At 66.2% G+C, this 44,832-nt stretch carries 17 protein-coding genes and 1 pseudogene; 4 read left to right on the forward strand and 14 right to left on the reverse strand.

What is annotated here, in order from left to right; all coding sequences use genetic code 11:
• Window positions 1–64 precede the first annotated feature (64 nt).
• Window positions 65–5,779 (forward strand): helicase-related protein, encoded by a 5,715-nt coding sequence (locus HNV26_RS21400; protein ID WP_171445106.1) that lies wholly within the window; start codon window positions 65–67, stop codon window positions 5,777–5,779.
• A gap of 16 nt (window positions 5,780–5,795) precedes the next feature.
• Here HNV26_RS21400 and HNV26_RS21405 read toward each other — a convergent pair whose 3' ends face one another.
• The 11 genes from HNV26_RS21405 to HNV26_RS21455 form a co-directional block, all read right to left on the reverse strand.
• The gene (locus tag HNV26_RS21405; protein ID WP_171445105.1) at window positions 5,796–7,886 is read right to left on the reverse strand and encodes a UvrD-helicase domain-containing protein; all 2,091 of its coding nucleotides are present in this window, start codon (window positions 7,884–7,886) and stop codon (window positions 5,796–5,798) included.
• Window positions 7,886–14,185 (reverse strand): DEAD/DEAH box helicase, encoded by a 6,300-nt coding sequence (locus HNV26_RS21410; RefSeq protein ID WP_171452859.1) that lies wholly within the window; start codon window positions 14,183–14,185, stop codon window positions 7,886–7,888. The genes HNV26_RS21405 and HNV26_RS21410 overlap by 1 nt, the downstream gene beginning before the upstream one ends.
• Complete coding sequence (locus HNV26_RS21415) at window positions 14,185–18,474, reverse strand: DNA methyltransferase family protein (protein ID WP_171443454.1); 4,290 nt, start codon at window positions 18,472–18,474, stop codon at window positions 14,185–14,187. The genes HNV26_RS21410 and HNV26_RS21415 overlap by 1 nt, the downstream gene beginning before the upstream one ends.
• 252 nt (window positions 18,475–18,726) lie before the next feature.
• Window positions 18,727–21,603: a DEAD/DEAH box helicase gene (locus HNV26_RS21420; RefSeq protein ID WP_171443455.1), complete on the reverse strand. Its 2,877-nt coding sequence runs from the start codon at window positions 21,601–21,603 to the stop codon at window positions 18,727–18,729.
• 122 nt (window positions 21,604–21,725) lie between these two features.
• On the reverse strand, window positions 21,726–22,130 hold the full coding sequence (locus HNV26_RS21425) for a hypothetical protein (RefSeq protein WP_171443456.1): 405 nt from the start codon (window positions 22,128–22,130) through the stop codon (window positions 21,726–21,728).
• A gap of 168 nt (window positions 22,131–22,298) precedes the next feature.
• On the reverse strand, window positions 22,299–23,363 hold the full coding sequence (locus HNV26_RS21430; RefSeq protein ID WP_171443457.1) for a radical SAM protein: 1,065 nt from the start codon (window positions 23,361–23,363) through the stop codon (window positions 22,299–22,301).
• On the reverse strand, window positions 23,360–24,022 hold the full coding sequence (locus HNV26_RS21435; protein ID WP_171443458.1) for a uracil phosphoribosyltransferase: 663 nt from the start codon (window positions 24,020–24,022) through the stop codon (window positions 23,360–23,362). The genes HNV26_RS21430 and HNV26_RS21435 overlap by 4 nt, the downstream gene beginning before the upstream one ends.
• On the reverse strand, window positions 24,013–24,780 hold the full coding sequence (locus HNV26_RS21440) for a haloacid dehalogenase-like hydrolase (RefSeq protein WP_171443459.1): 768 nt from the start codon (window positions 24,778–24,780) through the stop codon (window positions 24,013–24,015). The genes HNV26_RS21435 and HNV26_RS21440 overlap by 10 nt, the downstream gene beginning before the upstream one ends.
• On the reverse strand, window positions 24,780–25,340 hold the full coding sequence (locus tag HNV26_RS21445) for an ATP-binding protein (RefSeq protein WP_253816870.1): 561 nt from the start codon (window positions 25,338–25,340) through the stop codon (window positions 24,780–24,782). The genes HNV26_RS21440 and HNV26_RS21445 overlap by 1 nt, the downstream gene beginning before the upstream one ends.
• Window positions 25,341–28,679 (reverse strand): SUMF1/EgtB/PvdO family nonheme iron enzyme, encoded by a 3,339-nt coding sequence (locus tag HNV26_RS21450; protein WP_171443461.1) that lies wholly within the window; start codon window positions 28,677–28,679, stop codon window positions 25,341–25,343.
• Window positions 28,672–31,293, reverse strand: coding sequence for an AAA domain-containing protein (locus tag HNV26_RS21455; RefSeq protein ID WP_216612576.1), 2,622 nt, complete (start codon window positions 31,291–31,293; stop codon window positions 28,672–28,674). The genes HNV26_RS21450 and HNV26_RS21455 overlap by 8 nt, the downstream gene beginning before the upstream one ends.
• 425 nt (window positions 31,294–31,718) lie before the next feature.
• Between HNV26_RS21455 and HNV26_RS21460 the strand changes: the two genes are divergently transcribed.
• From HNV26_RS21460 to HNV26_RS21470, 3 genes are all read left to right on the forward strand, one after another.
• Complete coding sequence (locus HNV26_RS21460; RefSeq protein ID WP_171443463.1) at window positions 31,719–33,149, forward strand: hypothetical protein; 1,431 nt, start codon at window positions 31,719–31,721, stop codon at window positions 33,147–33,149.
• 79 nt (window positions 33,150–33,228) lie between these two features.
• Window positions 33,229–35,343, forward strand: coding sequence for a phospholipase D-like domain-containing protein (locus HNV26_RS21465; RefSeq protein ID WP_171443464.1), 2,115 nt, complete (start codon window positions 33,229–33,231; stop codon window positions 35,341–35,343).
• Window positions 35,344–35,494: 151 nt separating this feature from the next.
• Window positions 35,495–38,362 (forward strand): helicase-related protein, encoded by a 2,868-nt coding sequence (locus HNV26_RS21470; protein WP_171443465.1) that lies wholly within the window; start codon window positions 35,495–35,497, stop codon window positions 38,360–38,362.
• A 51-nt stretch (window positions 38,363–38,413) separates the two neighbouring features.
• On the opposite strand, the gene HNV26_RS39350 is transcribed toward HNV26_RS21470, so the two are convergent.
• The 3 genes and pseudogenes from HNV26_RS39350 to HNV26_RS21485 all read right to left on the reverse strand — a co-directional run.
• A complete protein-coding gene (locus tag HNV26_RS39350; protein ID WP_366816915.1) occupies window positions 38,414–38,806 on the reverse strand; it encodes a helix-turn-helix domain-containing protein in 393 nt (130 codons plus the stop codon).
• Between the two features lie 193 nt (window positions 38,807–38,999).
• On the reverse strand, window positions 39,000–40,136 hold the full coding sequence (locus HNV26_RS21480; RefSeq protein ID WP_171443466.1) for a PDDEXK family nuclease: 1,137 nt from the start codon (window positions 40,134–40,136) through the stop codon (window positions 39,000–39,002).
• 110 nt (window positions 40,137–40,246) lie between these two features.
• A pseudogene (locus HNV26_RS21485) lies at window positions 40,247–44,832 on the reverse strand (non-ribosomal peptide synthetase); the annotation flags it as partial.

The following is a 44,832-nucleotide window of genomic DNA, read 5'->3' on the forward strand; positions in this document are numbered from 1 at the left end:
AACCCCACCCTGGCCGTGCAGGAGTTGAAGCGCATCGGTTGAACTCTCTCACGCGACAACTACCTTGACGCTCACCGGGACCGCGAGCTTCGGCGAGCGCATGCGCTTCTGCCTCTACAATGGGAACACGCCCGAGGAGACGAGCAGCGCCAACAAGGCGCGGAACCCGTCGCAGGTGCTCGATCGGCTCACCCTCCGCCAGTCCCCGCCGCCCATCCTGGTCACCAACACGACCATGCTCGAGTACATGCTTGTCCGGGCGTCCGACATGCCGATCGTCGAGCAGTCCCGTGGCCGGCTGCGCTGGATTGTCCTCGATGAGGCGCACACCTACGTAGGCTCGCAGGCCGCCGAGCTGTCCCTACTGCTGCGCCGCGTGCTGACCGCCTTCAAGGCGGACGCGGAGCAGGTTCGCTTCGTGGCCACCTCGGCGACGTTCGGTGGTAAGGAAGCGAGCGGAGAGCTGCAGCGCTACCTGGCAGATCTCGCGGGCGTCTCCCCAGACCGCGTTGTGTTCATCGATGGCAGGAGGGCGGTCCCAGAGCTGGACGCGGCGATCCCGGCCCGCGCCGAGTCCCTCCCCACGCGTGAGCAGGCCAGCACGCTGGATCCCAAGGCGCTCTTCCAGCGACTCGCGGCGGTGCCTCAGGTGCGCACCCTGCGCAATACGCTCGCCAGGACGGCCCAGGGGCTTGATCAGCTCTCCTCCGAGCTGGAGAAGGCCCAGGCCTTCCAGCCGGGGGAGGACAAGAATGCCGCGACGCTCGAGTGGCTGGATCTGCTGAGCTTCGCTCGGGACGAGCGGGGCAGCCTCCTGCCGCTGCGTGGGCACTTCTTCCACCGGACCCAGACCGGGCTCTGGGCCTGCTGCAACTCCAACTGCCCGGGGCGTGGGGGAGGGCCGCTGGACAGTCCGAGCTGGCGGTTCGGAAAGGTCTTCCTCACCCGCCGGGCCACCTGCGACGCGTGCGACTCGCGGGTGTACGACATGGTCTTCTGTGTCGGCTGCGGCAGCGAGTACCTCTGTGCCGAGGAGCGGAACAATCTGCTGGAGCCGCTCTCGTCGAGCACCTTCGAGTTCGACTCGGACGAGGGGGAGGACGACGACGGACTGGACGACGAGGACAGCGCGCCTCGAGCCCACTCGGTGCTGCTCTGCGGGCGGGAGCCGAACGGCCTGACGTCCAAACCCCTGCGGTTCTCGCCCGTGACGGGCGAGCTGGAGCCGGAGAGGGCGGACAAGGTGACCCAGGTCGTCCTGATCTACCCGCGCAAGGGGAGGCTGCAGTGCATGGCCTGCGGCCAGCGAACGGAAGATCGGGAGGAGCTGTTCCGCCCCGTCCGGCTGGGAGCTCCCTTCTTCCTGGGCGCCGCCATCCCGGCGCTGCTCGAGCAGCTCTCTCCCTCGGAGAAGGTGCCCGAGCGCATGCCGCTCCAGGGGCGGCGGCTCATCACCTTCAGCGACAGTCGCCAGGGTACCGCCCGGCTGGCGGCGCGGCTGCAGCTCGAGGCTGATCGCAACTATGTCCGCAGCCTCATCTACCACCAGTTGCTGGAGCGCAAGAAGGGCGCGGACCTGACCGGCCTCCAGGAGCTGGAGGCCAAGGTCGCTAGGTTCGAGAAGCATGTGCAGGCCATGCCGGAGCTGCAGCAGGACCTGGACGAGCAGCGCCGAGCGCTGGCGCAGAAGCGCGCCCAGGCCCTTCGGCCGTCCATGCCCTGGGCAGAGATGGCCCGCTGGCTGGCCAGTCATCGGGGCATCAAGGAGTGGATGCCGGAGCGGCAGCGCCAGCGCTACCCTCCCGCTGTCCTGGAGGGCGAGGCGCTGGCCTCGCTCTGTCTCTACCGTGAGTTCGTCCGCCGCCCGAAGAGGCAGAACTCACTGGAGACGCTGGGGCTCGTGGCGCTGAGCTACCCCGCCCTGGAGCGGGTGACCGCCATGGATATCCCCAGTGACTGGAAGGTGGCCTCGCTCGGGCTGGGAGCGTGGCAGGACTTCCTCAAGCTGTGTCTCGACTTCTTCGTCCGTGGCCACACGGCGGTCCATGTGCCTGACGGCTATCTGCGGATGCTCGGCACCCAGATCCGCGGCTCGGTGATCGTGCACCCGGACGAGCCGGGCGTGAAGAACAGGCGCTACCCGTGGCCCAAGGCCGTGATGGGGAGGCGCCTGCCCCGCATGGCTCGCGTGCTGGCGCTGGCGCTCCAGTTGGATGAGCAGAAGCCGGAGAACCGGGAGCTCATCGACGGCCTCCTGAAGGAAGCCTGGAGCCAGCTGCGGAAGCTGGGGCTGCTAACCAAGACGGACGAAGGGTTCGTGCTCGCCCTGGACCAGCAAGCCCATGTGACGCTCATGACCGAGGGGTGGATCTGCCCCATCACCCGGCGGGTGCTCGACACCGCCCTTCAGGGCGTCTCCCCCTATCAGACGGAGCGCTGGGCGGGAGGCACCGCGCGATGCCAGAAGGTGGCGCGGCCGCAGCCGCCTGTCGCGCTCACCTTCGGGCGGGACGAGGAAGGGCGTCAGTCACCCGGAGCCATCCTGCGGTGGCTCGCGACGGATCCGCAGGTGAAGGAGGCGCGCGAGCTGGGCGTATGGACGGAGTTCTGCGACCGGATCACGGCCTTCGCGGATTACTACCAGGTGGACGAGCACTCCGCGCAGCAGTCGAAGGATCGCCTAGTGCGGTTGGAGAGCGACTTCAAGGATGGCCGGGTGAATGTCCTGAGCTGCTCGACCACCATGGAGATGGGCGTTGATATCGGCAACCTGTCCGCCGTGACGATGGCCAACGCGCCCCCGGGGCCCGCCAACTTCCTCCAGCGCGCCGGCCGCGCGGGGCGCCGTGGGGAGGCGCGCGCGGTCACGCTCACCATCTGCCAGAGCGCCCCGCACGCCGAGGCGATCTTCCAGTCGCCGCTGTGGCCGTTCACCACGCCCGTGCACGTGCCCACGGTCTCGCTCCAGAGCGAGCGGATCATCCAGCGCCATATCCAGTCCCTGCTCCTGTCGCACTTCCTCCGGCGGTTCGACGCGGACAGCATCCAGCTCACGTGCGAGTGGTTCTTCCTGCCCACCCCCGAGGAGACGAAGCCCTACGCGGAGAGCTTCGCGGACTGGCTGGTGGACAAGGCGATGGAGGATGGGGAGATCGAGGCCGGGCTGCGGCGGCTGACGGCCCGCTCCTCCCTGCAGGGCGTGGAGGTGCTGCGCCTGCTCCAAGCGGCGGAGGCCAACCTGCGCCAGATCATCGAGCGCTGGAAGGCGGAGCACGAGGCGCTCGAGTACGAGCTGGAAGAGGCGGGGGGCCGGCCCGACAAGGATAAGAAGAAGAGATCCCAAGCGCCGGGGCAGGCCGCGCGGTGGGCGATCTGGGCCCAGCTCCGGAGGCTGGAAGGGGAGTACCTGCTCCGGACCCTGGCCAACGAGGGCTTCCTGCCCGCGCATGGGTTTCCCCTCCACGTGGTGCCGTTCGTCAACACCACCGCCGAGGAGCTGGAGGCACGAGCGCAGGCCGAGAAGGACAAGCGCTCAGAGCGCGAGGAGGGCTACGGCCAGGCGCGCGGCTACCCGGCCCGGCACCTCGCGGTGGCGATCCGCGAGTATGCCCCGGGCAGCAGCGTCGTCATCGATGGAATGGTCTACGACTCCTCGGGGTTGACGCTGCATTGGCGGCTCCCGCCCGGGGACGAGGATCGCAAGGAGTTCCAGATCCGGCGCATCGCGTGGCGGTGCCGCCGCTGTGGTGCCTGTGACACGGCGGCCTCGAAGCCCGAGGCGTGCGAGCGCTGCAGCGCCAGCGATATCTCGTGGATGAAGCTGCTGCAGCCCTCGGGCTTCGCCGTGGACATCTTCAGCAAGCCGCACAACGACTTCTCCCGGCAGCGCTTCATCCCTGTCCAGGAGCCCTGGATCTCCGCGGGCCGGGCCAGCTGGCAGCCCCTGGCCCACCCCGAAGCAGGGCGCATCCGGTACGATCCGGAGGGCCTCATCCTCCACTGGAGCGCGGGGCTGTCCGGAAAGGGCTACGCGATCTGCCTGGAGTGCGGCCGGGCTGAGTCCGAGATCGTGGAGGAGCGAGAGGGGCCTCCCCCCACGCAGCTCGCCGGTCACACCCGGCTCCGGGGGGGCCGGGGGCATCAGGAGTGCGAGGGCAATTCGGACTCCAAGCTCGCCATCCAGCGAAACATCTGCCTAGGGGGAGCGCTGCACACGGACGTCGTGGAGCTCCAGCTCCAGGAGCCCACCACCTCCGTGCCCATCACTAGCGAGGTCGCGTGCTCCTCGATCGCGGTGGCGCTGCGCCAAGCGCTCGCCGCGAAGCTCGGTGTCAGGCCGGAGGAGATCGGTTGGGGGACAGTGCCGGCTCGATCGGAGCAGGACGCGGCGCGCCGCTCGATCCTCCTCTTCGACATGGCCGATGGGGGCGCTGGCTATGTCTCGAGTGTTCCCGGGAGCTTGCCGGAGCTGCTGAGGCGTGCCAGGGAGATCCTCGAGTGCTCTAAACACTGCGATCAGGCGTGCCACGCATGTCTGCTCGCCTTCGACACCCAGCACATGCTGGACAAGCTGAGCTGGCGTGAGGGGAGGGAGGTCCTCACCGACGCCCTGCTACAAGCCCTGGCGCTCCCCGCCGAGCTGGCGGTCTTCGGTCCGGAGACCCAGCTGGAGGCGGTGCCGCTGTCCACCGCGCTCATCTCCGAGATGCGGCACAGCGAGGCGCAGGAGTGCAGGATTCACCTGGGTGGGGCGGTGGCGGACTGGGAGATCGGTGACTGGCGCCTGTGGCCGCACCTGGCCCGGTGGGCCGCGGAGGGCATCCGTGTCTCCCTCTTGATCCCGGAGGATTGCGCCGCCCAGCTGACCTGGGATGAAGGGCGGGCCCTCGTCTCACGAGCCGAGGGAGCCCGCATCTCGCTGCTCATCACACCGCCGGGAGGGGCAAGCATCGCGGGGACCCGGCTGATCGCCGAAGTGGGCGGAGCCCAATATGCCCGGCGCTGGGCAGTGACCTCGGAACAGTCGCTCCTCCCCGGTCCAGACTGGGGAGCCTTGGGTGCCACCGGACGTTGTGTCACCGCGAAGAACCCCCTGGCGCTGACGCCGCCCACCGCGCGTCCTCCCCGGCCCGAGGAACTGGCCAAGGCAAGGCCCGGCGAATTCCGGGAGCTGAGCATCCAGGCGCAGCTCAACGGCCCGATCGAGACGCTCGGGGAGCGGTTCTGGCGGCTGCTGATAGGGATCGTGCCCGAACTCGGTGAGCGGCTGCAGGCCGGGCAACCCCTGGCCGAGGTGAGCTACACCGATCGCTACGTCCGCTCGCCGATTACCGCCCGCCTCCTCTTCGAGGTGCTGCGTGGGCTGCAGCGGTACACCGGAGGGCTCCGCCCGAACAGCCAGGTCAAGGTGCAGGTGGCGGAGCCAGAGCCCAGCCGCAATCCACGGTCCTTCCTCAACCAGGATTGGGACAACCGGCAGGCCCAGCAGGATGTCCTGAGAAGGTTGCTCGGGCCTCTCGGCGCCACCTCCGTGGAAGTTAGCGACCGGAGGAACGTGGCTCACATGCGCGAGCTGCGCCTGAGCTGGCCGAATGATGAGTACCTGGTCATCCGGCTGGATCATGGACTGGGCTTCTTCCGGATGGACCGCCAGCTGCGGCATGAATTCCGAAACGACGCGGAGCGGCAGGCCCGCGCCATCCAGCAGGCCACCTTCCGCATCGAAAACCACGCCCTGGGGGTGGTGCCGCTCTACACCACGGGGGTGTTGCAGCGCTGAGCACGCGGGAGGCGCTTCAGAGGGGCGAGTGCCTGCCCCAGCCACTCAGCCACAGCGTCTCACGCGCGCGCGTGGCACCGACGAACAGCAGGTTCCTCTCCCGGGCCTGATGCTCCTCGACAGCGAGTTCATCGTCCAAGAGTTCTGGCCTGACCGGCAGGGGGAAGCGCTCATCTCCCAAGCCGCAGAGCAGCACATGGTGGAACTCGAGGCCCTTGGCTCGGTGCAGGGTGCACACTCGAATCCCGGGTCCCTCATCGAGCTCGGACTTCTCGTGCACCAACATCACGGGGAGCCCTGCCTCCTTGAGCCGTGCCTCATACTGGCGTGCTAGCTCCCGTGTCCGGACCAGAAGCCCCACGGATTCGGCGGGAGCGTCCTTCAAGAGCGTGCGCAGGTGCTGCACCACGGCCTGGAGCTCGGAGCCCTGATCCGCGAACCACACCTCCTTCGGCTCTGGTCCGGAGAGCACCGAGCTATAGCCCTTCAAGCTCTCCTCACCCCCATCCAGATCGTCCCGCCGCTGCTCCCCAAAGAGCCGAACTGCGTAGCCGCGGATCTCATGTGTGGTGCGGTAGTTGATCTTGAGCGTCTTCCCTCGCCCTCGGATGTCAATGCCTGCCGAGGACACCCGAACCGGTGGCGCATACAGCCGCTGGTGCGCATCTCCCACCAGGAACAGATCATTGGCACCGGTGGGTGCCAGTGTCCGCAGGAGCTTGAGCTCCTCCAGTCCCAGATCCTGGGTCTCATCCACCACGACCGCCTGGTACGGAAAAGCGCGTTCCTCCTCGAGCCGCTTCCTGGCCAAGCGCACCACGTCCACGAACTCGTGGAGCTGCCGTGATTGGAGCGCCTCACGGTAGGCTGTGAACACCGACCACAAGAACTGGCGATCCTCCTTCTTGAGCGGCGTCCCGCCGCGTCCGCGACGGCTCGCACGGAGATACGCGGTTTCTGTCTGGATGTCCTGCGCCTGGACCACGCGCTCCCACTCCTGCTGCACGAAGGCGAGCGTGAAGCGAGAGAGTCCGGTGACGCCGGTGGCCTCTGCCCAGGCCTCCCGCACCTGCTCCTCCTGGGCAATCTGCAGCTTCACCCCCCGCTCACGGAGCCAGCCAGCGGCCCAGGCGTGCAGGTGCGTCACCTCAATTCGCGGTGGATCGTTGCCGTTGCACAGCTTGCGCAGGTTGCGCCGGAGATCTCGGGCCAGGTTCTGCGAGAAGGTCGTGAAGAGGATGCGGTGATGCGGCGCCGTCCACACCTGTTCCGCCAGGTACCTGGCCCGGTGCATCGCTACAACGGTCTTACCCGTTCCTGGGCCGCCCAGTACCCGCGCCGGCCCGTTGAAGGAGTGGGACACAAGCTTGCGCTGATCGGGATGGAGGAAGACACGCCAGGCCTCGACGTCCCTGGACAGGAGCTCCTCGAGCGCTACTGCGGAACGAACCTGGACGAACCGCCGCTGGGTGCTCGGCTCCTCCAACGCTGCCCCCAGGTCGTCCACGTCCACCTTGCGCTCCGGGCGCCCTACCGCAGCTCGGACCTCCTCGAACGAGTCGCCATGCAGCAACCAGGTCAGCGCCTCGGCGGCCTCCTCGGGCAGGTGCGGCGCAAGCTTCCGCAGTGAGGCCTCGTCACGCACTCTCCTTACCGAGGGCAGGAGGACCTCTGGAATCCCCAGCTCTACAAGCTGGGGATCCTTCAACTTGTCGAAGGCACCCGGCTCTCGCCCCGCCGGAAGCTGCTCGACCGCCGCCGCCGCCGCCGCTACATCCACCACCTGTAGCGAGCCCACCACGGGGTGGACATCGAAGACCTTGTTGCGCGCCCAGCGCATAGCCTCGTCGTGGTGGTCCACATAGACCAGCAAGAAGCGGTTGCCAGTGTCCGGAGCAATGATGATGGCCCGATAGTCATCACCGACCCTCGCGGTTCGGGCCCGCTTGTCCTTGAAGTCGTGGATGGACTCCAGGTGACGGGCCGCTGAGCGTGAGTCTTGCTCGAAGTTCTCGACCAGCTCATAGACCTTGCGCTGCACCTTGTGGGGCAGCCGGGGCAGTTGCAGCAGCAGCTCCCTGCTAATTGCCAGCTCTACGGACGGCATCAGCGGGCCTCCTTGAGGAAATCAATCAGCGACTGCACATCCAGGGCAGCGTCCGCAACCCAGAGCCTCCAGCCGTGCGTCTGTGCGTCCTGGGCATCGAAATCAGGCGCCAGAGATTCAAGCAGCAGGGCCGCCTTCTGCTCTGGCCACGACAGCTCGGCCTGTCCCCACGCACCGCGGGTGGAACCGGGCCGGGCCAGCTCGGACAGAAGCTCTGGAGTCGGCACTTCGACTTGGGCCAGCGCCTGCGCGGCTTCCCTTATCGATGGATCCACCTCTCTCACCCAGCTCGGAATCCCTTGCGTCTCCCGTGCGGGGCTCACGGAGCCATCCACGGCGAGCGCCACCGCTCGCGATGTCTGGACCGTTCCCTCCGGAAGCACCTGCATCCAGTTGAACAGAGCCAAGAAGAGCCGCCATCCGTCGCGGAAGTCCTCCCGCTCCAACGCGTCCGGGTGGTCTAGCAGGTGGAGCACCCACCGCACGACCGCGCCGGGGGTCTTCGGCAGCTCGGCGCTCGCGCGAGGCAGGTCCACGCAGACGGACAGACGAACCGGGCCCAGCTGGCGCTCCCCATATCCCCACCTGCCCTGTGCCGCAACGACACGAGCCTCCAACCCGCGGGCCTCAAGCTCCGCCCGATAGAGTTCCCAACCGCCATCCGAGAGGGTCACCCGGGCTGAGAGCAGCGACGCGGAAAGGCCGGCGCCAAGCTTCGTCCACACCGCTTCGTCCCATTCGGTGAAGAGATCCAGGAGGAGGAGCACCGGGTTCCGGCGCAGCGCCTCCCGCTCAGCGCTCATGAGAAACGGCAGCTTCGAGAACAGGCTCGAGGACTGCTCCGCGAGCAGCTCGGGACCAGCTATCTGGGCCAACGCAACACCGTCCACGTCCGCCCAGGTGGTGCTCCAAACGCGATACCTCCCGCTCCGCACGATGGCTGTCCGCTTGGCTACGTCCTCATGGACGATGGAGTCGCCGCCATCGAGCTGGGCATGAAAGCGGTAGCCGTCACAGAAGACCGCCACGGGCAGCCGCTTGGAGGCAGTCCCGTCTGCCTCGGTCAGCGCCTCCAACACGAAATCCGGCCTGGAAGCGAGCTCCACCCCTTGCTCCCGTCCCAGCAGCACCTGGCGGACGATCTGGACCACCTGCTTGCCTCGCTCCAGCCGCCAGGCATCGAGCCCCCGTACCGCGACCCGCTGTGTCGTGAAGCCCCGGGACCGGGCCACCTGGAGCGATGAGCCCAGGAACAGCTCCTCGAACTCGCTGTCCGCCACCGGCTCCACTGAGATGTCCGAGAGAGATGCCACCTCTTGCAGCTTCGGCTCGGGGTGGAGCAGGAATGCAATGATCTCCAGGGCCGCGCGCTTGGACAGTCCATCCAGCTGGCGCCCCTCGGCTCCGGTGAACAAGCACCGGTAGCACCCATCTCCTGGAGGCTCTCCCGCCCTGGTATTGCCCCGGTTGCAGGAACAAGCCCGCATGCGGGTTCGCGCCAGCTCGAAGAGCTCCAGGAAACGGGCCGGCTGCTCGGCGAACTCCTTCAGATATCCGGTTCCTCCCTCCACGTTGTCGTAGAGGATCAGGAATCGCCGGCGAGCGCCGGTCGAGGCCGGCTCGGAGCTCTCATCCACCTGGAGATGGACGGGCTGTCCACCGAACTTCTCACGCAGTCCGAGGCGCAGACACGCCTTCAGGTGTCGCATGCGGCTCTCGATGTCGAAGGTGACCACCGGCAGCAGCACGCGGATGGCCTCGCTGTGCATCTCCCGGTAGAGGAACACGTCGCGCCATCGCTCCTCGCTGGTCTTCGAGCGGCAGCGGAACAGGTGCCGGGGCGTATGGTGCGTGTTCTGCCGGTCGCGGACGATGCCGCAGTCGTCGCACACCGAGAAACCGGGGGCGGGGAGGGGGGCTCCCTGCAGGTCCAGGTCCGGGCCTCGCTCCCGCTCCAGCCCGAGATTCAGCTCCCGCAGGCGGACCGAGGCCAACCACTCGAAGCCGAAGACCCGATCCGGATCCGCCCAGGCGCGGTGGGGCTTGCCCGGGTCGATCTCGAACAGTGCCTGGACGCGGTAGCGCTCCTGGGCGCGCTCGTCCGTGTCATCCAGCGGAAGGCTCGAGTGGTGAGGCTGGCGCGCGCCTACCTCCTGCAGGCGCAGCACCTCCCGCACCTGGCCTTGTTGCCCGAAGCCCTCGGTCCCGCACAGGGGGCAGCTCCGAGGAACATCCCCGGCTGTCCACAGGGTTGTGTGCGAGCACTCCGTGCAGAAAGACCACCGCTCGATGCGCGAGTGGTCACGCGTCCCCGCGCGGACCTGATCCACGACCACCTTACGCCGCTTCGCGTAGAAGGAGTTGAAGGGCGCCAGCTCCCGCAGGGCGCGCCCCGCGGGACGCTGCAGCTCGTCGCTGAGGCGCCGGGAGCCGTCCGCGCTCGGGGCTCCGGTGATGACGTAGCTCAACGTGACGCCGGGCTCCGCCAGCGCGTAGTTGGGCAGGAAGCCGTTGGCTACCAGGTAATCGAGGCCCCACTGATTGTTGAGGTCGCGGAGCCGGGTCTCCACCACGCGCAGGTCCGTCTCGAGGTCCTGCCGCTCCAACTCCTGGCCTTCACGTGTTAGGGAGGGGTCCGGCCGCTCCAGCAGCGCCCGTTGGCGCTCCTTGAGGCGCGTGCGCAGGCGCTGCAGCTCCTCGACTGTTTCGCGGGTTTGCCGCAGCCGGCTGCCCAGCCGATCTCCAAGCTCGCCTGCCGCCTCTTCCAACCGGACGCGGTTGGGCGCCGACAGGGCATCGCCGAACATCCCCTGGAATTGGCCGAGCAGCTCCTCTCGCCGCTCTTCCACCCAGCCGAGGAAGCCGCGTGGAAAGCGGCCGGCGACCTCCGCCGAGAGCATGGCCGCCACGTTGCGGGGGATGACCGCGCGTGGTTCATTGCGGGCCCATTGGTCCAGGCAGAAGGCGTTGAACTGCCGGATAAGCATCTCCGGAGCGTCCAGGAAGGTCCCTGGCGCGGTCACAGATCCGGCGATCATGTCTGGCGGGTGGAGGAAGAAGTACTGGTCGTGCGAGCGGGCCCGGGCCAGCGTCAGCAGCAGCGCGTTGCCCGTGTCCCGCCCCGCGCGGCCCGCGCGCTGGACGAAGTTGGCCACCGTGGGCGGCACGCTTGCCAGCAGGGTGCCCGACAGATCGCCGATGTTGATGCCCATCTCCAGCGTGGGGGTAGCGGACAGCAGGTTGGGGGCGTCTGCGGGCTGGCCCTCTTTGAACTCCTCCTCCACCTTCTCGCGCTCGCCCCGGGTCAGCAGGCCCGTGTGCTCCTCGGCGAACACCCGCTGGATGTCCGAGCTGGCGTAGACCGCGCGGTAGTAGTGCTGCTCGGGGCGGGTGTCTCCCTGATAGCGGCCCACACAGCGGTACCCCATGCAGCGGCCGCCCTCGAGCACCCAGGCCTCGGCCAGGCTCAGGGTGAGCAGGTGGCCACAGACGCCGCACCGGAGCATGCGGACCTCTCGCGTCACCCGGCAGGAGGAGAGCGGAATGCCGAGGCAGTCACCCCGATCGCGGCCGTAGTCCCGGAGCAGATCCTCCGCGACCAGCCGCTCCTGGATGAGCCCGAAGAAGTTCTGGAGCAGATCCAGATCCCCCACGAGCCGCTCGTGTGAGAGCGCCTCGTCCAGCGGGTGCGCTTCGTCCACCAGCGCGCGCAGGGCGAAGTCGTACGCCCAGGTCCGGTGGGGCTCGGGCGAGGCCCAAAGGTCCAGCGTGCGCTTCTTCTTGTGGCGCGAGAGGAACCGCAGCGGGCGCTCCGAGAGCGGAAGCGGCGGCAGTGCCGGGTTGCGGTCTCGCCTGAGAATGAAGTCGTTAGCGCCCTCCCGGAGGAAGGCGTCGAAGACGGGGTGGTGCACGCCTCCGCGCGAGGCCACCCGATGCACCAGCGACAGCGTCAAACGCCTGAGCGCGAGCGCGGGATCGTCACAGTGGCGGAACAGGCCCGGCAGCTCGTTGGGCAGCAAGTGGGCCAGGTACGTGGCGGCGCGCTCCAGGGCGTCCGGGGACAGGCTGAGCGCCGCGCTGCCGACCTTGTAGAGGCTCCGGCCGACGCGGGCGTTGTAGCCGAACTCCAGCACCGCCTCGATGGAGGCCCGCTCCTGGACCGCCTGCTCCAGCGGGCGGGGCCGCTGCGCGGCCGGGTGCTCCATGAAGGCCCGGTAGGCCGGCTCGTCATGCCGCTCGGGGGCGAAGAGGGTGGCGGTGGACCGGGCCACTCCCAGCCGCTGGTCCAGACTCGCGATGGTGAGCGGCCCCACCTGGTCGAGGGGGACATGCCCCTGCTCGGGCAGGGCCTGCAGGAACGCCGAGCGAAGGGAAAAGCGGTAGGTCCGGCCCGTGAGAAAGCCCGCCTGGTGCGAGGCGTCCTGCACCGAGTCCGTGAAGGCCAGGAGCTTCTTGTCCGCGGTGAGCTTCGAGGAAAAGAACTGGGCCACGCTGACCGAGTTCAGCGTCGAGCCCTGCGCGCCCACCATGATGAGCGCCTGATCGGTATCACAGGCCGGGCAGCGCTTGGAGTCCCGGCCCGTCGAGGTGGCGTGGTGGTGAAGGTGGACCTTGAAGCCCCCCTGGGCGGGGGCGTCTTCGAGCCGCCGCAGCTCCAGGGTGGAGGCGTTGAGCCACTTGGGCGGCTCCTCGGACTCCAGCGACTCGTCACCCAGGGCTACATAGCGCAGCCACTCCGAGCGCTCGAAGTAGGCGCGGAAAATCTCCTTGGGGTTGGGGGACAGCTGGCGATCTCCCTGGTGCTGGAGGCTCACCCACCCGGCATGGCCACACTCCCGGCAGTAGTAGGTGGGGAGTGCCACCGCGCCTTCCGGGAGCCGATCCTCGGGCCAGCAGAAGGCGACTTCGGTGGGGTGGACCCGGCGCAGCAGGCGCCGCAGCTCTCGCGTCCACAGGTGGACCTGCACGGTGAGCAGCGGCAGCTCGCGAACTCCCTCCCTGCGGCGAGCCCAGGAGATGATCGCGACGAAGCTGTCCAGGGCGGCGAGGCGGGTCTCGGGGGGAATGGCCTCGAAGTCGGGATCTCCCTGGGCGAGCCGCTCGCAGAGCTCGGCCTCGGTGCGCACCCCGCGCTGGCCCTGCCGGATGAGCAACGGCAGGAGCGGGTGGCCACGAAGGTACTCGGCGGCGGAGAACGGATCCGCTGCTCCCTGGGGTCCCAGCCAGAGGGCGGCCTGCCGGCGGCAGTAGGCGTCCAGCGGCTCGTCGCTTCGGGGCTCGAGCTCCGAGCGCTCGCGAGGGTAGGAGGGCGGCTCGAAATCCACGGAGGCGCGGAGGTAGGCGTTCAGCCCCTCGCGCTCCTCCTTGATGATGGCGTCGCCGGGAAAGGGGACTCCGAATACCTGGCCCGCGAACCGGAGCAACTGCTGATCGGACTCGGAGGCGTCGTCTCCCGAGACCACGGTGGCGGATGTACCCACGCAGGTGAAGCCTGGCTCCCGGGGGGCAACCCCGAGCCGCGCGCGCAGGCGGCGGATGAGACAGGAGACGTCGCTGCCCTGGGCCCCGTCATAGGTGTGGAGCTCGTCCAGCACGAGGTAGCGGAGCGTGCGGGAGCCGTTGTCCTTCCAGAGGACGCTGTCCTCCGGCCGCAGCAGCAGGAAGTCCAGCATCCGGTAGTTGGTGAGGAGGATGTCCGGCGGCTGGGCCCGGATGGCCTGCCGATCGGTGAACAGCATCGACGCGATCAGGGATTGCTCGTCCTTGCCTGGGGTCTCACAGGCCTCCTGGTTGCCGCCGATGTAGAGGCCCACTCGGACCTTGCCTCGCACCCGGTCATCGTTGGCGAGGATGGAGGCGATGCGCCGCGCCTGATCGGTGGCGAGCGCGTTCATGGGGTAGAGGACGATGGCCTTGATGCCTGGCTGGCCATGGTTGCGGACGCAGTGGTCCAGCAGCGGGTATAGGAAGCACTCCGTCTTGCCCGAGCCGGTGCCGGTGGTGACCAGGGTGTGCCGCGGCTCGCGGTCCTCGCGCGAGGAGAGGCGCTCGAAGGAGCGGATCTGGTGGACGAAGGGAACGAAGGGGGGGGGGACGTCCAGGGGGACGGGTTCGCCCGCCGGGGCCTTCTTGTAGGGCAGGCGGATGGAGAGGTAGGGGCCTTTGAAGAGGCCGCGCTCCGGGTCCAGGAGGAAGCGCTCCAGACCGTCGCGCAGCTCGCTACGGGTGAAGGCGAAGGTCGTCTGGAGGTAATCGACGATCGAGCGGCGGACCTGCTCGGCCACCTGAGAAGGCAGCATCAGGCCACCTCCGAATCTGCCTCGGAGTGGCGGCGCTGGAACTCCGCGTAGGCTTGGCGCATGTCCGCCTCGCGATCGCAGCCGTCAAACGGCAGGAGATAAGTGATGGAGAAATCGTTCGGATCCGCAATCGTTCCCTCGGCCTGGCCTCGCTTGGTGACCAGGTTCAGGACCGCAGTAGAGACGAGACGGCCGGTCTGGTCGTAGCGGTTCTCGCGCTCGTAGCCTTGGAGGACGGGGAATTGGGTTCGGTAGAGCTGGCACAACTCTTCGGCCGACATACCGAGCGCAAGCGCCGCGAGAGCTTCGATTTCGATCAGCGCTTGGCGGCGCTCAAAGTCATTGCGCAAGGCAGACTGTCTCGTCCAGGTAGAACTAAGAGCAGTAGACGAGAGTCGATGGTCTCGCTTTGTCCAGTTGAGCTTCCGGCTCCTGCCGCTCCAGTTTTTCTCCCAGAGTGCACTGTAGTGCTCGGTGAGGCAGGTAAGGCTCAAAAGCCTGTCGATCGCATCCTGCGGCATGCGTACTGCGGGAAGCTGACTGAAGTCGGCTCCGCGCAAATCCGCCTTTCCTGTTGAACGAACAAGAAAGTCGGCAATCACGGTTGTTGCAAATGCCGATGTCTCAAGCAGCAGCTTCTCATCATCGAAGGTGACGGACGTGACTGAGTCGAGGTGACCCGCCCCGGGGGGAATAATTGTGGAGATGAGGGTTCTTTCTCCCGTGACTGCGAGCCGACGCCGGTGGACATGCCGGTAGTAGTCGGTGACAGGGCGCTCTTTGAATGTCGGCGTGCGCGCGCGGTACTCCTTGGAGCTGCATTTGGGGGAGTAGAGGGTTCGTGGCAGGAATTCATCCGGTATGTGGGTGAGGTCAACCTGCGCGTAGTCTTGGTTGTGTTTGCATCCCGGATTGGGTGTCTTGTTGAATGGGCGGGCCACATAGAAGTGTGGTCCAGAGACGATCCATTCCTCCGGTTTGCGGCAATCATGCTCCTTGGCGACGATTGTCCCGTCATGTTGGCGATTGGTTTCGTCCCACATAACTGTCGCGAACCACTGGTCCCTGATGTCGGCGAGTTTGGGAGCCGCCGCCAGCCGTTCGAGTACCCGGAGCATTTCTGTGCTGTGCACCACAGGGAGTCGGGCTTCTCGAGCTGGAGTTCCAGGTTCGTCGTACAGTTTGGCGAAGAGACCCAAGGTCTGCTCATCGATGTTGATAATTCGATGACTGTGGCCTCTAACGTCCCAGTTATCGCTTTCGTCCTTAATTCCGGGTACCGCTCCTACCCCCAGGTGGATCAGGGAGTCATCGATGACTTTGGGATGTAGGCAGTTGCCCATCATCTTGAAGGAGATGGAGATCCGAGGCCGGCAGGTGGAGATTAGCAGTCCGTAGTGCTTCTGGTCTTCGATCTCCTTGAACAGCATCAGCTTGTTCATGAACTCGAAGCGGAAGCGCAATCGTTCATAGATGGCGGCACGTAGCGCTCGGCCCTTGGGATCATCGAACGCGCCCTCCTGGTGGATGAAGCCAGCCACACCGCTGTTCGATCCCAGCGTCCATCCCAATGACAGGAAGTTCTTGTAGAGGTTGGCCTGTACGCCCTGGAGGAGCGGATAGCATTGATTCGCGCCCAGGAGCGATTTGAGCCCGAGGGTCTGAGTCAACTCGTTCAGGTAATCCCGCGTCCGCTGCTCGTTGTTCAGCAGCGCTTTTCTCATCTTCGCCAGTTCTGCGGCGCTGTGGTCTCGCACGCCCAAGGTGGCGTCGAACTCGGAGAGGATGCCCGCCTCCCTCCATTCCAACTTCACCCACGGTGGGTTTCCGAGCAGCAGATCGAAGCCACCCCGGTCCGCGAAAGCTTCAGCGAAGACGAGCTCCCAGTGGAAGAAGCCGCCGCCTACGTGTGCAAGCCATGGGTGAGCCTGTTTGACGGGCGCCACGTCAACTGGGCCCTCAGTTGCGAGCAGCGCCTCAAGCCCGGAGAGCCATTCCTCCCGCTTCGGCAGCTTGCCCACTTTCTCCAGAGGCCAGTTCCACAGCGCACACCATGCGTCCATGGCCAGTTGGAGCCGTTGCCCCGCAGAGCCTGGCTGGCTCAGGTCTTCAGTGACGATGCGCTCCCGCTCGTCGGGGGTCAGGTGCTGTGCCGCCGCCTCTGGGGGCTGCCCCCAGACTGGAACCGCCTGCGCGGTCCGGGCCAGCACGCGGCGTCGATCTTCCACATGGCGCTTCCACAGCCGGTCCGCTGATCCACTCAGGGAGCGCAGCCGCTCCACCTCCTCCTTCGTCCATGCGGCGGAGATGAAGGCCTTGCGCCACTCCTTGAGCTTCGTGACTTCCTTCTCGGCGAGTGACTTCGCCACCTTGTCGTCCGCCACGGCTCCCATCCCCTCATCGGGGAGCAGGAAATGGAGGATGCCGTCTTCCGGGAGCGGCTGGTCCAGGGGAACAGCCTCTGGCACCAGCCCGAGAAAGTTGGGCGCCGTCTTCGTGGGCTTCCGGAGCACGTCCTTCGCCCGGAAGACCTGCCGACGACAACCCACCAGTGAGTTGCCCACTCCCAGCCGCAGGTCGAACCACGGCACTGGGATTCCAGGCCCCAAGATGTTGAGCCACAGCGAGACCTTGGCTAGGTTCACCGCCACGGGGTTGAGGTCCACGCCGTAGGCATTGTGCGTGGCCAGGTACGCTTTCACCCGCTGGCGCTCGATTGCGTATTGAGCCTGAGGGATCCGCTCTCCGCGCTCCGCCTGCTTCTTCTCGAGATACGCGTCCGCGATCTGGTTGATGCCCTCGTTGAGGAAGGCCCCGCTTCCCATGGCCGGCTCACACAGCGTGAGCTTGAGAATCTCGTCCGCGCTCTTGCCGGGGAGCAGCTCCTTCAGCGCGTACTTCACCACGCACCGCGTCAGCACGTCGGGCGTGTAGTACGAGGCGGAGCGTTCCCGGTCCCGGCCCGCCAGCCGGTAGACGAACGAGCCCTTGGGGTACACCTTCCTCTTCGTTTTCCGCTCGGGATCCAGCGGATCCGGAATCTGGACGAACTCCTCGTCCTTGAAGCGTTCCACCTCCGATGCCCGGGCGAAGAAGACCTGCTCCAGCACGTCCCCGTCGTCGTTCTTGCCCTCCTTCTTGAGCTCGTAGAGGTTCTCGCGGGCAAAGAAGCCGGTGTAGCTGAGCAAGCCCTCGTACACCGCGCCCAGCTGGTTGATGCCCAGCCGCGCATACGAGATGCGGCCACGGCCCCGCTTGCGCCCCTTGCCCTTGGCGCCCTCGCGGGACAGCGAGAGCAGCTGCAGCACCTGCTGCATGACTTCATTGGGCAGGCGAGCCGAAGACAGCCGTGGGGTGTGCCGGGGGTCGAACAGCGCAGAGTCCAGCGCGGGCACCTCGAACGTGAACTTCTGGTTTCTCAGCGCATCGCTCTGCGCGAAGCGCTGCCCGCGGTGCAGCAGTGCGAAGAGCTGCTCGATGCTCTCGTGGATGAAGGTGCCCCCGCGCGCCTCCGCCCCGTGCAGCGGCACCAGCTCCAGGTCGCGCAGGTGCTCCAGGCTGTAGCCCAGCCGGTAGCTCTCACTGTTCATGGGCAGCACGCCCAGCTCCTCACCCCGCGCCTCCGCATAGAAGATGAAGAGCAGCCGGTAGAGGAACGTGAGGCACTCATTGGTGAGCTCGCGGGCGAGCGTGTCGTCGAACAGGCTGGTGCCATCTCCCTCGTAGAGCTTCTTCTTGGACTCACGCTGGTGGCGGACCCAGGCGTTGCCGAGCAGCTCCACCGCCTCGCGGAGGTTGTACTTGAGGTCCTCGGACACGCCATACGCATGGCGGTGGGAGTTCTCGTCCAGCAGATCATGCGCGGCAGTGCCCTGCTCGGGAGCCACCGCCTCGCGGCAGAGCAGCGCCGCGGCCGCCGTGAGTTCGAGCGAGGCGCCTCCGTCCAGCACGGTGTCCAGGTCGAAGTGCAGATAGCGCCCCTGGCCCCACCGGCTGCGCTCCGCCAAGAGCACCTCGCGCCCGGCCATGGCCAGCACCCAGCGAGGCGGCTCCTCCAGGGTGAACAGCGTGCTGATGAGCTCCTCCAGGTCCTCCTGGAACGACGTCTCGCCCTCCGTGTGGCGTACCGTCGAGGGAGGGAGCGGCCGTGCCTCCAGCAGGCTTCGCTCCGGCTCCAGCATGGGGGCCTCCACCGCCACCACCCGCCGCTTGCCGTCCACGGACAGGTCCAGGAGCACCCGAGCCAGCAGGTCCGGTTCGAGTTCTACGTGGAGCTCCCGGTCATCCACCGGGTAGCCAAGGACGGTGAGTAGCTCCTGGTGGAAGGACTGGGTGAGCCGCTCGCGGTCCGCCTTCTCGGCGCGGCGCAGTTGCTCGTACTTCTTGCGCAGCCCCTTGAGCGCCTTCTGAGGGCTCTCCTCGCCGAAGTGCTGTAGGAGCCCCTTGAGGTCCTTCTCCAGCAGTTCGTCCAGGTAATGCTGGCTGTAGAACTCGCCTACGTTCTTGATGCCACGCGGTGTGAAGGCCATTTCGTGTCTTCCTCAGCGTGCGACCAGCACGGCGATGAGCTTCACGTGGGCGCGCTCATCGGTGGAGAGGGTCTGCTGGATCCAGGTGTGTCGTTCCTTCTTGCGCTCCAGCACCTGGGCCTCCTCGCGGTCCAGCCGCTCCCGGCGGCGCCGCGCGAGCCCCGAGGTGCCCTGCGCGCCCAGCCGCTGGCGCGCCTCCTCGATGGCGTCCAGGCGGGACTGGGCCCACTTGCTGCTGCGCTCCTCGGCTTGCCGCACTTCACCTTTGATGGAGGCCATGCGCTCAGAGCGTAGGCGGCGCATCTCCGCTTCCGTGGTTTCCCGCCAGAGCGGACGGGCCGCCTCCAGGGACGTCAGGAGCTGCGCGGACAGGCCCGGGTTGGCAACCTTGCCGCGCAGCCCGGCGAGCTCCAGGACTTCCTCCAGGCCGATGATCCGCGCAACCTCCAGCTGCTTCCCCAGTTTCGTGCCCAGCCCCATCCAGCGCGTCACCGCGGGCTGCGCGCGGCGGTTGGTGAGTGTTCCCTCCACGAGCGCCACGGCGTCCACCTCGAGCCGCTCTTGAAGGGAGGGGATGACCAGGACCGGCGCCTCCAGCCGGCCGAAGGAGAGGGAGACACGATCCGCTGCCCACTCGACCGCTGGGTGCTGGCTCCACAGGTACTGGAGCTCGGGCCAGCTTCCCTGGCGGTCCCGGCTCTCGGTGATGGCGCGCTCGACAGCCTTGGGATCCGCGGACAGGTGCAGCCTGCCCTCGCGCGGCCGGGCCTGGGGAGGCATCGAGCTGAAGCGGCGCTGCAAGTCGTCGGGAGCGCGGAATGTGACCTCGTCGCGCTGAGGGTGCCAGGTGAGCTGGATCGGCTGTCCGGAGTCCTTCAGCTCGGGCTCCAGGTGCTCCAGCGCCTCGCGAAAGAAGGCGGCGTCGCTCGGATAGAGCGAGGGCGGCTCCGCTGTGAGCCGCTCCGTGGAGGTTGTCTCCGTGCTGTGCGCGAGCAGATCGAGCAGCCAGTTCGCGGAGAGCGCATCCTCGGCCTCGGCGCCAGCGCGCTCGGCCTGGAGTGCCTGTACTTCCTCATCCAGGTCTTTACCCGAGGAGATGGTGCTCGCCACGAAGTCCTCCTCGCGCTCCGCGTCGAAGAGTCCAAGCAGCGCCCCTTCGTCGCCCAGGTTGTTGCGTGCCTCCTCTTCCTTCTTCAGTAGCTTCTGCACCACCTGGAGATCAGCCTTGGTCCGCCCGTTCTGGGAGCGGGTAAGCAGGAAGCGCATGTGGGGCGTCTCCGACTGGCCATAGCGGTCGATGCGCCCATTGCGCTGCTCCAGCCGGATGAGGGACCAAGGCACGTCGAAGTGAACCAGCCGGGAGCAGAAGTAGTGCAGGTTGATGCCCTCGGAGGCCATGTCCGAGGCGAGAAGCACCCGGACCTTCCCGTCCTTCGAGCCGAAGGACTCGAGGATGGCGCGTACATCCGTGTCCTTCTCGGACCCGCTGAGCACCGCGAGGGTTCCATCCCCTGGAGCGTCCAGGTTGCGCTGGACGCCCAGCCGGTTGGAGAGGACTGTCTCCAGCAGCTCCAGGGTGACCAGGCGCTCGGAGAAGATGACGACCCGTGGATCTCCGGGCTTGCCCCGGACTCCCAAGGCGGGGAGGGTGTGCTCCAGGAAGAGCCGCAGCTTGGAAAAGCGGGGCAGGTCGATGGCGGAGGCCAGCGCGTGCAACTGGTCCAGCGTCTCCAGATCCTTGCGCCAGTCCGAGGCGGCCTCGGGCTTCGAGGCGATTCGCTCGCGGAGGTTCTTCCGGCGCTGCTCCACGGTCTCCAGGAAGGCGAGCGGCGAGGAGAGCAACGCCTTGAGCAGCGTGGTGCGGAAGAGCACGTCCCGCGCTCGGCCCTTCCTGCTCAGGCGGACATGGCGGTCCAGGGTGTGGAAGCGGGCCTCCTCGAGGGCGTCGAAGACGGACTCCTCCTCGGGGGAGGCGTCCGCCCAGGCCAGCTGGGCGTCACGCTGCTTGAATGCGCCCTGGACCTGCTTCTCCACGTCCTTGCGGAAGCGGCGCACGTACAGGCCCTTGATGTCCTCCGGGCCGTAGCTACTGGGATTGGCCACCGCCGTGGGCTCCAGCATGTTCATCAACGTGGCGAAGCTCTCCGGCTTGCCGTTGTGGGGCGTGGCGGAGGTGAGGATGAGCGCCTCGGTACGCGAGGCGAGCAGCTCAGCGACCCGGTTCCGCCCGGTACCTGGGTTGATGGCGTTGTGGCACTCGTCCACCACCACGGCGTCCCACTGGCACTCTTCCAGCCAGTGGCGGTACTCGCGCTCGTTCTTGAGGGTGTCGATGCTGATGATGGCCCGGCGGTAGTGATGGAAGGGGTTCTTACCCGCGGGGATGTGCTGGCGAATCCTCTCGAGGCCCTCGCTGTCGAGGCGCATGAGGGGAATGGAGAAGCGCGTCCACAGCTCCTTCTGGAACTGGGCCAGGACGCTCTTCATGGCCACGACAAGGATACGCTCGGCCCGGCCGCGGGCGATGAGCTCGGAGAGCAGGACGCCCGCCTCGAGCGTCTTGCCCAGGCCTACCGCGTCCGCGATGAGGATGCGGGGGCGAAGCGAGGAGAGCGCCAGGGAGGCCGGGTCCAGCTGATAGGGGGATGGCTGCATCGCCGCCCGATGGCCGCGCCAGAGCAGCGCATCCGTGGGCGCCATCTGTCGCAGCAGGCTCTCCAGGTAGAGCCGCGAGCGACGGTAGTGGGGGCTCGTGTCCTGGACCAGCTTGGTGTCCTCCACGCGCACCGGCTGGATGTCGCGGTCGACCTGGGTGAGGAAGATGGCCTCGTGTTGTCGGACCAGATCGGAGACGCCGATGCAGTGGATGGCGTAGTGGCCATCTCCCATGGGCTCGCAGGTACGTACTCGCCATTCCTCGTCGCGGACGCGGATGCGGGTTCCAGGGGCAAAGGCAGAGGCAGAGGCTTCGCGGGCAGCGCGGGCGGGTCTCATGGCGGTGGTGTGGGAGTTCAGGGCTCGAGATACCGCAGGGCGGACTTCAGGACTTCGGCGTCGTCGTCAAAGCCGACCGAAGAGCTCAGGTCATCCTCGGCGTCATCCGATTTCACGAAGTAGAGGATGGCTGCCGCCGCGACGATGCGCCGCTGAGGAGGGAGTGTCTCCAGTCGCACGGTGAGCTGGCGGGCAATCTGCGCCAGGGAGCGTGCCATGTCGAGATCGATGAACTCGTTGCTCCGCTGGGCCTCCTCCACGGCATCGAGGTGGCCGGCGATGGCGGCGAGGAGGTCCGCGGAGGACACCTCCTGGGCTCGCCTCTCGAAGCGCCGCACGGCCGTACGCGCCGGCGGACGCAAGGTGGCGGCCCAGGATTCGAGCGCGACTTCCGGGAGCAGCGAGGCCTGGCGGCGTGTCAAGTCGGACTCCTGAAGACCCAGAGGGTGGAGGGCCTATAGCCAGGAGAGACTTTTACCAGAATCCGACAGCTTCTTTGGAGTCCCACCTGAGATGGACTGCCCCTGAGGCGCACTGTGGGTGCGTGCTGATCGAGCAGCGGACAGAAGCCTTGCCCTCGGCACTGTCCTTCAGGGTAGGCGCTCAGACACCTTCGAGCGCTCCGTAAACCACTGGATGAAGGCCTTTCGCGGCTCGCTGCTGTAGTCCGGTCGCTCCCGCTCGATGAGGCAGTCGGGGCCCGCCACGCTCTGCTGGCTCGCGCAGCTGCCGCACCCCTGCTGCCCTACAAGGGCGCGCATGCGCTCCGGGAAGCGCTCCAGCGGCTCGTCGAAGCGGCCCAGCTTCCAGCGCTCCTGGCCGAACATCCTCCCGCAGGGGTACACGTCCCGCTGCATGTAGATGATGTTGTTGAAGCCCGCGCCGCAGGTGCTGCCGAACATGGTGCAGACCCTGTCCGGCTTGCCCGCGATCGCGCGGCGGTAGGCCTCCAGGTTGCCGATCTCAAGGCGAGTCAACCCGTAGGCCTCCTTCAGTTCGGCAATACGGCGCAGGGCCCGGTAGAACTCAGGAGTCGAGACGGCCACGTCATCCGGTACGTCGACGAGGCGATCGAAGATGACCTTCTCGAAGCCCTGCTCGGCGATGAACTGGAAGTACTCTTCGAGGTGATTGACGACGTTGCGGCCCAGCGTGGTGTTGATGGCCACCGGCACTCCCGCCGCGCGAAGGCGCGCGATGCCGCGCATGACGCCTGCGTGAGAGCCCCTCCCGTTGTGCCGTACCCTTGCGTGATCATGGAGGCTCGCCGGGCCATCCAAGGAGACACTCGGGCTGAGGCCTATGGCCTTCATCTCCGCGATGATCGTGTCGGTCAGCAGCAACCCGTTGGTGACCATGTAGAAGCGCAGGCGGTGGCCTGGCGTCGTGGCGTGCAGCTGCTCCACCGCGGTGCGGATGGCTGTCCACGACAGTAGCGGCTCACCGCTGCCCACGAAGTTGATCTTGATGCGCTTGTCCACCTCAGGCCGGAGGCTGTAGCGGTGGATGTTGTCCAGGATGGTGCCGATCTCCTCGGCCGTCAGCGAGGCGGGCCCAGGGAGCCCCTCCGGCTTGGCGAAGAAGTAGCAGTAGTTGCACTTGAGATTGCAGACGGAGTTGACGGACAGACAGACTCGCTCGATGGCGTCGCTCATTCTCTGCCTTTCGGCTCGTGCGTGAGCCGGGCCTCCTGGCCCTTCGAGGGGAGGGTGCCGAAGAGGCGGTTGCCGGTATCCGTGGCGCCCACGCCCGTGTACTGGTTCTCGGAGACGCGGGCGAAGAGGAAGTGGACGTCCGGAAAGGCGCCCTCGAGCCGCTTCGCCGTCGCCACCGGCCCAACAAGTGCGACCGCGATGAGCTGGCCAGCGCCTCGCTCCCGGAGCTGTCGCAGGACAGGTTCGAGCGAGGCGCCCGTGTTCACCACGGAGTCAATGAGGATGAAGGTACGGCCTGCAATGGGGGGAAGCTGGCCCAGCTCTGCCTCGGACAGGCCGGTCTCTCGCTTCGGAGAGATGTGGACGACAGGAGCCAGGCGCAGCACCTCCCGTACACCATCGGCGGCGTAGAGCCCGGCACGCAGAAAGGGCAGGAGGACGATCTCCTCCTCCCGGGCCACCTTCCACCCCTTGCGGATGCCTTGTGGGTGCTGGATCTCGCAGGGCTCGAGTTCCAACAGCTCGACGAGCTCGCCCGCCAGGAACCTGCCCAGCTCAATATGGGACTGTGTGAGCTCCCACGGAGTGATGTCGGTGCGGCGCGAGCGGGTGGCGAGCAGGCGCACGAGATGGCGATTCGTGAACTCTCTTAGAGGCATACGGCCCCTCCTCCGGTGCTGGAATGGCCGCGGCAAACCAGCCGGTGGGCGCTCTCGAAGGTGAGCTGTGGAATCCCGGGGGCCGCCTGGCCGCCCGGAGCAATGTGGTGGAGCGAGCGGTGACCCGTGAGGTGGGGCAGCAGGTCCGCGCTCATCCGGTGATTGAGGACGACCACAGCATGATCCGCCGCCAGCATCATCTCCGTATCCACATCAGAGTCCCCGAGCGCCATCACTTCGGCCCCAGCGCTTCGGAAGAGCTGGCAGACGCGCCCTTTTTCCTGGCGGCCGAAGACGTAGGGAAAGCAGGGATCAATGCCGCCAATCACACCGATGTTTCCCAACCCCTCTCGCTCGAGGAGGCCCCGCCAGATGCGAGGAATGCCCGCCGAGATGACAAAGACCGTGGCTTCCTCGGCCGCGCGGCGGAGGAAGTCCGCCGCTCCGGAGTGCAGCGGAGCTTCCCGGGCCACGGCTGCGCCCACACGATCGAAGGTGAGTGCATCGAGTTCCAGGTGAACCTCGGCGTGATAGCGGAAGGCGCTGAAGCAGTAGCCTTCGAGCTTGAAGCGGTTCTGGATGGGCTGCGGATCCATCCCCGCCTGCTGGAGGAACAGCCGGCTGGTGTCGATGGGCGAGAGGGTCCGGTCTCCATCCGCCAGGACGACTGGACGGCCACGCGCCGCGTGCACCAGAGGCAGGATGGCGGCATCGAGCCGCTCAAGATTGGAGGCCTCGTCCAGAGGGAGCATGGGCATCAAGTCAACAGCTCCTTCAGGCGGTAGGTGATCGCGAGGTCATCACCTACAGGCAGTTCATGCGCCTGCATACCATGGGTGCGGGCGATGCGGTAGCAGGCCGCCCGCTCGCCAGCGAGCTCCTCGCGGAGGAGTTCGGAGTCCAGGTTGCGGCGTTTGGACGGGTCATCGCGGCGGCGTTGCAGGACGACCTCGGCTGGGGCCTCAAGCAGGATGAGCTCGCGGAAGAAGTTGCAGTCCAGTTGGGTGAAGACCTGCTCGGCTTGTCGTGTGGAGGGATTCAGGAGGGTGGTGTGCCCATCACACAGGATGTGGCGTCCGGTGCGCTCCTGGCGGCGCTCCATCCACCGGATGGCATCCTCCCGGTAGCGCTGCTTGACGTCGGGGGGAAGACTGTCGAACTGCGCGAAGGCTTCGCCGGCTAACTCCCGGAGGATGGCCGAGCCGACGACATAATCCATCATCGGCAGGTCTGGCAGAAGGGAACGAATGAGGGTCGTCTTGCCCACCCCTCGGACCCCCACCAGACAGATGCGTCGAAGCGATGGATTGGCTGACATTCATTTCTCCTGGGATGGCAGTACGCGCATGAGCCGGAACGAGACGCGGTTGGCTTTCTCTCGCTTGGAGTGGAACTGACGGCAGGAGCATCGGAAATGCTCCTCGGCACGGTTGCCATCCCGAAAGGGATAGCGGCCCCAGGCGCCACCCCGCGCGCCAATGTAGTCCGTATCAAGGCGCCCCACAGGATCGACGGCCTCACCACGCTGAAAGGAGCGCAGATCATCACGGACGGACTCGTAGACGAGCCCATGCATGTCGTGCAGGCCCCAGGCGTTGGCCTTCAGCTGACCGACACGGTGCAGTTGTGCCTTGGAGTTCAGCTTGCTCCAGGCATAGTTGTTCAACAGCTGGGGATCGTTCCCGAAGCAGTAGTCGCCCGTCGAGCCAGCGCGGCAGGCGTATTCCCACTGCGCCTCCGTGGGCAGGTCAAAGCCGCCGCTTCCGGGCAGGGCGTTCAGTCGGCCCAGGAATCGTTGGATGTCATGGAAGTCTACATAGACAATGGGAAACTCAGGATGGCGCTCATTGCTGCGCAGGTGCGGCAGGCTGCCCATGACGGCCTCCCACAAGCCCTGAGTCACGGGTGTGCGGCCCAGCAAGAAGTCCCGTGTCAGCACTACCCGGTGCCTGGGCCGCTCAGAGGGGACCCGGTCATCGCCCATCAAGAAGGCCCCGGCCTTCACGCGCACCATCCCCGAGAGCGCTTGCTCCACAAGCTGATGGGTGGCCGCGGCCGTTCCACGCGAGGCTACTAGAGCGGGTCCGACTGCTGTAGGGCGGCTCGTGCTGGCGGTTTCCCGAGGCTTGGGGGCGGGTTGCTCAGCCAGGGCTTTCTCGGCCTGCACCAGCAGTTGCTCGAGGAGTTCCTCGTCAGTGGGAGCGGTGTAGGGCTGCCACAGATCTTCGCTGGAGGGCAGGAGCAGTCCAAGCCGCTCGCCCTCCTCGCGAAGCCAGGGGAGGGGATCCTGCCCGACGAAGTGCTCCAGGCGCTGGAAGCCCTGTTCGCGTGCCTGGGCCCCGGCATCAGCTCCACCTTCTTTGGAGAGCTCATCCCGAAGCAACGCTCCGATGTACTTCGAGGCATCGGGGACGAAGTCCAGCTCCGCGCGGACCGAGTCCAACGCATACCAGGCCTGCATGCCGCCGCTGATCCAGGCGTAGGGCTGCCGCGCGCCCCTGCCACTCTCCTCCGGAAGGAGGACGTCCGGCCACTGCCACAGGAAGCGCCCGAGAAGGTCGCGGACCACAGGTGGACACCAGAAGGCCACGCCCAGCTCGCGGGACTCGTAGCGTCCCTTCTCGCCGCCGTAGGAGAGCAGATTCTCAGAGGTGATCAACCCGCGGCAGCCGTCCACCAAGAGGAGCTTGGCGTGATTTTCCATCGGCTCCCGGCGGGTGAGGAGTTGGGGGCCAAGGATGTTCTGGGCCTCCACCACGGCGAGGCGCGCCCGCTGGAGCTGCTCCCGGGTCTGCTTATCCGTGGGCCTCTGTCCGGCCCATTCCCGGCCCCACACCAGCCGTACGAGCCTCTGGCGACGTCCCTGTGTACCTCGGAGATCCCGCAGGATTGCGCCATCCAGCGCGCTGTCGGTGAGGCGGTCTGATGCGAGGAGCAGATCCTGGCGGGCTGACTGCGCCTGGGCCACGAAAGCGTCACGGGTCTGGTGGGCGTCGGCCAACTCGATCCGGGTCCGCACGAGGAAAGGGTGGAGGGCCGCTCGCACCGCGCGGAGCGCGGATGCCCAGACCCGGGGGGAGGGAGTCCCTTCCGACGGCAGCGCACGCGAGAGCAGTCCGGCCGCGCGCTTCAGACGCTCCAACTGGCGCTGTGCCGTCTCGCGGGGCGAGGACTCCGCCATGCCAGCAGCTCCCAGCGCCTCACGGAGCGAGGCCGCCGCCTGAATGGCAGCTTCTCCCTCGAGGTTGTCCTCGAGCCGGCTCAGCAGCGTGAGAGCGAAGGTCCGGTCACGGCCCGCGAGGCTGCACTCGAACACGACAGAGCCCGGGCGGCTGCTGGCCGGGTTCCAGCTCCCTATCAGCCAGTCTCCGTGGCTTGTCAGGATGACTTTCTCATGGGAGCGGCGTTTCGCGGCGACCAGGATGCAGCGCTCGGCTAGAGCCGCATTCAGGCTGCGGAGGCGCTGAAGGTACGCCTCAATCTCCTGCTGTTGCTCCGCAGGGAGCGCCTCGCTCGCATGACCGTAGACAAGCAGGATGCGCGTGGAGGGCGGAGCCTCGGCGAGCGCCGCAACCAGGCCTTCTCCCTCTCGGAGATTGTCCGCGTTTAGGAATGCGCTGGTGAGGAGCACCCATGGAACATGCCGAGACTCAGGCGCTGAGCCCCGTGCCAGTCCGCGGCACAATTCGGCCAGTGCGTCGAAGTGACGATCCGTGGGACCCGCCACGGGGCTCACCCGTTGGCCCTCGGCAAACCAGCGGATCCATTCCTCGTCCGCAGTGCCACGCAGCAGCTCGCTCAGGTGTTCCACCCGGTCCGCGACGAGCGGGAGCGGCCCCAGGGCGACAGTATCCAACGGGAGGCGCTCCAACTCGGAGACGAACCGCTCGAGAGGGCTGTGGGGGACATGCACCAGCCGCGGCCGTGGGGCAGAGCGTTGCCCGAAGAGCTGGGGGGCGCGTTGGAGCAGGGCGGGCTCCAACTCGGCAAGCTCGTCTGGAAGGATGCGTTCCGCTTCACCATATAGCGGGAAGAGGATGCCCTTGCGTCCGCCGATGCGCAGTGGATTCCCGAAGAAGGCCCGACCTCGTGCGGACTGGTTCAACTCTATCGCGCCGAGTTTGCGCACGAGATCGACGAGATCGTGCTCGCCCGAATCCAGGAGTTCCTGGGGAGACGCCTGGGGCTCCAGTTGGAAGTCCGCTGTCTTCTTGTAGTCCCAGTCGAACTGCATGGCGGTTGCGCGCGGCAGAAGGACGCCGCCGACGCCATCCATCCACCACTCGCCGGGCATGACCTGGGCCTCGAACAGCTCGCGGGCCAGACCCTCTTTTCCCTCAGCGTGATAGCGTCCCAGGAGGACTGGATCGATCCGAAGTCCTCCGGTACCCCAGTCCGGGACGGCCCAGCGCAGATCGATGAGCTCGCGGGTGAGCTGGCGTGCCAGCAAGGCATCTGGGGGGACCGGCCAGGGAGGACTCCGCTCGAGCTGGACGAACGAGGCGCCTTGGATGAGTTGCTCCAACCAGGCCAATAGCCAAAGAGCGTGGGGATGGGCGCGGGGAATGCAGATGCTGGCTGATACAAAGTATCCGGGCAGCAGAACGAAGGTGCGGCGCACGCCGCGTGGGGCAGAGCCCGACGAGCGATTACCCATGGCTGTCCAGCTCCTCGGGAGACATGATCCGCGCGCACCGCGCATCAGCTGTCTCCTCCACGTAGGCCTTCCATACCGCGTGGAGGTGGGGAGCTTCGTTGACGTGGCGGTTGATATGGGCCGAACAGCCTACGACGACCTGCCGGAAACGCGTCCGGGAGAACATCACATTGAGCCGCTCGGGCTCGGTCATGAAGCCCCAGGCCCGAGCCCCTTGGCTGTTGTTGCGAACGAGAGAGAGCACGGTGAGCTCCGCCTCTCGCCCCTGGTACTCGTCGGTGGTTCGCACCACCTGCTCGAAGGGGCTGTCCGTGAGGCTCCGGCACACCTCGCGCAGCTCTCGTGAATCGAGCAGTAACCGTTTCTGCTCGTTGTAGGGCGTCAGGATAACGAGATCCACCTGGCGGGAGGGGTAGAGGCGGCGCAGGTAGCGGAGGATGACGTCACGCTCATAGAGATTGTTGCGGGCACCTCTCTTCTCGGGATCCTCCGTAGCCTCTGGGCGCAGGGTCATGTGCGGCGTGTCGATCCAGAGCAGCGGCACGTCCAGTTCCTGAGGAAGCACACCTTCGAGAGGGTTGCTGGCCAGCTTGCGGTGCACGAAGGGCCGCCCATAAAACACCTTGCCCACGAGACGTGACAGCGGCGCCTCCATGCGGAACTGCTCTTCCAGGCGGTGCCGTTTGGCGAGCCGATCGAACAGGTATTCGAAGGGGCGCAGCCACGCAGTCTCTGCCGGGGAGACAGGGCCATGCTCGCGCGCCAGCGTCTCCAGCTCAAGGAATGTGTCGCCAAAGCGTGCCTGTAGTGCCTGGCGGAATTCAGGCCGGCGGCGCGCCTGATCCAGCGTGGCTTGCCAGGCCAGGACAGCCGCACGGGTCTGGCGCTCCTGATACGGAGGGAGTTGCCGCTGGTCCCCGATCATCAGCACTGTCCGCCCGAAGCACAGGGTGTGGAGGAGCTCGGAGGGGTAACACTTGCCCGCCTCTTCGACGATCACCAGATCGAAGGAGGTCTGCCCTGTCATGTCGAGAAGGGCCGCGTCCATCGTGGTGCAGAAGAAGAGGTTGGCAGCTTTCTCCGCGAGGGAGAGCAGCCGCTGGTCATGTTGGTCGAACGTGGACGCCTGGAAGCGCGTCCATCCGGAGGACTCGGGAGCCCACGCCCGCTCTGCGAGTTGGCCCACGAGGGTGGTGCCCAGGAAAGGGGTTTCCAGCTCGGCTCGTCCACGGCGCCGTCGCGCCAGAGAGACGGAGCGGAAGGCCCGGTAGGAAATGCAGTCCTGGTCCAGCGCTTGCGTGAGCTTCCGGAGGATGTGGTCCAGGGCGAAGTGTTCCTTCGCACAAATCAGCACGCGGCCTGCGGGAGTGGCCGCCAGGAAGCGCCGAACCACCTGGGTAGCGAGGTGGGTCTTCCCGGTTCCGGGAGGCCCTTGAACGGCGAAGACTCCTCGCGTGGCGAGGATGGCATCCTCCAGGACATCTCGTGGCCGTGGGTTTCCGGTGAAGGGCTCCGGGCGAGCCGAGTCCCTGAGGTGAGCCGCCAGCAGTGGGTGTCTACCGGCGAAGGCGGTGAAGGCGCGCTTGCGCCCCATCAGCGCGAGGTCTCCAGGCTGGTGGGGGTGGACGTAGCCTGTGGCCGGCACCTTCACCCCATCGCGCCGGACGTAGATCCAGGGCTGGTCTTCGTGGACACCGATCCAGCGGGCGATCGCCTCCGGGCTGTGTTTGTGGAGGAGCGGGTTGGGCAGCCCCTGGGAAACAGCGAGCAGCGGCGTCGTTCGAGACTCGTCGAGCAGCGTGTCCCAGAGCTCATGGGGAGTGGGTCTCGTGAGGGTCGGGAAGTGGGCATCCTTCCACCGGGGCTCCACCTCCAGGATGAGCTGCCCGCGGGTGTCGAGCCCCAACCGATCCGCCTCCTCGCGACGAAGCAGGCGGTACCTGTATACCTGGGCGAGCCTCTCCAGGTGCTCGGCCTCGGTGAGCATGTGGAGAAATGAGGGGGCGTCCGGAGCTTGCCGTTTTTCGCGCAGGGCTTCCTGTTGTTCCGCTCGAATGAGCCGCTCGACTGCGGCCGCATCCGCCGAGCCAAGAGCGGCACAAATGGAATCCACACGCCGCGTATCCCAGTCGCTATGGCGTGATGCTTGCCGGGACTGCGAGCGCACCCAACTCTGAGCGTGGCGGAGATCCTGTCGGCGCTCCTCATCGGAGAGCGCACTGGGCGGCCGAGGGAGGAACCATGAGACGGGAGGAACCCAGCGACCAGAGACGGGGATAAATGGTGCGAAACCGGCGACCTGGTTGGCATGGCACTCGAGCAACGTGAGGAGCGCGGGCAGCAACTCGTCATTGCGCCAGCGCCGGAACGAGCCTGGAGGGGGCTCTGGCGGGGACATCGTGCTGACAAGCTCCGCTTCGCTTGGGAACAGCACGTAGAGACCGCCGTCTTCGTACTGGACATCGCTGGCATGAAGCAGGCCGATGGGATAGGCCCGCAGCAACCTGTGCCTGTGGCGCAGGTAGTCCTCGAACAGTGTCCGGTGGCTCGGATGGATTTGGATTGGGCAGCGGAGGGTGTTGCCCTGGCGCTGCCAAGCGGGGAGCGGGGTCATCGGACAGAGACCGGCACCGCGTTATTCGTCGCCATCATCCGAGTCCTCGGCATTCTGGGCGGCAGCTGAGGCAGCTCTCGCTTTGAATCCCTGATTGGTGCCGGTGCGATCGGCATAAGACTGGATGGCACGGGCTCTCTCGACGGTCATGCGTACGGAACTGCGCGAGTTCCGCGCCCCTGGCATTTCGCGGTCGCCTCCTTGCCGGTTTCGGCCTCCGTGAACGGCTCGCCCGTCACTGCCTCGGCTCATCGGTCTCTCCCGTGTACTGATCAGCTCCAGATAAGAACCCATGTGGTGAAGCGGGAACAAATCCAGGTCCCAGCACTATGGGGTGATCCTGACCCGATTCTATGGCACACACACACTGTTTGGCCGCTCGTGCACACTCCCGCTAGGATTTTGGTGTCCACGCGGGGGGATCCATGCCGCTCAGTGCCGCTGCTCTTCCATACGCTACGCCGCATGATCCCTCCGAGGATGCTCCTTCCAGCGTCGATCCACTTGGGACGCAGACCGATTCGGAGCGCCTCGCGGACGTGCTGCTCCCGGGCTTCACCGCTCGTATGTGGAAGTTGCGGTTCGTCACCTTTTCCGCAGTGGCCTCATTCGTCGCAGACCGTGTCGTGGCGGCGCTCGGACGAGAAGAGTTCCGGCTGGATGCACGACTCGGCTTCGAGCGCTTGTACGTTTCTTCCCTGGTGCGCGCTCATGAGGAAAATCCCAGCGCATTTGGGAGAGCGCCGGATCAACTTCCCGGACGGAGGTTGGCTCGCGCGGCGCTGCTGGCAGAGGAACCTCTGACAAAGGGGAACTTCCTGCAAGGTCAGGCCATCAACGGCCCCTTTGGGGTGATGGCACGGTTGACGCGGCATCTCGGGGTCGTCGATGACGAATCCCGCCCTGGGCGCTCCGCGACCAACCTCGTGCTCGACTGGGCTGTTGATGAGGGTCTTCCCGGAATTCTTGATAATGAAGGTTCGCGTGAGGGGGCGGGAGCCCAGTGGAAGTCCGAGGTGTGCAGGGCGGTGTCCGCGCACGTCTCCCGGTCGGACTGGCCCAGGCGTGGCCACCGGATATGGGAACTCCTGGCACGGCCTCTGCGGCCAGACGTTCTGGGGAAGCGCGAGAAGGCGAACCTCTCTTTGCTGATTCAAGCTGATTCCCTCCGGCAGCGGATGATGGCGCTCCTCACGGACGGGCAGCAGGCCTATGCCACCGCCTCGAATCGGGACGGCAAGCGGGGACCTGTCGAGCGGCATGTCCTGCTCCACGCCGTTGCCCCCGCGCTGGGGAGCGAGCCTGTGGATCGCCTGCTCCGGGCTACCATCGACATGTCATCCGCCTACGAGGATCTAACCGGGCTGCTGCAGCAGGCTTTCGATGCCATCCGGTGGACGCTCGTCCTGATGGGCGGGAGGGCCACTCCCCAAGCTGTTCTGGGCCATCCGGTGACGAAGGCGCAGCTTGCTCGAACCGTGGTAGAGCTCCGCCGGGTCATCCCTGAGTTCACGGCGGCTCGCAAGACGCTTTCTCAGCAGCCCTCTATTCGCCCCGAATTGCTCGATGCGCTAGACCGCCTCCAGACGGATGCTACGGGATGCGGCGCTCCGGACACGCTGGCAGAAACCGTGATGAGCAGGCACCACCGGGTTCAGAAGGCCAAGCGTAAGGCGGATTGGGTGGATCGCGACTCACACTGGACCCTGATGCCCGGGTTTGGCATTTCCGGGGAAGCGCCACCCAGCTACCAGGGCAGTTGGATGCATCCCTTTCGCGTCATGAATGCCTATTCGGCATTGAGTGATCTCGGCAAGGTCAGCGCCTTCCAGGAGGTGTCCGATGGCGAGGCGTAGGACCGAAGCCAAGGTGCCCGTGCTCGCGGAGCTGTGGTCGGCCCCGGCTGGGCTCCCCGTTGGGGAGGCAGGACAGCCCGTGGGGTGCATCACGACCACCTACACCTTTCATGCCTCCCTTTTCGAGGCGGAGCTGCTGCCCCGCTTCCTTGGGCTGAAGTTCGATCAGACGGAGGGTGAGCGGCCGTTCATCGTCGAGAGAGAGACTGCACTCGGCACCTGCCACGCCACCGTGCTCGTTGATGCCAGCCAGGTGGATGGGGCTCAGACCACTTCCCGGTGGGCTCAGCTTGCGGTCTATGTCCCGGGAGGCATCCAGCACGCCAAGGTGAGCCTCCTTGTGTGGGAGCATTGCGTGCGCCTGATTGTGGCTTCGGCCAACATCACCCGCACGGGCTACCGACGGAACCGGGAGATGGCATCCAGTCTCGACTTCTACGACGCCCCTGAGTCGGTTCCGCGCTCCTTGGCTCTGGAGGGGGTCGAGTTCCTGGAGGGGCTGCTGGAGTCCGGGTGGACGCTGGGCGTGCCAGGGGCCGTGGAACGGGCTCGCGGCTTCCTGGAGGCCACTCGCCAAAGGCTCGGGCGCTGGACGGGGATGGCGGCGGACTTCTCTCCAAGAGAGGTTCCTCGCGCTGCCTTCGTGGCCTGCATGCCGCGGCGGGGTGGGCGGCGGGCCCTGTCGCCGTTGGCGAGCGTACGCGAACTCTGGGGAACACGGCGCGCCCAGCAGGTCGTGGTCATGACCCCCTTTGTCGGCCAATCGCCAGAGGAACAGGGCCGCGTCATCGAGGAGCTCCGAAGCATGCCCACCACGAGGGATGTTTCCCCTCTGCTTGCTCTGCCCGGGCGTGCCTCCGAGGCGGAGCCGCAGCGAAGTGTGGTGGGGGCTCCCCGGATGTTCCGGGATGCGTGGGCTGGCGCATGGGGGCTCAAGCCCGAGGAGGTGATGGTGTGCGTTGTCCCCCCTTACCGCCAAGGGGAGCCCCGCATTGCACGGGAACTGCACGCCAAGGGGCTGCTGCTCGTCAGTGACACGATGAAACTGATGATGTGTGGGTCGAGTAACTTCACTCCTCACGGCATGGGCGTGGGGGCCTTCAACGTCGAGGCCAACCTGTGCTTTCTGGACGAAGTGGGAGCCAAACGTAACGGGTTGCTCCTCAAGGATCGATTCCCGGTCTGCTGGGACAAGGATCTCGCCGAGGATCCCCAATGGCCGGATACAGCGGAGCCGCTCGAGGAAGATGTGCCGTCCCGCGCTCCGCGTCTCCCTGCAGCCTTCGCCTGGGTCAGTTGGGAGCAACGCGCCGCCCGGCTGACGTTGGGGCTGAAGCCCGGGGAACTCCTGCCCGCAGAGTGGTCGATCCGGCTACCGGGCGCACAGTCCGAGCAGATGGCTCCGCTGTTCTCGCATGAAGAGGTATCAGAACAGGCCCCCCCGGAGAAACTGACTCGTGAGTTGGACCAGGAGATGCGCGCGGCGAGCATCACCACCCTTCGTGTCACTTGGCGTACGTCCGAGAATCAGCTCGCCACGGGACTGTTGCCGGTTCAGGTGGAGGCGGCCGAGCACCTCCTACCACCCGAGGAGTTCCTTGCGCTGGATGCGGATGCCATCCTCCTGTGCCTCTTATCGGGCAAGAGCCCGGCCGAGTGGGTCGACTCGCGGGAGCGGGGCACGGTGGATCAATCCGCGTCAGCGGGCGGTGGACTGGATGCTCTGCGCGCCAATGACCCGAGTGGCTACACGCTCTATCGCACCCGACGCCTTGGACGTGCCCTGGCGAGCATGGGCGAGAAGATTCTGGCGACCCTCCGAACGCGTGATGCGATGGCCTATCGTCTCCGGCAGGACCCGCTCGGTCCATTGCTGCTGGCGAATGCACTCATCCGAGACTGGTCAAGTAGGCCTGGAGGAGGGGATCAAGAGGACGCCGCCTTGCTGTTCTCTCTTGCGGAGATCTGTCTCACGCTCGCGCATGTGGGCAAGCGTGTTTCAAGCGAGCGGCGCGCGGGGGATCCCGATCTGCGTTCGCTGTTCGCGGAGCTGATCGACGAGATAGGGGGGATGCTCGCTCCCTTGCAAGAGCGCGTGGGAATCGGCACGAACCTGCGCGCCTACGTGAAGTCAGTGAAGGATGAATGCGGGCGGCTGGTGGGCGCCCCAGAGGGATCCCAGCATGCCGGTTGATTGGCCATTTCAGGAGGGTGTTCTCCAACTCGGGGGAACGGGTGCACGAAAGATCGCAGCGGAGGACGGAGCCCGGCAAGAAACCACGGCACGGTCCATTCTCCGAGACCTGGCTCAGCAGCCTGGTTTGGTATTGGCAGACGAGGTCGGGATGGGCAAGACCTACGTCGCGCTCGCCGTGGTCGCTGCGGCGCTTCCCTCGGCGCGGGAGACCGGGCGGCCGGTCATTGTCATGATGCCGCCGGGCCTTGCCAGCAAATGGCAGCGGGAGTGGGACCACTTTCGGGCGAGTTGTTGTGTGCGCCCGGAAGCCCTCTCCTGGGTCAGGGACGAGCCCATCGAAACGCCCATTGAGCTCATCAGGAAGCTCGAGCTTCCGAAGAGCCGTCGTCCGCACCTCATCTGGATGACAACGGGTAGCTTTGGCAAAGCTCTGGAGGATCCGTGGATCAAGCTCGCGTTCATCCGCTTGGCCCGGCGCCACACGCGCATGGACGAAGAAACGCGCAAGAGCGTTTGCAAGTGGGCGACCTCCCTCGTGCGCCTGAAGTCCGAGTGGCGGCTGACCCCGGAGTTGGTCGAGCGGCTGCTAACCACGGAGATCGAACGGTGGGGGAACATCCTCGGCAATGAGGGTATCCTGGAGGCTGATGGGGAGGCCCTTGTCCCCGAGGGCCTGCTCAAGCTCCAGGACAAGCTCTCCTGGAGCGAACTGGCCGCACAGCTCCACGACGTGCCAGGCCGCCGGGGCCCCGTATCCGAGCAGCGATTGAAGGAGTCGCGGCAGGCCTTCAACCAAGTTTGCCAGGGAGTGTATCGCGCCTGGCTCGCGTGCGCGGGGTGGCGTGCCTCGCTCCTCGTGCTGGACGAGGCACACCACGCCAAGAACGACAGTACACGCCTTGCCAGGTTGCTGCGCTCGGAGGACGCCGAATTGCTCGTGGGAGGCGGATCGGAAGCCGAGAGGCCCCTGCTGTGGGACAAGTTCGATCGCATGCTCTTGCTGACCGCAACACCCTTCCAACTCGGGCATCACGAGCTGATCCGGGTGCTGCGCACCTTCGCCGCGGTGAATTGGGGCGGTCCCGCTGCGCCGGACTTCTCCCGGGAGCGGTTCCTTGCGGACATGGAGGAATTGGAGGGGCGCCTGGACGCCAACCGTCGGGGGGCTCGCAGGCTCGACCAGCTCTGGGGACGGCTGGAGCGCGACCGAGTCGTGCCGGGGGACGGTGAGTTCGCGGTACACCTTCAGGAGTGGTGGGCGCGTGTGAATGGCACCGGCCCGCGATCCGCGCTGGAACAGGAGATCTTCCAGGCGGTCGAGGACTGCCGACAAAGCCGTGCCCGAGCGGAGGATGACCCGCTTCACCCTTGGGCGAGCCTGCGCACCTGGGTCATCCGCCACAACCGGCCTACCGAATTGGCGAATCGTGCGGACGGGGAGCGCGTCCCCCGGCGTGTGGTCCGGCCGGGACGAGCCTTGGGCGACACGGCAGAGCGGAATGAGGTCGCGTTCGACGGGCTGCCGCTGACCACCGAGTCCGCTCTACCGTTTCTGCTCGCCGCGCGTGCACAGGGGGAGCTTGCTCATGGAAGCGCCAGCGCCCGCGCCTTCTTCGCGGAAGGACTTTGCTCGAGCTATGAGGCCTTCCACCATACGCGCGACAACCGCGGCGACGCACGCGACGTGGGCGATGATGGCGTGGAGGTGTCGGAGGGGCAAGGGGTAGGTCGGCCTGAGACAGAGGGGTTGGTGCCGGTGTCTTGGTACGAGGAGCGGATCGCATCGCTTATCCCCAGCCGGTCCGCTGCTGAGGCCGTGCGGTACGCCCATCCCAAGTTGCGCCCCGTTGTGGAGCGGACCGTCGACCTCTGGGCTGCCGGGGAGAAGGTCCTGATCTTCTGCTTCTACCGGGAGACCGCGCGCGCCCTCCACCGCCACCTTCGACGCGAGGTCGGGCAGCGCATCCTGACGTTGACTGCGGACAAGCTCGGGCTCGAAGGTGAGCGCCGGCTCGAACGTGCTGAGGACGCACTCACGCGCATTGCACGCCGACTCTCTGATGCGCGCAGCCCATTCCACCAGGAGGTCCAGCGGCATTTGCGAGCGCCGTTCGCGTCCAAGGAGTTCCACGGCTTGAAGCAATGGGAGGAGCAGTTGGTCGGTTTACTGACCGCCTATGTCCGCTCTGCTCCGTTCATTGCCAGATACCTGCCGCTCGAGAGCCCAGAAGTGCGCAGGGCCTTCTCTGAGGATCGGGCCTCGAACGATGAGTCACGTGCCGGCGTGGCCGCGCTCGGGCACGCCCTCACCGAGCGCATGGATGGTTCGGCCCTCACCATGGCGCATCGGCTTGAAGAATTTCTTCGGTTCACCAAGGAACTGGCGGAGCGCGCCAGATTCCAGAGCGCCGATGAGGGAGAGGATCCGGAGACTCGAGTGGATCCGCTCAAGCAGTACCTCGACGCACTGGCAGTGTACGTCCGGCGCGGGGGAGAGCGCGATGAGACGGATGATGATGATGCCAGTGGTGCCGCCGACGGCTCCTGGCGCATGCAGGGAACGGTGCGCCTCGTCTATGGGCAAACCAAGCGTGAAGCGCGAGAGCGACTCATGCTCTCCTTCAACAGTCCGCTTCTTCCTGAGGTGCTGGTGAGTAGCTCGGTGCTCGGGGAAGGCGTCGATCTCCACCGATTCTGCCGATACGTGATCCACCACGATCTATGCTGGAACCCCAGTACGATCGAGCAGCGTACCGGGCGGTTGGATCGGATCCGATGTAAGGCCGAGCTTGCCGGACGCCCCATTGTCATCTACGAGCCCTACCTTGCGGGCAGTGCCGACGAGCGGATGTTCCGAGTGGTACGGGATCGCGAGCGATGGTTTCAGGTCGTCATGGGGCAGAAGTTCGAATTTGATGAGGCCACTGCAGAACAGCTCGCGAACCGAGTTCCCCTGCCTGAAGCGCTTGCGGCGGAACTTGTATTCGATCTGCGGCGTGCAAAGTCGGCGGGTTAGGGCTGGCGCACATGTGGATATCGGTAAAGCAGGAAGATCTGACCTGCTGACCTACGGCCCGGTTTCCGTGTAAGCCAGCAGGAACCGCTCCAAGGCTTTCTCCGTGACCCGAACCGCATTGGAGATTCGGATGTGGGGTAGTGTGCCCCTCTCGCACAGTCGGTACACGGTGGCCCGGCACACCCCCAGCCGTTCCGCGACCTCCCGGACGGTCATCAACCGGCCGGAACCCGGGGCCACTGGCGCCACCGGGGCAGGGCCCAGCAGCAAACTAGCAGCAAAAATCCTGGGGTCCTGGGGTACTGGATGGGACGGCTGGACAGCCCCGGGCGAAGAAACCCGAGTGTTTACGATGGGTTGTGGATGGCTGGTAACCGCTGGACGGTCCCCGAGGTTCCTTGGGGTGCAAGTGGTCGCAGGTTCAAATCCTGTCGCCCCGACCATCGAAGGCCCTGGAGTCCTTGGCGAAAGCTAAGAACTCCAGGGCCTTTGTTTTTCCCGATTCTGGAGTAGCTCCGCCGGCGAAGGATGTCGGTTTGATGCGCACTGTGGCTTCCGCCGGACGGAGGGCTTCTCGGGCGCGGCGGGCTCGACGCGGAGCGCCTCGGCTGCTGGGCTCGACCTGAAGGCGCCTCGGCTAGGGGGCGCCGGGTTCGGCTGGATTGGGCGCTAGCAGGCGCGTGAGTTCGTCTTGGAGCGCCTGCCTCTTGGGGACCCAGAGGTCGACAGGGATGATTTCAGGGTTTCGTTCATTCGCAACGATGCCGAACAGTTCTCGTGCGGCCTCCTTCAGTCGAGCCCCATAAGGGGCGTCCATCCAGAAGCCGTTCATGTGTAGCGCACCATCGGAGAACACGCTGATCGGTGAACGTTCGCCCACATGCGCGTACTTGGGGTTGAAGGACCCTCGCAGAGCGCCCGTGCCCCAACTGAGGGTGCTCGCGCTTTGGGAGACAGCATCGAATAGCGCGCGGACGGCGTTGGATGCGTCGGGCGGTAACCGCCTTCGTACGTCGTCGAAGAACTCGGCCTCTGTCCACTTTCGCCGTCCGGAGAGCGCGCTCTTGAGCTCCCGCGCCTGTGGAGTCGTGTTGAGTACGTGCGGGACGAATGCCTCCATTCCGCCAGGGGTGGCGTATGGACGAATCTCAAGGGTGAGCACCTCTGTGTGAGTCATTTGCTCATTGAGGAAGACCGCCATCTGGTAGAGCTCGTCAGGAATCCGGTCGGCGACGAATATGAGCCGGACATTTCCGGACCGTAGGTTCGCGTCCGCGCGAGCCCAGAAGTCAGTAGCCGCTTCCTTCGAGCCACAGAGCTTCAGAACCGTCTGGTCGAGGATGTCTGCGTGGGACTCGCGGGCAAGCTGCTCTAAGCGATTGGCTGGCCAGTGTCGCTTCGCATTCGCGGCGTATTCAATGAGTTGCCCCACGACTTCACGGCGGATTCGTGCGTCCGAGCTACGCTTCACTTCAATGAGGGTAGGGACAGCGTCGTGGTCGATGAAGACATGGTCGATGCTCCAGCGATCGCTCTGTCCTAATCCGCCTGGGATTCCTACCTCACGCCCGATGAGTAGCCATCGCCGCGGGTCTTCCGGATCTATCTGGTCACCGCGCAGCAGTTCGGGATGGTCGGCGATGAGCTTCTGAAGTTCAGCCTCTGATGCGTACCCGTTCTTGGCATCAAACGGGTTGAGCCCTCCAGCAGCATCTTTGACGAAGATGGGGCCAGGATGGGTTGGGTTGGTATCCCCAGGTTGACGGGTCGACATGGCGGGGCGGGTAGCGGGCTTGTTGATTGGCCGTCTTGTGGTTGATGTGTGTGCTTGTTTGTGGCGGCTGTGCTTCGACTTCACTCAAGTCGAGACACAGCCTGGCAAGCCTACTTGGATTCTGGCGCTGTCGTATCGGCGCGAGCCGAGTAGCTCGGTCAGCGCGCTTGCGAGTGCATCGACCCTGGGGGCCCGTAGGACGCTGTAGTGATCTCCCTGAATGACGCGCACCACGAGCTGAGCTGCGTGGCGGCTCCATCCACGGTCTTCCGTCTCGGAAGGCTCCAGTTCCGTGTCGCTGCCGCGCAGGACGGTGAGAGGTCCTGGGAAGGTATCGAGCGTATGCTGTTGGAGCGCACGAAGATTAGCGGTGAAGACACGAAGCAGTGCGTGGAGCTGGGCCATGCCGGCGTCTGGGATGAAGACACCCGCGTCGCGACCCTCCTGGAGCACGCGTTCCAGAAGTGCCTTCGTGTCGCTCACGGAACCATCGGAGATCGTCGATGGAGAGATTCCCGCCGTGCGCGCCAGGTCCAGCGCGAACATCGTCGCCGCGGCCATGTCGTCGTCGGCCGTGACGCCTTGGGCCAGCGAGGTGGAACTGGGCTCAATCAGGGCAAGGGCGTCCACCTCCTCACCACTTTGCTGTAGCAGGCGGGCCATCTCGAAGGCGATGACGGCTCCGAGTGACCATCCTCCCAAGCGATACGGGCCCTGGGGTTGCACGGTGCGGATGGCGTCCACGTAGCTGGCCGCCATGACGTTGATGGACTCGTTCGGCGGTAGCGTTCCCTCCAGCCCCTGGGACTGCAGTCCGTAGAAGGGCTGGTCAGGGCCGAGCCTCCGCGCCAGTTCGGTGTAGCAGAACACCGTGCCGCCCACTGGGTGGACACAGAAGAAGGGCACCCGCGAGCCACTCCGCTGGATGGGAACGAGCGGCGTCCAGGGCGCGGGCTCGCGTCGAAGGAAGGCGGCCAACCCCTCGACAGTGGGGTCCTGGAAGAGCGCCGTGACTGGCAGGGTGCGTCCCGTGCGCGCGCGCAGCATGGACTGGAGCCGTACCGCGAGCAGTGAGTGTCCCCCCAGCTCGAAGAAGTCGCTCTTCGCGCTGATTGGCGAGGCACCGAGCAATTCCTCGAAGAGACGGGCCAGCTCCAGTTCGTACGTGTCACGTGGCGGGACGTACGCCTGGTGCTGCGAAGACGTCTCCTCGGGGAGCGGAAGCGCCTTGCGATCCACCTTGCCGCTCGTGTTGACCGGCAGGATCTCCAGCGCGACGAACGTCGTGGGCACCATGTACTCGGGCAGTCGCTCCTTGAGGAAAACGCGGAGCTCGCTTGCGTCCGGAGTTTGCTGTCCTTCCAGATGCACCATGTACGCCACCAGGCGTTGCAGCCCTGGTGTGTCTTCGCGGACCAGGACCACGGTGTCACGAACCGCAGGGTGTTGTCGCAGCGCGGACTCAATCTCTCCCAGTTCGATGCGGAAGCCGCGCAGCTTCACCTGGAAGTCGATGCGGCCCAGGAACTCGAGTTCGCCCTGGGGCAACCAGCGAGCCCGGTCTCCCGTCCGATAGAGGCGGGCGCCGGGGGCCGTGCTGAAGGGGTTGGGAATGAACCGGTCGGCGGTGAGCTCAGGACGATTCAGGTAGCCACGCGCCAGGCCCGCTCCACCAATGTAGAGCTCGCCTGGCACACCTACCGGTACAGGCTGCAGGTACGCGTCCAGCACGTAGGTCTGAGCGTTCGCCAACGGACCGCCCAGCGATGGAGGCAGGGGCGCCCCGCGCACGGGACGCAGCGTGGAGTCCACGGTGCACTCGGTAGGGCCGTAGACGTTGAAGCACTCGATGTGGGGATGGGCGGAGAGCCGGGCCCAGAGCGCCGCGTCCAGTGCCTCGCCGCCGGCCAGTACGCGCAAAGGGCTGTGTGCGGCCAGGCCCTCGTCCAGCAGCAGGCGCAGCAGCGACGGGGCACAGTCCAGCACGTCCAAGTCATGCTGCTCCAGCCACGCCAGCATGCCGCGCGCATCCTCGCGAGCGATCTGCGGCACCACGCACAGCGCATGTCCGTCCGCGAGCTGCACCAACTGCTGCACGGAGGCGTCAAAGGACAGCGACGCATTGAGGCTGACGCGGAGGGGCTTGTCCACACCTGCGTAGGCGGTGGTCGCCAGCGCAGCGCGCAGGTTCATCACCGAGGCATGCTGCACCATGACGCCCTTGGGCATGCCGGTACTGCCTGATGTGTAGATGACGTACGCGAGGTGTTTGGGTTCACTGCGCCTCGGTGGATTGGATTCGGACCGCGGCTCGTTCGTGAGAGCGGCGTCGTCCACGCAGAGGACTTCCACCTTGTGCCCGGCGAGCTTGCCCGCAACGCGCTGCTGCGCGAGCACGCAGCCGACATTCGAGTCACTCACCATGTAGGCCAGGCGCTGGGCGGGGTAGGCCGGATCCATGGGGACGTAGGCGCCGCCCGCCTTGAGGATGGCGAGGACGCCGACGACCATGTCGACCGAGCGCTCCATGCACAGGCCCACGCGGACCTCGGGCCCTACGCCTCGGGTACGCAGGGCCCAGGCGAGCTGGTTGGCGCGGCGGTTGAGTTCGGCATAGGTGAGCGAGTGCTCATCGTCCAGCACAGCGAGCGCATCGGGAGAAAGGGCCGCGCGGTCCTCGAACCGCTCGTGCAAGCAGCCTTCCCAGGCGACCTCTCGGTGCGTCGCATTCCACGTTTCCAGCAGCGTGTTGCGTTCGGCTTCCGGCAGCAGCGCCGCCTGCTCATAGCGGCTGCTTGGGCCCGCGGCCACGGCCTCCAGCGCGCGCAGGTAGTACTGCCCCAACTCCCGCGTCCGCTCCGCTTCGTGTCGAGTGCCCGTAGTGGAGATGGAAATCGACAGCGAGGAGGTGTCCGGGTCCTGGGTGAAGGTGACGCCCAGCGGCAGCTCCATCCAGGCGGCGCCCAGCATCTCGTCGACGAAGCGCAGGCCCTTCTGCTGGGAGAGCCCTCCCGCGACGTGGAAGTGGATGAAGTTGAAGAGCGTGTCGAACAGCGGCTGTCCGCCGCGCTTCTGCTGGAGCCGCGCCATGGGGTAGCGGCGGTGAGGCATCAGCTCCTGCTCATGCTTCGCGACCTGCTGGATGAGCTCCAGCCATGTACCTCCAGGCAGCGTCACCGGGAAGGGGACGCTATTGAGGAACAAGCCAATCATCCGCTCGCCATCGACGACTTCGGGGCGGCCGTTGGTGACGATGCCGGTGACGACGGAGGTGCTGCCTTCGACGAAGCCGCGGACGCGCAGATGCACGGCCAGCAGCACCGTCTTGAGGGACACGCCCGCCTCGTGGGCCACGCGTAGCAATGCCTGCTGGAGAGGAGCGGGGATGCGCACGTCGTGGGTGTGCAGCACGCGTTCGTCGTCCCTGGCCCGGTTCGGACGGGGGCTTGGCGAGTCCATGGCTTCCATGCGCTTCAGCCAGAACCGCTCACTCTCCGCGGACTGTTGGGCCTCACGTTCCAACGCGATGAACTGGCGGTAGGTCGCAGCCAGGGGCTGTGCCGGGGGCGTGTTGGAGTCGTCCTGCAATTCGAGGTAGCGGCCGAAGAGCTCCGAGAACAGGGTCGCGGCGCTCCAGCCATCCAGGATGGCGTGGTGGAAGACGATGGTCAGCTGAACGCTGCGGTCTGTGCGGCGATGCACGGCGACATGGAGCAAGGGCGCCTGGGTCCACTCGAAGGGCCTGATGCGCTCCGCTTCCACCCACTCCCGCAGGAACGCGTCCTGCTGAGAGGGCTCCAGATGCCGAAGGTCCTCGATGCGCAGAGGCGGCATGACGTCACGGTGGACGAGTTGGAGGGGCTCCTCGTAGCCATCCAGATGGAAGGAGATTCGCAGGATGGCGTGTCGCGCAATCAGTTCCTGAAACGCCTGACGCAGCAGTGGCTCGTATAGCTCCAGCTCCAGGTGGAAGCTGAACATGTCGTGGTAGATGCCGGCCGAGGCATCCAGCGCGCTCTCGAAGAGCATTCCCGCCTGGAGGGCGGCCAGTGGATAGGCATCCTCCACGTCTTCCGGCAGCCGCTTGCGGTCCGCTTCGGACACGAAGCCGAAGGGGGCCACGTCATGTGCGGCAGGGGCGGACCATTCGGCGTGCTTCACCGCGCCGGAGAGCTGGCGGATGGTCGGGTGCTGTAGCAGCTCCATGATGGGCAACTCCAGGCCCCGTTCGCGCAGCTTCGCGATGACCTGGATGCTGCGGATGGAGTCGCCGCCCAGCTCGAAGAAGCTGTCGTCAATGCCGACCTGGTGGAGGCCCAGGACCTCGGCCCAGATATCGGCGATGGCTTGCTCGGAGGCATTTCGTGGTGCCTCGAAAGATGCGCCCATCAGCGCTCGGTCTGCGTCGGGGGCAGGCAGGGCCTTGCGGTCCACCTTCCCGTTGGCCGACAGCGGCAGGGACTTCATCGGTATGAAGATGGCGGGGACCAGATACTCGGGCAGCTTGCGCAGGACGTGGTCGCGCAGGGCACGCGCATCGACAGACTGCTCGCCGTCGTCACCCACGACGTAGGCCACGAGGCGCTTGTCGCCAGGAGCGTCTTCCCGAGCGAGGACGACGGCCTCCTGGACGCCCGGGGCCTGCTGGAGGACGGCCTCGATTTCGCCCAGTTCGATGCGGAAGCCGCGCACCTTC

The organism is Myxococcus xanthus, from assembly GCF_013116825.1.
In the GTDB taxonomy this organism is placed as follows: domain Bacteria; phylum Myxococcota; class Myxococcia; order Myxococcales; family Myxococcaceae; genus Myxococcus; species Myxococcus xanthus_B.

Coding starts and splice junctions, on each gene's coding strand:
- HNV26_RS21405 (WP_171445105.1), bottom strand. CDS start 7,886: ATGCCGTCCGTAGAGCTGGCAATTAGCAGGGAGCTGCTGCTGCAACTG.
- HNV26_RS21445 (WP_253816870.1), bottom strand. CDS start 25,340: ATGTCAGCCAATCCATCGCTTCGACGCATCTGTCTGGTGGGGGTCCGA.
- HNV26_RS21480 (WP_171443466.1), bottom strand. CDS start 40,136: ATGTCGACCCGTCAACCTGGGGATACCAACCCAACCCATCCTGGCCCC.
- HNV26_RS21455 (WP_216612576.1), bottom strand. CDS start 31,293: ATGACCCCGCTCCCCGCTTGGCAGCGCCAGGGCAACACCCTCCGCTGC.
- HNV26_RS21435 (WP_171443458.1), bottom strand. CDS start 24,022: ATGCCTCTAAGAGAGTTCACGAATCGCCATCTCGTGCGCCTGCTCGCC.
- HNV26_RS21420 (WP_171443455.1), bottom strand. CDS start 21,603: ATGGGAGATGGCCACTACGCCATCCACTGCATCGGCGTCTCCGATCTG.
- HNV26_RS21440 (WP_171443459.1), bottom strand. CDS start 24,780: ATGCCCATGCTCCCTCTGGACGAGGCCTCCAATCTTGAGCGGCTCGAT.
- HNV26_RS39350 (WP_366816915.1), bottom strand. CDS start 38,806: ATGGTCGGGGCGACAGGATTTGAACCTGCGACCACTTGCACCCCAAGG.
- HNV26_RS21430 (WP_171443457.1), bottom strand. CDS start 23,363: ATGAGCGACGCCATCGAGCGAGTCTGTCTGTCCGTCAACTCCGTCTGC.
- HNV26_RS21450 (WP_171443461.1), bottom strand. CDS start 28,679: ATGGGTAATCGCTCGTCGGGCTCTGCCCCACGCGGCGTGCGCCGCACC.
- HNV26_RS21470 (WP_171443465.1), top strand. CDS start 35,495: ATGGGCAAGACCTACGTCGCGCTCGCCGTGGTCGCTGCGGCGCTTCCC.
- HNV26_RS21410 (WP_171452859.1), bottom strand. CDS start 14,185: ATGCTGCCTTCTCAGGTGGCCGAGCAGGTCCGCCGCTCGATCGTCGAT.
- HNV26_RS21460 (WP_171443463.1), top strand. CDS start 31,719: ATGCCGCTCAGTGCCGCTGCTCTTCCATACGCTACGCCGCATGATCCC.